This window comes from Terriglobales bacterium, assembly GCA_035543055.1.
Classification (GTDB): Bacteria; Acidobacteriota; Terriglobia; order Terriglobales; family Acidobacteriaceae; genus JAIQFD01.
This window is the reverse complement of the sequence record DATKKJ010000077.1, coordinates 1-41,723: the sequence shown is the minus strand read 5'-3', so window position 1 is coordinate 41,723 and position 41,723 is coordinate 1. Positions and strand designations below refer to the sequence as shown.

Here is a 41,723-nt window from a genome sequence, read left to right as displayed (position 1 = left end):
TCATCGTGTACACCTCGAATGTGTTCGCGGTCCTGGGGCTAAGGTCGCTTTATTTCGCCCTGGCCGGGATGATGGACCTCTTCCACTATCTTCACTACGGGCTGGCCGTCATCCTCATGTTCATCGGGGCCAAGATGCTGGTGTCGCACTATTACCCCGTGCCCATCCACGTGGCGCTGAGCGTGGTGGCGGGTGTGCTGGCCGTGTCCATTGCCGCCTCGCTGGTCTTTCCCAAGAAGCATGCCAACGATGCCGCCAGCGCCAGCTAGCGGTTGCGAGACAAGCGAAAACGCACCAGCACCTCGGTATCCACCTCGATGCCGCGGCCACTAAGCAGGAATGGCTGATATCGCCATTGGCGGACCGCCTCGACCGCCGCGGGCGCCAAGAAGGGATGCCCGCTCACGACCGTCAGCTTCTCGATCGTGCCGTCACGGCCGATCACGGCTCGAAGCACAACATCGCCCTCAATGCGAGCCTGGCGGGCAGGGATCGGGTACACCGGTTCCACACGACGGATCAGGTGCCCTTCAGTAACGCCGCCGCTCAGGGCCACGCGTTCGGTGCGGGGCGGGGGCGGTACTGACGTGTGCGGGGTGAGCATCGAGAGGATCGTGCTGTCCGGACCAGCCGGACCCGTCGAGTGCTCCACTCCCGGGGGACCGCCGATCGCCATCGTGCTGGGAGGGGTTGGATCCTGGATCGAGATCGCGTGCTTCGGCATACTCAACGGCACCACTAGCTTGCCATCGTGGAGCTGAGAGATCACCGGGCTGGCATGGCGGACCTTGGGCGCCTGGGGCGGCGCGGCCCGCGGCGGGGGCGCCGGCAGGGGTCCGAGCATCTGCATCCTCGGCAAGGCATCCGTGTACAGGAGTGGCAGCAGCACGAGTGCGCCGAGGATCATCGATTGCAGCACGGCGGACAAGGCAGTTGTCGCACCGCGCTTGGTTCTGAACCGGTTACCTGATTCCAGCAGGCTGTCGTCGAACATATGGGGCCTCCGCTGGAATGGACACCGCAGGCATTTGCGATTCACGTCAGTCAATCAAGATATTTTTCGCTGTCTGCGGGCACAAACGGCGGGGAAGCGGTGTCGCCAGGAACTTACGTGAAGTCTACTCGAAGCGGATCTTGTCGCCCTTGACCAGCGAGTGCTTGCGGAACTTGGCGTCGTTGTGGTCGGGATAGTCGAGGCGATAGTGGGCGCCGCGGCTCTCCTCGCGGGCCAGGGCGGAGCGCGCGATCAGCATGGCCGCCTGGTAGAGATTGTTAGCCTCGCAGTTGCGCCGGCTGGTGAGGGGAGGGAGGCGATCACGCCACTTCTCCAGTTGATGGATGGCCTGGCGGAGCTGCGAGCCATTGCGCACGATGCCGATCTCTTTCCAAGCCAGGTCCTGCACGCCGTGGATGATGTCGTCGGCGGCGGGGCCGTTCTGCGGGCCGGCAGAGTTGCTGGCTGCAGCCGGATGGTGCGCGCTGTTGTGCTTGTTGCCTGACTTCGGACGTTTCTCTTCGCACACGGCACGGCCGGCCCGGGCGCCGTACACCAGCCCTTCGAGCAGGGAATTGCTGGCCAGCCGGTTGGCTCCATGCACGCCGGTGCAGGCGCACTCCCCGGCGGCATAGAGCCCGGGCAGGCTGGTCTTGCCGTACAGGTCGGTGCGTACGCCGCCCATGGCGTAGTGCGCCGCCGGGCGCACCGGCATCAGGTCGGTCTCCATGTCGATGTTGTACTGCATGCAGGTGGCGTAGATGCGGGGGAAGCGCTCGCGCAGGTGCTTGCCCTCGAGATGGGTCATGTCGAGGAAGACGCAGGGATCGGGCGCCTTGGAGCGCTCCATCTCGTGGGCGATGGCGCGGGCGACGACGTCGCGCGGCGCCAGCTCCGCCAGCGGGTGGTACTTCGGCATGAAGCGCACCATCTCCTGGTTGCGCAGGACGGCGCCTTCCCCGCGCAAGGCCTCTGACAGCAGGAAGCGCGGCGCTTTCTTGAGGTACAGCGCCGTGGGATGGAACTGTACGAACTCCATGTCGCTGATCTCGGAGCCGGCGCGGAAGGCCATGGCCACGCCGTCGCCCGTAGCGACGCTTGGGTTGGTGGTCTCCTTGTAGACCTGCCCGATGCCGCCCGTGGCCAGCAGCACCGCCGCGGCGTGGACTTCCTTCACCTCGCCTTTTTCATTGATCAGCTCGACGCCGCCCACCCGGCCGTCGTGATGGCAGAGGTCCACCGCGAATTCAAACTCACAAAAGGAGATGTTCTTGAAGCTCTTGGCCTTGTGGTAGAGAGCGCGGCCGATCTCCCGTCCGGTGGAATCGCCGTGGGCGTGCAGCACGCGGGAGCGGCTGTGGGCGCCTTCGCGGGTGAAAGTCAGCTTGGTGCCGTGCCGGTCAAACTCCGTACCCCAATCGATCAGCTCCTGGATGCGCTCCGGCCCTTCCTCGACCAGGACTTTAGCGGCTTCCGCATGGCACAGGCCGTCACCGGCGTTGAGCGTGTCCTGGAGGTGCAGGCTGATCTCGTCTTCGTCGCTGAGTGCGACCGCGATGCCGCCCTGGGCGTACTGGGTCGCCGATTCCGTCAGCTCGTTCTTGGCCAGTACCAGGACGCGCCCGGCAGCGGCCAGCTCGATCGCGGCGCGCATGCCCGCGATGCCCGCGCCTACCACGATGAAGTCGGTCTCGGCTGGGACGGCCTTCATGGCGCGAAGATGATAACACCGACGCCGCAATCCATCGGCGCGCCGAGCTGCCGGACTTTCTCCCGCCACGACTCGGCCTTCGGCTATGATGAAACGCCGTGAGCGAAGTCACCATCGCCGTTCCTCCGCGTCCGTACGCGGCCCTGATCGAGTCGGGGTCATTGCGGCATGCGGGGGAGAAGCTGGTCGCGGTCATGGGCGGCAAGCGGCCGGTGTACGTCATCAGCAACGTCACCGTGCGCAAGCGTTGGGGTTCTACGCTCGCTAAGTCCATCGCCCAGGCCGGCTTGCGGTCCGATTTCGTCGTTATGGGCGATGGCGAGCGCCACAAGACCATGCGGACCGTCGAGGAGCTCTCCGGCAGGCTGGTGAAGGCCGGTGCCGACCGCGGTTCTATGATCGTGGCGTTCGGCGGTGGCGTGGTAGGAGATGTAGCCGGGTTCCTTGCCTCCATCTACATGCGTGGGGTCGATGTGGTGCAGGTACCCACCACCCTGGTCGCCCAGCTCGACTCCTCCATCGGAGGTAAGACCGGCGTCAACCTTCCGGCGGGGAAGAACCTGTTGGGCACCTTCCATCAGCCACGCGCGGTTTTGGTGGATCCCGGCCTGCTCTCCACGCTCCCTGAGCGGCAGTACCGCTCCGGACTGTGCGAGGCTTTGAAGTGCGGAGTCATCCGCAACCGGGACATCTTCGAATTCATGGAGCAGAAGCGCGACGCCATCCTGCAACGCGACGCCACCGCCCTGGAGTGGCTGATCACGGAGTGCATCCGGGTAAAAGCGGAGGTCGTGGCCGCTGACGAGCGCGAAGCCGGACTGCGCCGCATCCTGAATTTCGGCCACACCATCGGCCACGCCCTAGAAGCGGAGACGGCCTACAAGCGTTTCCTTCATGGAGAAGCGGTGGCCTGGGGCATGATCGCGGCCTCCATGATCGCCGCCGCCATGGAGAAGACGGACTCCGTCAGCGCCCAGCGGGTGATCTCCGCGGTGCTCGCCTACGGGCCCTTGCCGCGCGTCTCCACTCGGTCGCGCAATGTCCTGCGCCGCCTGAAGGCCGACAAGAAGACGGTGAACGGAGTCGTGCACTTCGTCCTCCCCACGGAGATCGGGAGGGTCGGAGTCGTTCCCGACGTGACGGAGCGCACGGTCCTGCAGGCGATGGAAGAAGTGCGCGACCTTTCGCAGGCGTGAAGACAACGGCGCAGAAACCGGAAGTCGTTGGCGCGCAGCCCGCGGGCTCGAGCGACGAACGGGCCGCCGCCGCGGCGGTGCGCGAGATGTTTTCCGCCATCGCGCCGCGCTACGACCTGCTGAACCACCTGCTCTCGATGAATGTCGATCGGCTGTGGTGGAGGCGCGCTGCCGGCACATTCCGCCATCTGCTGGAACGCCCCGGAGCCCGCGTGCTCGACCTCTGCTGCGGCACCGGGGACATGGGACTGGCGGTCCGTCGGCAGAGCGCGAAGCCCGAGATCGTGGGCGCCGATTTTGCCCATCCCATGCTGCGGTTCGCGTCGGCTAAGGTCGAAGGCAAGAGGTTCCGCCTGGTCGAAGGCGATGCCCTGCGGCTCCCTCTGCACGATCAGAGTTTCGATCTGGTGGTTTCGGCCTTCGGCTTCCGGAACCTGGCCAACTACGATGCAGGCCTGCGCGAGATCTATCGCGTGCTTCGGCCGGAAGGCGAGGCGGGGATCCTGGATTTTGGCGAGCCCAAGGGCGCGGTTGGCGCCGTGTACGCCTTCTACTTCCGAAAAGTGCTGCCGAAGATCGGGACGCTGATCTCGGGCGTGCGCGGACCCTATGCCTACTTGCCGGCCTCGGTCCGCCGTTTCCCGGAGCCTGAAGAGATGCTCGACCGCATGCGCGCCACTGGCTTCCGCGAAGTCTCGTGGACTCCCTACACCTTCGGCATCGCCGGGCTGTATCGGGGAAAGAAGTAGGCCTAGTCGCCCGCCGAGGAGCGCTGTCCCATCACGATGGGCTCACGCTTGCCGCCGGCCGGCGGTGGGGGCGCGAAGGAATCAGCCAGCGCATCCTGGACCGTGTACCGCATCACCTTCTCGTAGTCGGGGCCGAGGAAGTTCTGCAGCCGGGTGGTGTCCATGATGTAGCTGCCGATGAAGAAAGGCAGGGCCTCGGGCGGGACGCCGGAGATCCCCAGTTTCCACATCAGCCGCAGCACCGCCCGGCAGGCCGCCTGCCCCGGCACGCGGATCATCCTCGCCCTGGCGATGCGGACGCACTCCGCGAAGCGCAGGGCCGGGCCCCGGCCGGCAACGTTCAACACCGTCAGCTCCCCGGGCTTGTCCGTGCACTGCAGGATGTGGGCGATCAGGCGCGCGACGTCATCCACATGCACGAACTGCCACTTGGTCTCCAGGTAGCGCTGTCCGAAGGGGAGCACGATAGGCAGGCGCGTTCCGCGTTGCCGCAAGCGCGCTGCCAGCCCTCCCTTGCCGGTGGGCGTGCCGCGCAGCGCACCCACCAGGTAGTTCTGCATGGTGGCGCCGGTGAAGATGTGAGGGCGGAGGATGTAGGTCGCGCAATCCCCGAGGGTACCCGCACGGTCCTGGACCAACTGGTCGGCTTCGCGCTTGTGGATGGAGTAGGGGAGCGTGTGGCCGCCCAGGCGGTAGTCCTCGCTCACCGCCTTAGGGAAGTCGGAGCCGTAGGCGGAAACGCTGCTCGGATAGATGAGTTTCTTCACCGCGCCGCCGGTGCGGTTCACCACCGCGACGGCCTCCATCACCCGTGCCGTGCCCGCCACATTGATGCGCCACATCCGGTCCACATCAAGTACGTTGGTGCGGATTGGATCGATGACAAATGCCAGGTGCACGACCGACTGCGCCCCGGTCTCGCGCAACAGGGCCACCAGCTGCTGGCACGAGGGTTCTTCCCCCAGATCGACCGATTCGAAGCGCAATGGCAGGTCAGTCCTGGGTTCGGCCTTGTCCACGCCGATGACCCGCATGCCGGGCAATTCCCGCAGGAGCCGCAACCCCAGGTTGCCGGCGATCCCGGTGATTAAGACGGTCTGGCGAGCGTCACCCATCTGTCTATTTCGGCGGGGTTGAAGGTTGGCTCGGCGCCGCTTCCGGCGCTGTTGGCACTTTGAAATACTTTTCGTTGTAGGTTGCCTTCACCGAGCTGACGGTCCGCTGGATGGCGTCGCGCAGCTTCTGCTCTTCGAGTTGGCGCGCGATCTGGCCCTTCACCTGCTCTAGCGGCAGCAGCTGCTTGCTTTCGACCTTGTAGATGAAGTAGCCGGACGGCTCTTCCAGCAGGGGCGAGACCTTGCCGGACCCCAGTTCGAAGATCGCGCTTTCATGCGAGGGCGGAAGCTGCCCGCGGCGCCGCGCCCCCAGCGTAGACGTCGGCGCACTGCCTTTCGAAGCATCGGGGTTGGCGGCGGCGTCAGCCTCGGCCTGCAACTTGTCGAAATCCTCGCCCGCCACCGCCCGCGCCTGGATCTTCTCCGCCATCGCCTTGGCAGCGGCTTCATCCAACGGGGGTTTCTTCTCGCCACCGGTGGCCGGCTTGGGGATATAGATGCGTTTCAGCGTGACTTCGTCGTACGCCGGCTTGTTGTCCTGGTAGTACTTTTCGACCTCGGCATCGGGAGCCTTGGCGTACTTCTCCTGTAGATGGCGGCCATACGCACCCGCGAGCGCTTGCATCCGCATCAACCGGAGCTGTTCCCGGAATTCCGGGGACTTATCCAGGCCCGCGTGCTCCGCTTTTTCGGCAAATGTCAGCAGCTCCACGTATTTCTTTGCCACCTGCTGGCGTGCGTCGGGAGGCAGGTTGGGCCGGATGGCGGCCAGGATCCGCTCGAACTCACTCTTCGTGATCACCGTCTTGCAGTCGGCGCCCGGTTTGGATTGGGCGCAGAGGTTCTCGATGATGATCACCGGTTCGGCAGCGGCATCCGTTGCCCCCGAAACTGGGACAGGGGCCTTTGGCTTTTCGCTGTGAGTCGGGCTCTTGGGAGTTCCGGTCTGTGCGGCGGCGGCGCAGGCCAAGGTCGTGGCCAGTGCAAGAGTCTTAAGAAACTGCATCCTGTGTGTGCTCCAGCAGAGAGGCTTGCCGATCACTGATGCTATCACAACGAGGATGGCGGTCCTGCGACGAGCGCTTGGCGCGCAGCACCGGCCTGTGAATAATGGGCCGGATGGTCAGCCCGTCGGGTCAGCTCGCAGTGGAGGGCATGCGCGCCGAGAAGCGCGCGGTGGCGCTGAATTCCGTCCTGGCCGCTATCGGGATCACGCTGCTGAAGGTGGTCGTCGGCATCAGTACCGGCAGCCTGGGCATCCTCTCGGAAGCGGCCCATTCCGGGCTCGACTTGATCGCGGCCGTCATCACCTTTTTCTCCGTCCGGGTCTCCGACAAGCCCGCCGATGCGGACCACCAATACGGCCACGGGAAGGTCGAGAATTTTTCCGCCTTCATCGAGACCGGCCTGCTGCTGCTGACCTGCGTCTGGATCGTCTATGAGGCGATCAAGCGCCTGTTCTTCAAGCACGTGGAGATCGAGGCCAGCCTCGCCGCCTTTGCCGTGATGTTCGTATCCATCGGGCTCGATGCCTGGAGGTCGCGCGCGCTCCGCCGGGTGGCCCTGAAGTATGACAGCCAGGCCCTGCAAGCCGACGCCCTGCACTTCAGCACCGACATCTGGTCGAGTTCGGTAGTCATCCTCGGCCTGGTGCTGGTGGAACTCGGCCACCCCAACCGCCTAGACCTGCCGTGGCTGCGCGACGCCGACCCCATCGCGGCGCTCTTCGTGGCCGGGGTCGTGGTGTACGTGAGCTGGCGCCTGGCGCGGCAGACCATCGACGCCCTGCTCGACGCCGCTCCGTCGGGAGTCCGGACGAAGATGATCGAAGAGGTCGCAGGGCTCGACGGTGTGCTGGGGGTGGACCGCGCCCGCATTCGGCGCGCCGGCAACCGCTACTTCGCCGACCTCTCCATCGCCCTGCGCCGCAACCTCACCTTCCAGCGGTCGCAGCAGGTGGTGGACGCAGCCACCTCCGCGGTTCTGCGCATCCTCCCCGCCGCCGATGTGGTCGTCCATCCAATCGCGCGAGAAGTAAGGGGCGAGAACATCTTCGACCGCATCCGTGGAGTGGCGGCGCGCAACAACTTCAACGTCCACGATGTCAGCGTCCAGGACCTCGGCGGCCGTCTCCACGTGGAGCAGCACCTGGAACTGGATGAGCGCATGGCGCTGAAGGACGCCCACGATACGGTCACCCGCCTCGAAGCGGAGATCCGCGAGAGCGTTCCCGAGGTCTCGTCGATCCTGACCCACATCGAGAGCGAGCCCGCCACCATCGAGACTCCGGATGCGGTCATGGTGGATTCCGGCCTGGAGAACAAGCTGAAGACCATCGTGACCCAATTCCCGGAGATCCTTGACGCCCACGAGTTCACCTTCAAGAAGGTCGGCGAGCGCTTGTACCTTTCCTGCCACTGCACCATGCCGGACTCGCTGCCCCTGGCGCGCGTGCACGACGTCTCCACCGCGCTGGAGATCCGCTTCAAGCAGGCGGCGCCCGAGCTCTTCAAGGTACTCATCCACACCGAGCCCCTGACCGACAACCGCCGCTAGGAGAGAGACATGGTGGAAGCAAGCGCCATCTGGATGGACAACGAACGATTCACGGTCAAGGCCACGAGCGGCCACGCCGTCGTGGTGGATGCAGGGGCGGCCAAGACCGCCAACAGCCCCGTGGAGCTGGTCCTTGAAGGCCTGTGCTCCTGCACGGCCTCGGACGTGGTCACCATCCTGAGCAAGAAGCGCGAACCTTTTCGGGCGGTCGAGGTGCATGCCGAGGCGGAACGGGCAGACTCTCCTCCCAAGGTCTATACCCGGATCAAGCTGGTGTACCGGGTGCGGGGCAAGGTCAGCAGGAAAGCGGTCGAAGACGCCGTGCGCCTCTCCGAGGAGAAGTACTGCTCGGTCGCCGCCATGCTACAAAAGACCGCGCGCATCACGTATTCTGTGGTGCTGGACGAAAAATGATGCAGCTTTTTCCTATGCTCAGGAGTCTTATCGGCGAATGACCAACAAGCGGGTGATCGTTTTCAGCCAACCCGGCTGACCGCCGTGCTATACGGCCAAGGCCTACCTCTCGGAGAGAGGGATCCAATTCGAAGACAAAGACGTCAGCAGTGATTTCGGCGCGGTGCGCGAACTGGTGGAGACCTACGGGAGCCGGGCGACTCCCACTATCGTCATCGACGAACAGGTGCTGGTCGGGTTCGATCCTGAGCAGATCGACGAGGCCCTTGCCCGCTGAGCGACACCCGCTGCGCGGATACCTGGCGATCGCCGGAGCGGCGTTCTGCTGGGGGGGCGCCGCCACCCTCGGCAAGCTGGTATTCACCGGCCGCCTGCTCGGTGGCGCAGTGAGTCCGATCAACCCCTTGATCCTGGCCCAGACCCGCACTACGTTCTCTCTCCTGGTCCTCGCACCCCTGCTGCTGATGCTGCGGGGAAGATCGGGGCTTTCTCTGCCGCGAGCGGATGTGGCGCTATGCTTCATCGTCGGCGTGGTGGGCGTCGCCGCCTCGAATTTCCTTTATTACTTCGCCATCGAGAAGACCACGGTCGCCACCGCCATCATCCTGCAGTACACCGCACCGGTGTGGGTGCTGCTGTACCTGGTGGCGCGGCGACAGCAGCGGGCGACCTTGCCACGCGTGCTGTCGGTCGCGGCGGCGGTCGCGGGCTGTGCGCTGGCCATCGGGGTGATCGGCGGGCAGGCCCGCCTGAGACTGAATACGCTCGGCGTCCTCGCCGCCGAGGGAGCGGCCCTGTCGTTCGCTTTCTACAACGTCTTCGGACACGGGCTGGTCGCGCGTTTCGACCGCTGGCGCGTTCTCACCTACGTACTTCTTGGCGCCGTCTTGTTCTGGCTGGTCGTCAACCCCCCGTGGAAGATCGCGGCGGCCCACTACTCCGGCGCGCAGTGGGCGTTCCTGTTCGTCTTCGCCTGCGTCTCCGTGCTGCTCCCGTTCTCGTTGTATTTTGCCGGGCTGCAGTATCTCGACGCGACTCGCGCCATTGTCACCAGCTGTCTGGAGCCGGTCTTTGCCATCCTGTTCGCGGCGACCTTCGTTGCCGAGCGGCTCTTGCCGTGGCAGATATTCGGGGTCGTGCTGGTGGTGGTAGCGACGGTGATCGTGCAACTGCCGGAGCGGCGAGGCGAGGCTCCCGCCACCGATCCCACACTGGCTATGGGCGAGTGAGCGGCGGCAGCAGGTTGAAGTAACGCCGCGCTGTCTTCACGTCCCTGGCGATTTGCGCCCGCAGATCGTCCACCGAGGGAAATCTCATCTCGTCGCGCAGGCGCTTCAGGAACCAAAGCTCCACCTTGGTCTCCGCGGTCAGCGCGATGGGATGAAAATTCAGCAGATGGGTCTCGATGGCGAACGATTCGGCGCCGAAGGTCGGGCGTGTGCCGACGTTGGTCACGGAATCGAAGCATTCGCCGTTCACTTGGGTGCGAGTGACGTACACCCCGTCCTTGGGGACCAGCTCGTCGTAGCGCGTGAGGTTGATGGTGGGGACGGTGTACTTGTGGCCATAGCCACGGCCGCGCCCCGGCGCGCTCACTAGGCTGAATACCCATCCCAGCAGATGCCGCGCCTGGCCGACGTTGCCGTCGCGCAGGAGCTCGCGGATCCGGCTGCTGGAGACCTTGTCGCCCCGCACCTTCATGTAGGGATAAGCCTTCACTTCGAATCCGGCTTCGCGACCGTATTCCTTGAGGCGCGTGGTGTCGCCGGCGGCACGATGCCCGAAGTGGAAGTTCTCGCCTTCGTGCACTTCACGCGCGTGCAGGCGCTTGCCCAGGACCTGGTGGGCAAAGTCCTGCGCGCTGGTGAGCGAGAGGTCGCGAGTGAAGGGAAGCACCAGCGTGGCATCGACTCCGGTCGCGGCCAGGAGCTCCAGCTTGCGCGGCAGCGGCGTGATCAGCTTGGGGGCGACGTCAGGCCGCAGGATGCGCGTGGGATGAGGGTCGAAGGTCACCACCATCGAGCGGCCGCCGATCTCTCGCGCCCGCTTCACCACCTCGCCCAGCACGTAATGATGCGCGCGGTGGACGCCGTCGAAATTGCCCACACTGAGCACGGTTGGCCCGAAATCAGCGGGGACTCCCTCGAGATGGTGGAAGATCTGCATCGCGCTCAGATCTCGAACTCCAGCTTCAGGCCGTCGTAGGAGAGACGGATGTGCGGCGGCAAGCCGGCATTGGTCTCCGCGTGCCCCAGGTCGTGGGAGATGTGGGTAAAGAACGCGCGGCGGGGCTTGATCTGCTCCACCAGCTTGACCGAGTTCTCCAGGGTGGAGTGCGTTGGGTGCGGCCGCTTGCGCAGGGCATCGAGGAACAGGATGTCGAGGCCCTGCAATTGCGCGATCGATTCCGGCGGCACGTCGCTGTGGTCGGTCAGGTACGCAGCCGCCCCGAAGCGGTAACCGTAGATCACGGCGTCGCCGTGCAGCACTTTGATGGGGAGGAAGGTCGCGCCGAACAGTTCCAGCGGTCCTTCGAACTCCTTCAATTCCACCTGCGCCAGGCCACCGTACTTGTAGTCGCCGTCGAAGATGTAGCGAAACATGCGGCGGATGATCTCCGCGGTCTCGGGGGTCGCATACAGCGGGATGTTCTGGTCGCGCCAGAAGGTGAGAGGACGCAGGTCATCGAGGCCCAGGATGTGGTCGGCGTGACCGTGCGTGTAAACGACCGCGTCGAGATGCCGGATGCGCTGGCGGATGGCTTGCTCGCGGAAATCGGGCGTGGTGTCGATCAGGACCGCATGCCCCTGGTATTCCACCATGATCGAGGGCCGGGTACGCTGGTCGTGCGGATCGGCGGAATTGCACACCGCACACTGGCAGCCGATGGTGGGTACACCCATCGACGTCCCGCTGCCCAGCACCGTCAGGGTGGCTCTCATTTCTTCTCCGGGGGCGACTCGGCGCGGCCCTGCTGCGCGATCAGGTTGGTGATCTGCACGTAGGCCATGCGCAGATCGAAGAGGCAGCTCTGGAGCAGGTTCTCTTCCGCCGGGGCGAGATTGCCCTTGGTCTTGTCGGCGATGACCGCCAGCATGTCGATGGTCTGGCGCGCGCCAATGATGTCCACCATGGCCTTCCCGCCCTCATCCTGCATCCCGCCCAGCGCCATGGCGCCGCTCATGTAGAGCGAGCTGACCAGGCGCTCGAAGTTCATCTCGTACTCCTGGGGCGCGCGGCCGCTCACCGGCGAGGGAGCGAACTGCTTGCGTGATTCCTCGTACGCGTCCTTGCCTGCCTGCCGCTCCTCCGCGGTGGGCGGTGGCGGGACGTCGGCGTGCTCCTTGCTCGCAGGCTCTGGTGAAGGAGGCGGAGCCTCGGCCGCGGGCGGGACCATCCGTTCCTCCGGCGTGGCCTCGTCGCGGCGTTCGCCTTCGGAGGTGAACTTGCGTTTGTCGGTGACGGTGAACTCGGACTTCTTTTCTTCGGCCATAGCAGAACTCTTCCAGTAGGGACGCCATTCATGGCGTCTCTACCACGACTCAGCTCTTGAGCACTGGTTCGAGAGCAAACGGTAATTCCGCAATGCGAGCCTTCGATTCGGACGCCGTCAAAATCGCACCAGGCGCGGCGGCTTCGCGGCGAATGTAGCCGAGCGCGACGGTCCGGTCGCCGGGCAGAGTGGTGACACTGGTCAATTCACCGACGTCCTTGCCGCCGGCCTGGAGCTTGGTCCCGGCCGCTGGCGGCGGGCCCTTGATCTCGAAGCCACTGAACTGGCGGTGCACGGCGCCGCGCGAACGGATGCGTTCTACAATCTCTTGCCCGACGTAGCAGCCTTTGGCGAAGTTCAGGGCGCGCATCTGCCCGGTCTCCTGGGGCAGGTCGCGCTCGCGGATGTCCTGGCCATAGCGCGGAATCCCGTGGGCGATGCGCCATAGCTCAAGGGCCTCAGTGCCGACCGGGGCCGCTCCCGCGGCGAGCAGCGCGTCCCAAAGCTTGGCCGCATTTGCGCAGGCGAGCCAGAGCTCGAATCCGCCTTGCTCGGCGGCGACGAGCGTGATTCCGACACTGTTCCAGGTTGCGTCCCGCATCTGGAGTGGCTCCAGGCTGGGAGGCTCGATCCCAGCTGCCGACAACACACTCTGTGCCTTGGGGCCCAGCAGCCCGATCGCCGTCAGTTTGTCGCTGGCGTCGGCGATCTCGACGTCATCCATGATGATGAAATGCTCCAGTGCTTGCCGCAGTTTGGCCGCCTGCGCCGCGTCGGTGTCGAGCAGGATGTAATCCCCGCGGTTGTACAGGTACATGTCGCCGAGGATGTGCCCCTGGGCATTGAGCAGGAAGCTGTAGTTGCCGTGCCCGACGCCAAGGTCGCGGATGTTGTTGGTGACCATGCCGTTCAGCCACTTCTGGCGGTCGCTGCGGGTGATCAGGAGCTTGGCGCGCCAGCCGAGATCGAAGACCCCGCAACCGGAGCGCAGGGCAGCGAACTCTTTCACCGCATCTGAAAAGGCGGCGGCGGTCTCCGCCCCGCGGTAGTCCGCGATGCGGGCTCCGGCGGACTTGAGCTTCTCGGTGAGAACTGTGATCGCCATCCGAACCATCGATTATAGCCAAGGTGTCGCAACCCCGTCGCAGCGCAGAGACGGGCTGGTATAGTCTCTCTCCGTGAAAGGCTCCAAGAAGATCGCAGTCGTGCCCGGCGACGGCATCGGCAAAGAAGTCATCGCCGAGGCGCTCAAGGTGCTGCGGGCTGCCAAAGCCCCGCTCGAGTTCAAGGAGTTCGACTGGGGCGCCGACCGCTACCTGAGGGACGGCACCACCATCCCGGCGGACGGATTCACCATGCTGGCCCGCGACTTCGACGCCATCCTGGTGGGCGCGCTGGGAGACCCGCGCGTACCTTCTAACATCCACGCCAAAGAGATCCTGCTGGGCATGCGCTTCAGGATGGACCTGTACGCCAACGTCCGTCCGGTGAAGCTGCTGGACGAATCGCTCTGCCCGCTGAAGAACGTGAAGCCGGAGGACGTCGATTTCGTTGTCATCCGCGAGAACACGGAGGGACCGTACGTAGACGCGGGCGGCGTGCTGAAGCCGGGAACCGCGGACGAGGTGGCCACCCAGGAGGACTTCAACACGCGCAAGGCAGTGGAGCGCATCATCCGCTACGCATTCGAGTACGCCCGCAAACACGGCCGCAAGCGCGTGCTGATGACCGACAAGTCCAACGTCATGAGCTTCGCCGGCGGGCTCTGGCAGCGCACCTTCAGGGAGGTCGCCCAGGAATACTCCGCTATCGAGGCCCAGCACATGTATGTGGACGCGCTCTGCATGCACATGGTGCGCGACCCCAAACAGTTCGACGTCATCGTCACCAACAATATGTTCGGCGACATCATCACCGATCTGGCGGCGGGGCTGCAGGGCGGGCTGGGCATGGCGGCCAGCGGGAACATCCATCCCGGGCGCACCTCGATGTTCGAACCGGTACACGGCTCGGCGCCGCCTTTCGCCGGCAAGAACATCGCGAATCCCATCGGAGCCATCCTGACCGCGGCACTCATGCTGGCGCATCTGGGGATGGCGAAAGAGGCGGAGCGCATCAATCGGGCAGTGCTGGCGGCGGTACGCGCAAAGAAGACAACGCAGGACATCGGGGGCAAACTAGGGACGCGGGAAGCGGGGGACTGGATCGCAGGGAAGGTCTGACGTCAGTTGAACCGGGCTTGGAGACGCTGCAGGGCGACCCGGGCCTCGGTGTAGTGGGGGTTGAGGAAATAGGCACGGGCGTAGCATTCCTTCGCCCGCTTCCACTCTTGTTTCCTCTCGTACACCCGGCCCAGGTTGAGGTGGGGATAGCAGCGAGCTTCGTAGCGGGCGGCGTGTATCGCTTTCTGGAACCAGGGAATGGCCTCGTCCCACTTGTCCTGCTCGATCAGATAAGCGCCGATGTCGTTGTAGGGATTGCCCAGGCTCGGGTCCAGGTTGATGGCCAGCTTGCATTCGTCGATGGCACGGTCGAGATCGCCCAGGAACGAGTAGGTCCAGCCGCGGAAGGTGTAGGCCTCGGCGGTGGGGAAGGACTCGATGGAGCGGGTGTAGTAGGCGATGGCCTCGTGGTAGTCGCCCCGCATCTGACATTCGTAGGCCAGTTGGAAATATTCCCTGGCCAGTCTGCGTGTATCCCGTTCGCTCATTGACTGCCGCGAAGAGCGGCGCAACGCCGCCGGAGCCCCTGTGTTAGAAATTATCATCCAGTTGGATGCCTTTCACAAACTCGTTCGCGGGCTGGTGCTCGGTATTGCAACAGTCCTGCTCGCGGTCGGTGCAGCGATCGCACAGCAACCCGCGCCCAAGCCCCAGGCGCCGGCCAAGCCTCCGCAGGCCACCAAACCCAAGGCGCAACCGGAACGGGAAATCACGCCCGAGGAAGCGCAACAACTCTTCCGCTCGGTGGACGAGATCCTGCGCTTCGCCAGCGAGGATTCGCGCCTGCCCATCCGCGCACCGGTGAAGCGCGAGCTGATGAGCCGCACGCAGTTCCACGATTATCTGATCACGAAGATGGACGAGGACCCTGACACTCAGCGCTTCCGGCGCACCGAGGCGGTGCTGCGCAAGTTAGGGCTGGTTCCGCGGGATTTCGACCTGCGCTCTTTCCTGGTGCGCATGCTGGAGGAGCAGGTCGAGGGTTTCTACGACCCCAAGACCAAGACCATGTATCTGCTGAACTGGGTCGAACCGGACCAGCAGCAACCGGTGCTGGCCCACGAACTCACCCATGCGCTGCAGGACCAGAACTTCGACCTGGAGAAATGGTCGGACGTCGTTCCGGACATGCGGGGCAGTAAGAATGCTTTGGGGAAGAGCGACCCCTACAAGCTCGAGCCCGATGAAGAACGGGCGGCGCGGCAATCGGTCTCGGAAGGGCAGGCCATGCTGGTGATGCTCGACTTCATCCTCGCGCCCAGCGGACGCTCGGTGGCCGACGCTCCCTTTATGGCGGAGATGTTCAAGCAACAGACCCTGGAGGAGACCCAGAGCTCGCCGGTGCTGCAATCCGCGCCCCTGTACATCCGGGAGTCACTCCTGTTCGCGTACACCTTCGGGATGGGCTTCGAGCAGAAATTGCTGGCCGTGGGCGGAGCGCAACTGGCGTTTGATGCGGCGCTGCGCGTACCTCCCCAAAACACGCGCCAGATCATGAATCCCGAGGCGTACCTGGATCGGGAGCAACTCCCGCCCATGCCCTTTCCGCGCATCGCAGCCGTGGTGGAGAAGAACTACCAGAGCTACGACGCGGGCGAGGTCGGGCAATTCGACGTATACGTCATCCTGAAGCAGTTCGGGGACCAGAAGCTGGCCGATGAGCTGTCAACGAAATGGCGCGGTGGCTTGTACTGGGTAGTGGTCCGTCCGAAACACAAGCTAGATACGTCGAGGCCGGTGCAGGCGGCAGACTTGGCGGTGTTCTACCTGTCGCGCTGGGCCAGCCACGAGGATGCTACCCGTTTCGCGCAGCTCTATAGCTCGTGGCTGAGCAAACGGTATACGCGGCTGGAGCGGGCGCCGACGGCACCCGCCAGCGGCAATTTCGCCCAGCGCGTGGCCGGGACCGACAAGTGGAACACGGAGGACGGCCCGGTTTTCGTCGAGCCCTGGGGACAGTCGGTGCTGGTGATGGAAAGCTTTGACGACCAGACCGCGGCCCGCATCCGGGAGATCGTCCTGGAGCGGCCTCCCGAAGCTGTGCCTGAGCCCAAGCGGGAACCATCGCCCAAGCCCTTGACGGTTCCACCGCTCCCGATCCACCCGGCGTTCCTCCCGTACCCCTGATTCGATCCGCCAAAGGTCGCCAGCCACCTCGTTTTGTATAATCGGCGATTCGCGTTCCAGGAGCGTAACTTGCGGCAAGCGGAGATCGGGATCATCGGCGGCAGCGGGCTCTACTCCATGCCCGGGCTGACCCAGACACAGGAGCTCAAGCTGGAGACGCCCTTCGGAGAACCCTCGGACGCCTATGTCGCGGGCATCCTGGAGGGGCGCAAGGTGGCGTTCTTGTCGCGGCACGGCCGCGGCCATCGGATCCTGCCCAGCGAACTGAATTTTCGCGCCAACATCCACGGGTTCAAGCAGCTGGGAGTGGAGCGGATCGTCTCCATGTCGGCGGTGGGCTCGCTCAAGCAGGAGCACGCGCCGCTGGAATTCGTGATTCCCGACCAGTTCATCGACCGCACCTTCCGTCGTGTCGCTACCTTTTTCGGGGACGGCATGGTGGCCCACGTGGCCTTCGCCGATCCGGTCTGCCACGAAGTCACAAAGGTGCTTGAGGCGGCGTGCCGCAACGCCGGCGTGGTCGGCAAACGCGGCGGCACCTACGTCTGCATGGAGGGTCCTCAGTTCTCCACCAAGGCGGAGTCCAACCTGTACCGCAGCTGGGGCGCGGACGTGATCGGCATGACCAATCTCCAGGAAGCCAAGCTGGCCCGCGAGGCCGAGATCTGCTATGCCACCGTGGCCATGGTGACGGATTACGATTGCTGGCACCCGGAGCATGATTCCGTCACCCTCGAACAGGTGATCTCCAATCTTGGGAAGAACGCGGAGCACGCCTGCTCGGTGGTGCGCGAGGCGGTGAAGGCGATGCCCAAGGAGCGGCGGTGCGCCTGCGGGTCGGCGCTGGCGAAAGCGCTCATCACCGACCGCAGCAAGATCCCGCCAAAGACCCTGGAACGGCTGAAGCTGATCGTCGGCAAGTACATCGGAAAGGAGGCCAAGGCGTAATGGCGCTGCTCGTGGTCGGCTCGCTGGCGTTCGACAGCATCAAGACGCCTCACGGAACCGCCGAACGCATCCTCGGCGGGTCGGCCACCTACTTTTCGCTGGCCGCCAGTTACTTCACCCAGGTGCGGGTGGTGGGCGTGGTCGGCGAGGACTTCACCGCCGAGCACGAAGCGGTGATGAAGAACCGGGGAGTGGATACCTCCGGCATCCAGCGCTCCAAGGGCAAGACGTTCTTCTGGTCGGGTGAGTACGGCGCGAACCTGAACGAGGCCAAGACCCATCGCACCGAGCTGAATGTGCTGGAGGATTTTCAACCCCAGATCCCGCCGACGTTTCTGGATTCCGAATTCCTGTTCCTGGCCAACATCGATCCGGTACTGCAATCGGAAGTGCGAAAGGCGATGGCCGGAGCCAGGTTCGTGGGCGGCGACACCATGAATTTCTGGATCGGCGGAAAGCCCCAGGAGCTGGCCGACACCCTGAAGCGCATCGACGTTCTCCTGATCAACGATGGCGAAGCCAAGATGCTGGCGCAGGAGCACTCGCTGCCGAAGGCTGCCCTGAAGATCCTGGCCAGAGGACCAAAGGCATTGGTCATCAAGCACGGAGAATACGGCGCCACCATCTTCTTCGGGCAGGGAGCCTTCGGCGTCGGGCGCCATCCGTTCCGCGCGCCGGCGCTGCCCATCGAGGAGGTGAAGGACCCGACGGGCGCGGGCGACTCCTTTGCCGGCGGCTTCATGGGCTACATCGCTTCCCAGGGTGAATTGAAACGCGAGGTGCTGAAGCGGGCGATGTTCTACGGCGGCGTGATGGGGTCGTTCGCCGTCGAATGTTTCGGGACCGAGCAGCTGCAACGCCTCAGCCGCAACGAGATCGAAGAGCGCTTCCAGATCTTCCGCGAGTTGACCCACCTGGACTAAGGAGCGCCGGGCGATTTGGCATGGAAAGCGCCCCAACCCGAAACCAGGCTCCTGGCTTCGCTGGCGACCGTCACCTCACTGCTCGCTTATCTCGCGTTCCAAGCCCGCGACCAGGTGCTGCTCTCCGGCGATGCGGTGGCGCACATCGGCATCGCGCGGCGCGTCGTCGATTCGCTTACGCCCGGACCTGCCCAATTCGGCACGGTCTGGCTGCCCCTGCAACACCTGCTCACTGTGCCCTTTGTAGCCAGCGACGCATTGTGGAGAAGCGGTGCAGCCGGCTCCCTCCCGTCGATGTTCGGGTACGTACTGGCGGTGGTCGGGGTGTTTCGGCTGGTGCGGAGTGTACTCGCCGAGACCGCCATTTCGGCGCACGCTTCCGCGGCCGGGTGGTTCGCGGCGCTGGTCCTGGGAGCGAATCCCAACCTGATCTACGTTCAGGCCACCGCGCTGAACGAGTCCCTCTATCTCGCCGAGTTCATCTGGGCGCTGGTGTTCCTCAGCGATTTCGCGCGCCGCCTGCGCCACGATGACGAGAACAAGGCAGTGGCCGCATTGCGGCGTTGCGCCATGGTGCTGGCGGCCGCCATCCTGACCCGCTACGACGGGTGGGCGCTCACCATCCTGTGCGGCATCGTCATGCTGGTGGTGCTAGGAAGGCGTCCGGGATGGGCGGAGCTGGCGCGTCCCGCGCACGCGAGCCTACGCCGGGCGACGATCTGCTTTGTTCTTCTCGGGGCGCTGACCCCGGCGCTGTGGATGGCCTACAACTACGGCCTCTTCCAGGATCCCCTGGAGTTCGCGCGGGGACCGTATTCGGCGAAAGCCATCCTGGAGCGCACCACGCCGGCGGGTGCTCCAAGGCATCCCGGGTATCACGACATGCGGGTGGCAGCCGTCTATTTCCTCAAATGCACGAAGCTGGATCTGGCTGGGGGACGCTGGGAACCGTGGCTCCTCCTGTTGGCGGCGGCCGGGACCGTGATTGCGATCGCGTTGGGACGCTGGATCTGGCTGTTGCTCTGGCTGCCACTGCCGTTCTACGCGTTCTCCATCGCCTACGAAGCAGTGCCCATCTTCCTGCCGGTATGGTGGCCGTTCTCGTACTACAACACGCGCTACGGCCTGCAATCGCTGCCGGCGGTCGCCACCTTCACCGCGGTGGCAATGGCCTACGCCCTCGCGCGAACTGATGGCCGCCGCTGGCAGGCCTTTGTGCCGCTGACATTTGGCACCGTCCTGGTGGGCAGCTACCTCACGGCCTGGGGAACGACCCCGATCACGCTGCGGGAAGCGATGGAAAACTCGCGCACCCGCATCGCCTACGAGAAGGCTCTGGCCCACCAGCTGGAAGAACTGCCTGCGACCGCCCGGCTGCTGATGTTCGTGGGCGACCATGTGGATGCTCTCCGGCGAGCGGGCGTGCCCCTGCGCCGAGTGGTCAATGAGAGCAACTATCCGCTGTGGCAGCAGGCCATGGAGGCGCCGGCGGGCTACGCCGATTACGTCATCGCCTCGGACGGCGGCCCGGTGGCCGAAGCGGTGGCTCGGCATCCCCAGGACCTCGAAATGCTGCTGGTCATCACCAGCACCGGACAACCGCGCACCACGATCTACGGGAGCCGGGCCGCTATCAAGCGCTAGGAGCCGCTGATACAATCCAGCCACCCGAAGCCAATGACGGCAGTCCCTTTCATCAAAGCCTCAGCCTGCGGCAACGATTTCATCCTCATCGAGGGGATCCACGCGCCCGCCGACCTGGCGGTCTTCACCCGGCGCATCTGCGACCGGCACCAGGGCGTGGGCGCCGACGGCGTGGAATGGCTCTTTCCCGACCGCAGCTCGGACGTCCATGCACGGCTGTTCAACGCCGACGGCTCGGAGGCGGAGATCTCGGGCAACGGCACCCGCTGTGTCGCCGCCTACTGGATCGCCGAGCATGGCGGAGCGCAGGTCACCGTCCGGACCGGAGCCGGTGTGAAGTCCTGCCAGCTGGTCGGACGCGAAGGGGAAGCATTCGAGTTCGAGACCGACATGGGCGAGCCGCAAGTCGGCGATGAGTTCTCCATCAAGCTGGCATTCGGCGAGGTGAGCGGCATCCCGGTCTCGATGGGGAACCCGCATTTCGTCGTCTTCCTGAAGGAGTTCGGCCCGGGATGGCAGGCCGAGGCGGCAGAGATGGGGAAACATCACGACTTCAAGTACGGAATTAACATCGAGCTGGTACGCATTGTGAACAAAGGCGCGATTGAGACCCGCTTTTTCGAGCGCGGAGTCGGCGAGACGCAGTCTTCAGGCACCGGGTCGTGCGCCTCCGCAGTGGCTTCTATCGCCAGCGGCAAGGCGGAATCCCCGGTGCAGGTCCGCGCCCCCGGGGGCGCGCAGAGCGTCCGCTGGGAGGGACGCGTGTTCTTGCGCGGGCCGGCGCGCCTCGTCTGCCGGGGAGAGTTTTTCGTTTAAGATGGGATTCCCGCGTGCGGGGAGAATGGCGGCCGAGCCCAATCCGCGTCTGAAGCCCGCAGCCTTGCAACCGGGCGACACCATCGGCGTGGTCGCCCCGGCCAGCCCCTTCAACCGCGAATCCTTCGAACGCAGCTGCGAGAACCTGCGCCGCCAGGGATACAAGGTCCTGGTCCCCGAGTCGGTGTTCGGGCGGGAAGCGCCCTACTTCGCAGGCACGGCCGAGCAACGCGCGCGCGACCTCCAGGAGATGTTCCGGAACCCCGAAGTGCGCGCCATCATCTGCGCCCGCGGCGGATACGGCAGCAATTATCTGCTCGGCCACATCGACCTCGAGGTGCTGCGCAGGGCGCCCAAGATCTTCATGGGTTACAGCGATGTAACCGCGCTGCTCACCTGGTTCCACGATGCCGCGGGACTGGTCACCTTCCATGGCCCGATGATGAACAAGGACTTCGCCAGCGACGACGGGGTACACGCGTCGTCCCTGATGGCCGCGTTGGGCGGTGCGTCGCAATGGAATCTGGGCAGCAACGCAGGACTCGAGGCGCTGGCGCCGGGGGAGACGGAGGGGAACCTGTACGGCGGCTGCCTATCCATCCTGGTGGCCTCGCTGGGTACGCCCTACGAGATCCACACCGCGGGCACCCTGCTGTTCCTGGAAGATGTCGCCGCCAAGCCCTACCAGATCGACCGCATGCTCATGCAATTGAAGCTGGCGGGAAAGTTCCACGGCGTCAGAGGCATCATCTTCGGGGAGATGCTCGACTGCCGCCAGTCCGAGGACCAAGCTTACAAACTCCAGGACGTGGTGAAGCGCGTGGTTGACGACCTGGGAGTGCCCGTCGCCTACGGATTGCGTTCTGGCCACGTCACCCATTCCAACGTGACCCTGCCGCTGGGCGTGCGCGCGGCGCTCCATGTGGGCGCGGAGGCCTCGCTTACCATCCTGGAAACCGCGACCGTGCCCGCCGCAGCCACGGCCAAGACCCGATGACGCCCAGACACATCCACCTGATCGGCATCTGCGGCACCGCCATGGCGTCGCTGGCCGGCATGCTGCAAGCGCGCGGATACCGGGTCACCGGCTCCGACCAGGCCGCGTATCCCCCAATGTCGGATTTTCTCGCGGGCCTGGGCATCAGCGTGGCGCAGCCCTTCGACGAAGCCCACCTGAAGCCGCACCCGGAACTCGTCGTCGTGGGCAACGCCATCTCGCGCGGCAATGTGGAGCTGGAGTACGCCCTCGACCAGCGCCTCCCCATGCTCTCCCTGCCCGACCTGCTCTATCAGGAGTTTCTGCGGATGCGCGAGCCCATCGTGGTCGCCGGCACCCACGGAAAGACGACCACCACCTCGATGCTGGCCTGGATCTTCCACTCGGCGGGACGTAAGCCGTCGTTCCTCATCGGCGGCATCGCCGAGAACTTCGGCTCGAGCTTCGGCCTGGGGGAGGGCGGGGAGTTCATCATCGAGGGCGACGAGTACGACTCCGCTTTCTTCGACAAAGGGCCCAAGTTCCTGCACTACATGCCGGGTTCCGCCATCCTGACCTCGGTGGAGTTCGACCACGCCGATATCTACAAGGACTTGGAGGCGGTGAAGACCGCGTTCAAGCGACTGGTGAACCTGGTGCCGCGGCGCGGGCGCCTGGTGGCCTGGGACGACAGCGCTACCGTGGACGAATGCGTGGCCCGGGCCTTCTGCCCGGTAGAGCGCTATGGTTTCAGCGAAGACGCGGCGTGGCGGGTCGTGGATCTGAAGTTTGAGCCGGCCAGAACCAGCTGGACTGTGCTGCACCGCAAGCGCCACTTTGCCAACCTCGAATTCGCGCTGGCTGGCGAGTACAACGTCTTGAACGCGACCGCCGCTGTCGCCATCGCGGCTGGGTACGGCATTCCCGCCGATGTGATCGCGCACGCCCTCAAGACCTTCCGGAGCGTGAAGCGGCGCCTCGAGGTGCGGGCGGAGATCAACGGCATCACCATCGTGGAGGATTTCGCGCATCACCCGACCGCCATCGCCCACACGCTGAAGGCACTGCGCACGCGGTACCCCGGCCGGGGGCTTTGGGCCATCTTCGAGCCGCGATCGAACACCCTGCGCCGCCGGGTATTCGAGGACGAACTCGTGGCGAGCCTGGCACTGGCCGACCAGGTGCGCGTGGCCAGCGTCTTCAAGGCCGACGCCATTCCCGAGCCCGAGCGCCTCTCGGTCGCGCGGGTGGTGGAGCGGGTGAGCGCGGCTGGCGTCCCGGCGCAGGAATCGAAGGATGCTGATGCCATTGTCGCCGACGTCGCCCCGCTGCTCCGCTCCGGCGATGTGGTGGCCATCCTCTCCAACGGCGGATTCGGCGGCATCTATGAGAAGCTCCCCCAGCGGTTGAGATCGCTACGGGAGGTCCCGGCACGGACTTGAAGCTATCTTCCAAGACACTCCTGCGTTCGATCCTGCTGGCGGCTCTGGCTGCGTCCGCCGCGGCGCAGTCACCCATCGATTACCACGTCTCCCTGGGAAGGATGAGCGAGCACCTGGTGCACGTGCGCATCCACGTGGCCGGGACTTCCTCCGAGCGCCAGGTGCAGCTTCCGGTCTGGAACGCGCTCTACCAGGTCCGCGACTTTGCCCAGTACGTGCGCCGGGTAACGGCGAGTGACGCCACCGGGCGCTCCCTGCCGGTCCGCAAGATCGACAAAACCACGTGGCGGATCTATCACGCGGAGAGCGGCGCGGAGATCGAATACGACATCCTGGCCGACCAGCCCGGCCCCTATGGCGCGCAGCTCAACACCGAGCACGGATTCTTCAATCTGGCCGAGTTGCTCATGTACCCGACGGACGCGCGCGACTCGCTCATGACGGTGACCTTCCACGATCTGCCCCCTGATTGGGACGTGGCCACCGTCTTGCCCTCGCTCAGTCCGGGCGAACCGGCCCGCATGGGACGCTTCTCCGCCCGCAACTACGACCACCTGGTGGACGCGCCGGTGGAGATGGGGAGATTCGCGCGGCTCGACTTCGAGGAGGGAGGCGCTCGCTACCACTTGGCCATCCATGCCGACCCTGCCGACTACGACGCGAATGCCGTGCGCGAGATGGTCCGCAAGACGGTCGCCAGCGAGGTCGCCTGGATGAACGACCAGCCGTTCGGCGATTTCCTGTTCATCTATCACTTTCCCCGGAACGGCGGAGGCGGAGGCATGGAGCACGCCTACTCGACCGCCATCGACGTGCCCGCCGACCGCTTGAAAGAAGACCCCCATGCCCTGCCGTCGGTCACCGCCCACGAGTTCTTCCACTTGTGGAACGTGAAGCGGATCCGGCCCCGGTCGCTGGAGCCCATCGACTACCTGCACGAAAACTTCACTACAGCGTTGTGGTTCAGCGAGGGCTTCACCAACACCGTCGCCGATTACATCCTGCTGCGCACCGGGACCTGGAGCGAGCAGCAGTTCTTGCTCGCGCTCTCGCGCGAGATCCACCGGCTGGAGAGCCGGCCGGCGGTGCGCATCCAGTCGGTCGAGGAGAGCTCCCTTGATGCCTGGTTTGACAAGTATCCGCAGTACCGCACCCCGCAACGCTCCATCGACTACTACAACAAGGGAGAGATCGTTGGCATCCTTCTCGACCTTGCCATGCGCGACGCCACCCAGGGGACCAAGTCGCTGCGCGACCTGTTCCAGTGGATGGACAAGAACTACTTCTACGAGGGGCGCTATTTCGACGATACCGCCGGGGTGCGCTGGGCGGTCGGGCAGGTCACGGGCACGGACTTTGACGGGTTCTTCGAGAACTACGTCGCGGGCGTGACCCCCATCCCCTACGACGATTTCTTCCGCAGCGTGGGGTTGCGGCTCGACCGCCGCAAGTCAGTATTTCCCGATGCAGGGTTCGTCTCCGCCCGGAACTTCGACCAGTCTCCCACCGTGTTTTCCGTCGCGCCGGGGAGCGATGCGGAGCGCGCGGGGCTTAACGCCGGCGACAGCATCGTCGAGATCAACGGAAAGCCGGTCAGCAGCGACCTCGAGACCGCGATCTCGGGGATGCGTCCCGGGGACACGCTGCGGCTGAAGGTCCGGGGGCGCCGGGGCGCGCGGGAGCTGAAGATCACGCTGGGAGCGCGCGAAGAGCAGGATTTTGCCATCGTCGAGATGGAGAACGTCACCGCGGCGCAACGCGCTCGCCGCGCCGCCTGGTTGCGCGGCGAATCGCAACCGGCGGCAGGAACCCGCTAAGTGTTCCGGCTTCTGCTGGCGATCGTGTTCTGGACGCTGCTCGTGCCGCTCGCCGCCCTCATCTGTTTTCCCTGGACCTTCCTCACCGGCAGCGCCGATTTCCTCTACCGCGTGGCCATGTGGCTGGCCTGGACCGGGGTGCGGCTCACCGGGGTGAACGTCGAGGTGCGTGGCCGGGAGCGCTTCGACCCGATGCTCACCTACATCTATATGTGCAACCACACCTCGAACCTGGACCCGCCTATCGTGGTGCCGGTTATTCCGCGGCGCACGTCGGTACTGGTGAAGAAGGAACTGTTCCGGGTCCCGGTGCTTGGACGGGCGATGCGTTTGGGGGACCTGGTGCCGGTGGACCGCGCCAATCGCGACGCGGCCATCGCCAGCGTCGAACGCGCCGGCGCCGTCATGAAGAAAGGCTTGAACATGATGGTCTTTCCCGAAGGGACGCGCTCCGTGGACGGCAAGCTTCTGCCCTTCAAGAAAGGGCCGTTCTACCTGGCGATGGAGACCGGCGTGCCCGTCATCCCGATGACCATCGTGGGCTCCCATGAGCTCTGGCCCAAGGGACGGTTCGGCGTCAGGAAGGGGACCGTGACCGTGGTTTTCCACGAACCGATGGATCCGAAGCAGTACAACGACCGGGAGGCGCTGATGGCTGCGGTGCGGGGGAAGATCGAAAGCGCGCTGCCCGAGCAATACAGAAGTTAGAACGACGGTTTCTTCTCGATGATGCGGGCGCTCAGCACCACGCCGTCGCGGTCGTCGTGCAGCTTGAGGGGGAAGACCAGCACGTTCCAGACGTAGCGCGGATTCTTCTTGGGCAGGTGGGGCAGGCCACGCAGGGAGCGATCGATGTAGGTCTCGCGGGTGTCGGCCACGTTGCGGATGATGTCGCGCCACTCCCCCTCGCTCTCGGGGAAACTCTCGAACAGGTTCTTGCCGGTGAACCAGTCGCGCTTCCTGTCAAAGAAGCGGGCGAAGTACTCGTTGACGTACTGCCAGTTGCCATCGCGGTCCAGGACCTCGAGCGCGATATCGTCGCCCATGGCCATGCTGATGCGCGAGTAATAGAACTCGCGGGCATCCACCACCACCGGCTTGCCGCGCTTCTTGGATTCGAAGGAGCGCAGGGCGGCGAGCATGTCGTCCACGGAACTGTGTCCCTTCAGCAGGTGCATATCGGCCAGGCCGCCGCCGAAGGCGCGATCGAGCGTGGCCGACAGGATGATGATCGGCACGTGTGGGCGCTTCTGGCGCAGCGAGGTGGCCACGTCGGTGCCGAACTTGCCCCGGCCCATGTGGTAATCGAGGACCGCGATGTCGATCGCGTCCAGCTGCTCCTGGGCTTCCTCGATGGAGGCCGCGGTCACCGCTTCGTAGCCTTGTTTGCGCAGGATGGTGGAGCGCAGCAGCAGGTTGTCCTCGCGGTCGTCGAGCAGCAGCACTCGGATGGGCTTTTTCTGTTCCTTGACCGGTTGTGATCGCTCTTCAGCCATTGGGGAGATTGGATGCAGCCGGGGCCGCTGGCATCACTCGTCGTCGGAACCCTTTCTCGCTCGAACCGCCTTGGCTAGTTCGGGCAGCCTGTTGAAAACGGCTACACAACGCAACCACTGCCGGTTCTCGATGGCGGGATAACCGCTGACCATCTTACCGGCCTCAACGTCGTTGGGGATCCCGCTCTGCGCCGTGGCGACGGCGCCGTCGCCGATCTTGCAGTGCCCGGCGACGCCCACTTGCCCGGCCAGGATCACGTGATTGCCGATCTCGGTCGAGCCCGCCAGCCCCACCTGGGCGCAAAGGAGCGAGTCCTCGCCGACTTCGCAGCCATGGCCCACCTGCACCAGGTTGTCGATCTTCGTGCCGCGCCCGACGCGCGTCTCGCCGATAGAGGCGCGGTCCACGCAGGCATTGGCCTGGACCTCGACCGCATCGCCTAGCACCGCGGGCCCGGATTGCACGATCTTGTGCCAGTGCTTCTGCAGGTCGGGTGCGAAACCGAAGCCGTCAGCTCCGACCACCGCACCGTTCTGCAGGATCACGCCATCCCCCAGCCGGCAATGCTCGCGCACCACCGCGTGGGCATGGGCGAAGAACTGATTGCCGATGCGCGCTCCCGGATAGACCACCACATGGGGGAGCAGCACGGCATCGTGGCCGATCTCGACATTCTCCATCACCACCGCGTAGGCGCCGATGTGGGGGTCGCGGCCGATCCTGGCGGATGGATGAACGACAGCGGTCGGATGCACCCCCGGGGCGTACTGCGGCGGCCGGTAGAAAAACTCGATGGCGCGGGCGAACGCCAGGTACGGCTCCTTGGTTCGCAGGGTCGCGGTCGCCAGAGCAGGGAAGGCCTCGTCCACGATCACTGCCGAGGCTTTCGTCGTCTTGGCCGCTGCCGCGTACTTGGGATTGGCTACGAACGTGAGTTGCCCGGCAGCGGCCTTTTCAATCCCCGCCACCCCGGTGATCTCGCAGTCAGCGCCGTCGAGGCGTGCATGCAGGGCGGATGCGATGTCAGATAATTTCATAAGCGCTTCACCGCGAATTACAAAGGCCAGATTGTAATTGACGGGTCGAGAGAAGCAGGCAAAAAGCTATTCCGTGAACATGGGCACTTGGCCTTCCGGAGTCGGTGCGGCCCGGCGGCGGCGTCCACCGATGCCGCCGATCACCGCCAGCACGGTGAGCTCGGCGAGGGCGGTGCGGGGCACGAAGATGCGCTGGGTGTTGGAACGCGTGTCCGGCGGAGTGACGAGGAAGCCATCGCTGGATAGCTGGGTAAGGTCGTTGGGCATCATGCCTTCCAGGGTCTCGTTGTCCCGGAACTTGAGCCGCACCCAGAGGCCTTCGGTACGGGGCCGGGTGGCGAAGGTCTTGCGCGCGAAGCTTTCGGTCTCGTCGAAGCCGCGAACGAAGTACACGCCCTTCACGTCCGCCAGGTCGATCAGGACCACCTTCCCGGCGGTGTTCAGCAGCTCCACCTTGCCGTCCACGATGAAGGCGGGCGCGACGTAGCCTTGGACGCTGTCGCGGTCCATCTTGCGCACGATCACCTTCTTGTGGGTGGACGGCATGCGGTACCAGATATTGTGGCTTGCGTCCCGATTGTCGCACTTTTTTGCTGGCGCCGCGCGGCCCGTCCGACCCCCAGTAGCCAAAAGGGCAACGGTATGTTAATGTGTGGGGTTTGCCGCGGCCTCCGTGGCGCGGCTAAGTGCCTTGTTCGGAACCACTTACAGACAGAACGGCAGGATCCGGCCGGATTTCCACAGGACCTCCGCCGGGCGTCGCCTGAATGGCTGATTACATTTACATGATGGAGACCCGGCTGACGCCGGACCAACAGCGGGCGGTGGCCCTGGTCTCCGACGTCGCCCGCGCCGATGAGATGAACGTTTATCTCACCGGCGGCGCGGTGCGCGACATGATCAGCGGGTTCCCCATCCGCGAGGTCGATCTCACCGTCCAGGGCAATCCGCTCAAGCTGCAGCGCGACCTGGAGAAGGCGGGAGCCATCGTTCAGTGGGTGGACGACGACACGCGCACTCTTTTCCTCCTGCTTCCCGGCAACGTGCGCGCCGAGGTTGGGATGGCGCGCAACGAGCGCTACGAAAAGCCCGGCCGCCCGCCCGAGATCTCCCAGGGCACCATCATCGACGATCTGCGGCGCCGCGATTTCACCATCAACGCCATGGCCCTCTCGCTCAACGAGGGTTCGCGCGGGTTGCTGCTCGATCCCGCCAATGGGGTGGCGGACATCGAGAACAAGGTCATCCGCATCCTGCACAACTACTCCTTCCTGGAAGAGCCATCGCGCCTGATCCGGGCTACGCGCTTCGCCACGCGCTTCCATTGGAACCTGGAGGAGCGTACCCAGGCCCGCTACGATGCCGCCAAGGAAGGCAACTACATCGAGCGCATCAACGACCGGCAGATCGGCTACGAGATCGAGCAGCTGGCCTACGAGGAAGACCCGCTGCACATCATGCGCGCGCTGGAGAAGGAAGAGTGGCTCAAGGTGCTGTATCCCCGCTGGACGGTGGCCAAGGTGGACGCGAGCGGCCTCGCCAGCCTGCTCAAGACCCGGGAACAGATGCAGTCGTTGGGCTATGGCGCCATCGATTCCGGCCCGGCGGTCATGTACATGCTCACCGGGAGGATGTCGGGCGCGGACGCCAGCGCCCTCCAGAAGCTGATCTCCAACCGGGCCTTCGTGCAAAGCTGGAAGCGGCTGGAGGACGAGGCCAAGGACCTGGCCAAGCGCCTGACGAGCAAAGAGGCGGCCACGCCGTCCCTGGCCTGGAAGCTGCTGTCCGCCGGCAAGGCGGAGACCATCCTGTTCCTGGAAACCACGTCGCGAAACCAGAGCGTCTCCCAGAAGATCAAGAATTTCCTGACCAAGTGGCGGCAGGTCAAAGACAAGATCCCGCTGCCGGAGATGGCGGAGCTGCACATCACTCCGGAGGTGCCGCGCTACCAGGAGCTGACCGAGCAGATCTTCTTCCTGCTGCTCGATGGCAAGCTGCGCTCCCGGACCGAGACCCTGAAATTCCTGAAGCCGTACGCTCCGCCACCGCCCGCACCTCCGCCTCCCCCGCCCAGCAAACGGGGCCGGGGAGCGAAAGCCGCGGAAGCAGCAGCGCCTGCAGCCTCAGGCAAGAAAGCCCCCAAGGCTGCGGCAGGAAGTGCCGCAGCGGCAGCCGCCCCCGCTCCGGCCGCCGTCAAGAAGCACCCTGCTGGGCCGCCCAATAAGCCGGCCAAGCCGGCGCGAGCCCACGCTCCCACGAAGTCCAAGCCGGCCAAGAAGAGCAAGAAGAAACGCTGAGCGGGCATTCTGGTTGCAACCTGCCTGCGATAGAATCACAGTAACGATCCAGCCAACGGCGTCCCTGGCGTCAGCCCACCGCGATCAGGACCAGAGCAGGCCAAATGTCGCGATTCGTACATCTTCACCTCCATACCGACTATTCGCTGCTCGACGGCGCCTGCGATGTCGAGAAGCTGGCGGAGTCCGCCAAGAAACTCGGCATGCCAGCCGTGGCCATGACCGACCACGGCAACATCTTCGGCGCCCTGCATTTCGTCAACGCTTGCAAGAAGCAGGACATCAAGCCCATCCTCGGCTGCGAGCTCTACATCTGCAAGAAGGACGACCACAACATCGAGCGCACCCCGCCGGAAGGGGATTCCTACAACCATCTGGTCGTATTGGCGGAGAACGACGAGGGCTACCGCAACCTGGTGCGCATCACCAGCGAGGCCTCCTTGCATGGCTTCTACTACAAGCCGAGGATCTCCAAGCGGTTCCTCGCCGAGCACGCGCAGGGGCTCATCGCATTGTCAGGATGCCTGAAGGGAGAGGTCGCCGAGAACCTGCTGGAAGGGAAGCACGCCGAGGCGCGCGCCGCCGCCGGGCAGTTCCGCGAGATATTCGGGGAGAAGAATTTCTTCATCGAGGTGCAGGACCAGGGGCTGGAGCAGGAACGCAAGATCATGCCCGGGCTCCGGCGCATCGCGCAGGAACTGGGAGCGCCGCTGGTCGCTACCAATGACTCCCATTATCTGTGCGAAGACGACGCCTACGCCCAGGACGTCATGGTCTGCATCCAGACCGGCAAGTCGATCCGCGATACCAACCGCATGAAGTTCCAGACCAACCAGTTCTACCTCAAGAGCGGCGAGGAGATGGCACAGGTCTTCAAGGATTCTCCCGAGGTGCTCGCGCGCAGCGAGGAGATCGCCGAGCGCTGCACGGTGAAGCTGGGCAAAGTGAAGTCGCCCTTCCCCCACTTTGAGGTCCCGGCTGGCTACGACCTCGACAGTTATTTCGAGCACATCACGCGGCAGGGGTTCGCCCGCCGGATGGAGGCGCTGCGGCCACTAGCGGCGGCGGGGCGGCTGAAGCGCAGCCTTTCCGATTACGAGCAGCGCCTGGCCTGGGAGATCGGCATCATCCGCCAGATGCGCTTTTCCGGCTACTTCCTGATCGTCTGGGACTTCATCCGCTACGCCCGCGAGCACAGCATCCCGGTCGGCCCGGGACGCGGCTCCGCGGCCGGCTCACTGGTTTCCTACTCGCTGCAGATCACCGACCTGGATCCGCTGCAACACGAGCTGCTGTTCGAGCGCTTCCTCAACCCCGAGCGGGTCTCGATGCCCGACATCGACATCGATTTCTGCATGAACCGTCGCGGCGAGGTCATCGATTACGTCACCCGCAAGTACGGACGGGAGCAGGTGGCGCAGATCATCACCTTCGGGACCATGCAGGCCAAGGCGGCTATCAAGGACGTCGGGCGAGCCATGGACATGCCCTACAACGACGTGGACCGCATCGCCAAGATGGTCCCGCACACCCTGAACATCAAGCTCGACGACGCCATCAAGGAATCGCCGCAGTTGCAACAGGCGTACGAGAACGAGTCCCAGATCCGGGAACTGCTCGACACCGCGCGCAAGCTCGAAGGACTGGTACGCAATGCCGGGGTGCACGCCGCTGGGGTCGTGATCGCTCCCCAGCCGCTCATCGAGCTGGTGCCGCTGCACAAGACCAAGAACGACGAGATCGTCACCGCCTTCGACATGAGCGCCATCGAGAAGATGGGCCTGCTCAAGATGGACTTCCTGGGGCTCACCACCCTGACCATCGTGGACGACACTCTGAAGCTCATCGTCCAGCGGGGCGGCAGCCTCGACCTCAGCCAGGTCCCTCTCGATGACGAGAAGACCTACAAGACCGTTTTCCACAGCGGACTGACGTCAGGCGTGTTCCAGTTCGAATCGCACGGCATGCGCGATGTGCTTCGCCGTTACCAGCCCAACAGCGTCGAGGACCTGACCGCCTTGAACGCGCTCTACCGCCCCGGGCCCATCCAGGGCGGCATGATCGACGACTTTATCGACCGCAAGTGGGGCCGCAAGAAGGTCGAATACGAGCTGCCGGAATTGCAGCAGATCCTGCAGGAGACGCTGGGCGTCATCGTGTACCAGGAACAGGTCATGCAGATCGCCAACCGCCTGGCAGGGTACTCCCTGGGCGAGGCCGACCTGCTGCGCCGCGCCATGGGTAAAAAGAAGCCGGAAGAGATGGCGGCACAGCGGGAACGGTTCCTGCGCGGAGCGCTGGAGCGTGGCTTCCCTGAAAAGAAGGTGGTCAAGATCTTCGACCTGATGGAGCAGTTTGCCGGCTACGGCTTCAACAAGTCGCATTCCGCTGCCTACGCCCTGCTGGCCTATCACACGGCATATCTCAAGACCCACTATCCGGTGGAGTTCATGGCCGCCCTGCTGACCTCGCAAGTGGGCTCAACCGACAACGTGGTCAAGTACATCAACGAGTGCCGCGAGATGGGCATTCCCGTCGAGCCGCCGGACGTGAACGTCTCCGACGCCAACTTCACGCCCCACGGCAACGCCATCCGCTTCGGGCTGGCGGCGGTGAAGAACGTCGGCCACAACGCCATCGACTCCATCTTGAAAGCGCGGGGAGAGCGCTTCCAGTCCATCTTTCAGTTCTGCGAGACGGTGGACCTGCGGCTGCTCAACAAGCGCGTGCTGGAGTCGCTCATCAAGGCGGGCGCGATGGATTCCCTGGGCCGGCGCTCGCAGCTCATGGCGGTGCTGGACAAGGCCATCGAGCGCGCCCAGAAATCGCAACGCGACGCCGAATCCGGCCAGCACGGGTTGTTCATCTCCTTCAGCGACGAGGCCGCGGCCCCGGCGGCCAACGACCAGCTGCCCGACGTCCCCGAGTGGGACGAGCATCAGCGCCTGGCCGCCGAGAAGGAGATCCTCGGCTTCTTCATCACCGGCCATCCGCTGGAGAAATACCGCGACAAGTTGCTGGACTTCAGCGCCCTCGATACCGAAGGCATCTGCGCCCTCAAGTCCTCCACAGGCAAGGACGAGGTCCATACCGCGGGCATCATCACCAACCTGCGCGTGCTCAAGTCCAAGAAGGGCGACTTCTACGCCCAGGGCACGCTGGAAGATATGGCGGGCTCGGTGGACTTGTTGGTCTTTCCGGAGGCGTTTCGCCGCCTGGGGGAGAAGGTGAAGCTGGAAGTGCCGGTACTCATTCGCGGCGGGGTACGGGTGGAGGAGAACGCCGGCCCTAAGGTCACGGTCAGCGAGATCACACCACTGGAGCAGGCCCAGCCCAGGCTGCCTCGGGCGTTGCGCATCCGGGTGCCGCTCGAAACGGCCACCGGCGCCACGGTGGACGCGTTGCATTCGATCTGCGTGGAGCGCAAGGGCGAGGCCAAGGTGTTGTTCGACGTGGAACGCCCCGGCGACTTTATGGTGGTCATGGAAGCCGAGGGCTATAATGTGCAACCGGACCGGGCCTTCATCAGCCGGGTCGAGGAATTGTGCGGGCGTGGCAGCGTCCGCATCATCGACTGAGTCCCGCTGTTTTCCGGCGCAAGGCGCGCCTCTTCAAAGGAAAGGACGGGGTCGTGGAAGCATCGGCTGCCGCAACGCACATGGATCCAGCCTCCAAAGCCCAGCGCGAACTGCAGAACATCGAGCGCGAGATCGAGCGCCTGGAGGCCGCCGCCGGCGACAACCAGGATGCCCAGCGACAACTCCACCGCCTGCACGACCAGGTGGAGGCTCTTCGCCATCAGCTCTATGCTCACCTGACCGCTTTCCAGAAGACGGAAATGGCGCGCCATCCGCAACGTCCTTATACCCTCGATTATGCCGAGCGCGTCTTCCGCGATTGGACGGAGCTGCACGGGGACCGCGGTTTCAGCGATGACCCCGCCATCGTGTGCGGCTTCGCCCGCTTCCATGGCGACGAGGTCATGATCATCGGCCACCAGAAGGCCCGCGACACCAAGCAGAAGGTCTATCGCAACTTCGGAATGCCCAACCCTGAGGGCTATCGCAAGGCCCTGCGCTTCATGAAGCTGGCGGAGAAATTCGGCCGGCCGATCTTCACCTTGGTGGACACGCCCGGCGCCTACCCGGGCATGGGCGCGGAAGAACGCGGGCAGGCCGAAGCCATCGCCAGGAATCTGCGCGAGATGGCGCGCCTGCGGGTGCCGATCATCACCACGGTCACGGGAGAGGGTGGCTCGGGCGGAGCGCTAGCCATCGCGGTCGCCGATCGCGTCTTGATGATGGAAAACACCATCTACTCGGTCATCTCGCCCGAGGGCTGCGCCTCCATCATGTGGCGCGACTCCGGCAAGAAAGAGGCGGCCGCCCAGGCGCTGAAGATCACACCCAAGGAACTGCAGGAGCTGGGCTGCATCGACGACATCGTGCCCGAGCCCGAGGGCGGGGCCCATACCGACCATGAGGCGGCCGCCGCCCTGCTCGATGCCGCCCTGCAACAGCATTACGCCGCTCTGAAAGGGAAGAGCGGTGACGATCTGGTCGCCTCGCGCTACGAGAAGTTCCGTCACATGGCCCAATTCTTCTCCCTGGTGTAAGCGTAGCAGCCGGGTCCGCGCCGTCCCCAAGCGCGCCTCGGTGAGGTACAATAAATTTTTCGGGTGACTCCAACCTCATTTTCATAGGCTGTGGGGAACAGGAAAGGAACTCTCACGTATGGCCTCCAGTGATATCGCTGTCCGGGAAGCTCCGCGCGGGCCCGAGCGGGACCGGGTCAAGAACGATGTGAGCATCCAGGTCGCGACCGTCAACGGTTCGGGATCGCAGTCGTCGAACTCGGTGCTTTTGCGCAGCATCTTCCAGATGGGCATTCCGATCTCGGGCAAGAACCTGTTCCCTTCGAACATCGCCGGGCTTCCGACCTGGTACACCATCCGGGCCAACAAGGACGGGTACATCGGCCGCAAGAAGGAGATCGACATCCTGGTGGCCATGAACGCCGAGACCGCGGTCGAGGACGTGAAGTCGCTCTCGCCCGGCGCGGCCGTGGTTTATGACGAGCCGCTCAACCTGGCCAGCCTGCGCCAGGACCTGACTTTCTACTCCGTGCCTTACGACAAGCTGGTGGCGCCGGTCTGTCCCGAGCCCAAGCTGCGCAAGCTGGTCAAGAACATGATCTACGTCGGGGTGGTGGCCTGGCTGCTCGACATTGAGATGGCCGAGGTCGAGAAGGCCATCCGCAAGCAGTTCGCCAGCAAGGTCAAGGCCGCCAACCTGAACCTGGCTGCGGCCCAGGCCGGCTTCGATTACGCGAAATCGTCGCTCACCAAGGCCGACCCCTTTCACCTGGCGCGCATGGACAAGACCGCGGGCAAGATCATCATTGATGGCAATTCGGCGGCGGCGATGGGGGCCATGTTCGGCGGGGCCACGGTGGTTGCCTGGTATCCGATCACCCCGTCCTCCTCGCTGGCCGAGTCGTTGATCGATTACATGCGCGAGTACCGCATCGGCCCCGACGGAAAAGCCACCTTCGCCGTCGTGCAAGCGGAAGACGAGTTGGCCGCGATCGGCATGGTGATTGGCGCCGGCTGGGCGGGGGCCCGCGCCATGACTGCGACCTCCGGCCCGGGCATCTCGCTCATGGCAGAGTTCGTCGGCCTGGCGTACTACGTCGAGGTGCCGGCGGTCATTTGGGACATTCAGCGGGTCGGCCCCTCCACCGGCCTGCCGACGCGCACCTCCCAAGGAGACTTGCTCTCCACCGCGGTGCTCTCCCACGGCGACACCAAGCACCTGATGCTACTGCCGGCTTCGGTCAGCGAGTGCTTCGATTTTGGGATCGAGGCCTTCGAGCTGGCGGAGCAGTTCCAGACGCCGGTCTTCGTCATGTCGGACCTTGACCTGGGCATGAACAACTGGATGAGCGACCCCTTCCAGTACCCCACCAAGCCGATCAAGCGGGGCAAGGTGCTTTCCAGGGAGGAGCTGGAGCGCATGGGCAGCTTCGCCCGCTACCGGGACGTGGATGGCGACGGCGTTGGCTACCGCACGCTCCCCGGCACCGAGCACCCCTCAGCCGCCTACTTCACCCGCGGCAGCGGCCATAACGAGAAGGCGCAGTACTCCGAGCGTCCCGACGACTTCGAGAAGAACATGGAACGCCTGGCGCGCAAGTTCGAGACCGCGCGCTCCTTCGTGCCTAAGCCGGAGATCCTGGGCGACGGCAAGGCGAAGATCGGGATCATCGCCTACGGCACCTCGCACTGGGGCCTGGTGGAAGCCCGCGATCAGATGCGCAACGAGTACAACCTGGAGACCGACTACCTCCGCCTCCGCGCCTATCCGTTCACCAAGGAAGTGGTGGACTTCATCGACCAGCACGAGCGCGTGTACGTGGTGGAGCAGAACCGGGACCGCCAGATGTTCGACCTGCTCCGTCTCGACCTGACCCCGGAGCGCATCACCAAGCTGCGCAGCATCGCCCATATCCACGGATTGCCGCTCGATGCGCGCTCCGTGACCGACGAACTGATCTCCATGGAGGGGAAGTAATGGCGAGCACACCGACCGCCACACCGGAGCCGAAGGCCAACCGCATCGGCCTGAACGTCATCGATTATCGCGGAGGCAAGACCACGCTGTGCGCCGGATGCGGACATAACGCCATCTCGGAGCGCATCGTGGACGCCATGTTCGAGATGGGCGTCATGCCGGAGCGCGTCATCAAGATGTCGGGCATCGGCTGTTCTTCGAAGAGCCCGGCATATTTTATGAGCCGGTCGCACAGCTTCAATTCGGTGCATGGGCGCATGCCCTCGGTCACCACCGGCGCCGTGCTGGCCAACCAGCACCTGATGGCGCTGGGTGTCTCCGGCGACGGCGACAGCGCCTCCATCGGCATCGGCCAGTTCGTGCACCTGATGCGCCGCAATCTCCCCATGATCTACATCATCGAGGACAACGGGGTGTACGGCCTGACCAAGGGACAGTTCTCGGCCACCGCCGACCTCGGTTCCAAGCTGAAGACGGGAGTCATCAACGACCTGCCGCCGATCGATACCTGCGCCCTGGCTATCCAACTTGGGGCGTCGTTCGTGGGCCGCTCCTTCTCCGGCGACAAGAGGCAGCTCTTCGCCATGCTCAAGGCCGCGATCGCCCATAAGGGAACGGTGATGCTCGACGTGATCTCGCCCTGCGTGACCTTCAACGATCACGAGGGCTCGACCAAGAGCTACAAGTTCATGAAAGACCACGACGAGCCGCTGCACGACATCACCTTCGTGCCCGCCTTCGAAGAGATCGACGTGGAGTACGACCCGGGTACGACGGTGGACGTCACCATGCACGACGGCTCGCACCTTCGGCTGCGCAAGATCAACGAGGACCACGATCCCACCGACAAACTCAAGGCGCTCGGCCTGCTGGCCGAGGCGCATGAGAAGGGCGAGGTCCTGACCGGCGTGTTCTACATCGATCCGAAGAAACCGACCTTCATCGACCTGCTCAACATGACCGACAAGCCGCTGGCCACGCTGCCGGAGTCCGTCGTCCGCCCGCCCAAGAGCGTGCTGGACGAGATCATGGCGGACCTGAAGTAGCTAGTAGCTGTCCGCTAGGAACAAGAAACGGCACCCGTCGAGGGTGCCGTTGGTTTCTTGCTGGCTACTAACTACCAGCTACCAGCTACTCGTATCTCAGCGCATCCACCGGATCCAGGCGTGCGGCGCGCATGGCTGGGTAGATGCCGAAGAATAAGCCGACGGTCATCGAAGTGACTACACCCAGGACCACGGCCCATACGGGGACCTCCATGGGCAGGCCGGGCAGGAAGGTATTCACCAGCCAGGTGATGGCGATCACCAGCAGAACGGCGATCACTCCGCCCAGGCCGGTCAAGGTGATGGCCTCGATAAGGAACTGCCCGATCACATCGGACCTTCGTGCGCCGATGGCTTTGCGCACCCCGATCTCCCGCGTCCGTTCGGTCACCGACATCAGCATGATATTCATCACGCCCACGCCGCCGATCAGCAGCCCGATGGAGCTGATCACGACCACCAGCAGGGCGACGGCGCCCACGATCTGGTGGAACTGCTGGGCGATCTGCTCCGCGCTGGAGATGCCGAAGTTGTCGGGCTTATCGAAGGGGACGCGGCGCCGGCGGCGCAGCACCTCGCGCACCTGGTCCTCGGCGGTCGCTTTCGTACCCGCGTATGCCTCCACGCCGATCATGACCTCGTCATTCAGCGGGTGATGCTTCAGGTAGGTGTAGATGGGCACGGTCGCGACCTTGTCCGCCGACTGGTCTTTGAAGAAGTTGCCCTTGCGCTTGTCCGCGACGCCGATCACGGTGTAGGGGACGTTGTCCACCAGGATCGTCTTGCCCAACGGGTCGGTGTTGCCGAAGAAGGCATCCGCCAGATCGTAGCCGATCACCACCACATCCGCGCGGTGGAGGTTCTCCGCATCGTTGAAGAACCGGCCCTTGGCCATGGTGACGTGGTACACCTGCTCGTAGGTTGGCAAAGCGCCCGAGTGATCGATGCTGAAGACCTCGTGGCCCTGGTAGCGCGCCGTCGGTGCATTGCGCGGTCCTCCGAAATTGAAACGGGGGTAGGCTTCGGCCACCACGCTCTTCACGGAGGAGCACTCGTCCTGGATGGCGAATGCATCCTCCAAGGTAAGCGACTTGCGCATGCGCTCTTCGGTGGACAGCCGGCCGAAATGGATACCCGGCTCGAACTTGAAGACGAACAGGGTGTCGGCCCCGTACTGCTCCAGGAAGCCGCGCATGTCGCGGTCCAACCCGACCAGGATTGACGACACTCCCACCAGAGTGGTGATGCCGATGACTACGCCCAGCACGGTCAGGGCAGAGCGCACCTTGTGCTCGCGCACCGTGGTGAGCGCCAGCTTCGCGTTTTCACGGATCTGGATCGCCACTTAAGTCTCGTATCTCAGGGCTTCGATGGGATCGAGCCGCGCCGCCTTGCGCGCCGGATAGAGCCCAAAGAACACACCCACCGCAGTGGACACCGTCAGCGCCAGCACGATGGCGGAGAGCGGCATGGCCATCGGCAGGGGAGAGGCCCGGTTGCCGACCACGGTGATGATCCATGCCAGGGCTACGCCCATCATCCCACCCACCGCGGACATCACGCAGGTCTCCACCAGGAATTGCATCAGGATGTCGCGCCGGGTGGCGCCCAAGGACTTGCGCACCCCGATCTCGCGGGTCCGCTCGGTCACGCTGGCCAGCATCACGTTCATGATCACCACCCCGCCGATCACCAGGAACACACTCACGATGCCGACCGCACTGGCGGCGATGGCGGCGAAGATCTGGTTCCACAGGTCCATCAGTGACTGTGACGCCAGGATACCAAAGGTATCCTCGTCGCCGGGCCGCAGGTGGCGGCGCGCCCGCATCAGGGTGCGCGCTTCCTCCTGGCTCCGCGCCATCCACTCCGGGCCCGGCGCCTGCACGTTGATGGACCACCCTCGCTGCTGGTGCCCGTAGATCCTCATGTAGGTCCCGATGGGGATGTAGGCGAAGTTGTCCTGCGACTGGCCAAGCGCCGTCCCCATCGGCTTGGCCACTCCCACGATCTGGAACTCACGGCCGTCCAGTTGGATGCTCTTCCCCATGGGGTCTATGCCCGGGAAGAGCTTGTTCACCACGTCTTGCCCGATCATGGTCACGTTAGTGCGGTGTTTGTCATCTTGGTCGGTGATGTAACGGCCGGTCGCGACCTCCTCCACGTCCATGTCGCCTATATTGGCGGTGACGCCGCGGATATTCACGTCGGACATGTTTTGCCCGCCATAACGGGCGGCGCCGAAAGTGCGGACCTCCAGCCCCACCGCCTGGGCCAGTTTCATATTGTCGCGGAGGTACTCAAAATCCTCGTAACTGATCTGGCGGTTCTTGCGCATCGCCTTGATGAACTCAGCCTGGTCGGTGATCAGCGGGAACTGGTTCACCAGGAAAACGTTGGCCCCCATGTTGGCGATGCGGTCGGCGATGTACATATTCATGCCCCGCACCAGCGACACCACCACGATCAGGGTGGCCACCGACAGGATGATGCCCAGCAGGGTCAGGAACGAGCGCATCTTATGGGCGCGCATCGTCTCCAGGGCGACTACGGCGGGTTCTCGCAGGGCCAGACGCCGGTGCTTCATGCGGGTCCTTAGGAAGGTACGCATCGCCCACTCCGCTGGTTCCATTGTACGGGAGGGGGCCGCGGACCTGGTGGTTAGACGTTGTATAATCCGGTTTGGTTATGCCCAAGATCACCGTCGTGGTGCCCTTCCTCAACGAGGAAGAGAACATCACTGAACTCTACGACCGGCTGAAGGCCTCCCTGGAGGCCCTGGGTGAGCCCTTCGAATTCATCTTCGTGGACGACGGCTCGGCCGACGGCACCTTCCCCCTGCTGGAGGAGATCGCCACCATCGACAGCCGGGTGACGGTGGTCAAGCTGCGCCGCAATTTCGGGCAGACGGCGGCCCTGGCGGCCGGCTTCGAGCGGGCTACCGGCGACTACGTGGTCGCCATGGACGGCGACCTGCAACACGACCCCGCCGACATTCCCCGCTTTATCGCCCGCCTGGAAGACGGCTACGACGTGGTGTGCAGCTGGCGGCAGCGCCGCAGCGACAGCATCTGGTTCCGCCGCATTCCTTCCAAGATCGCGAACATCCTGCTGGCGTGGCTCAGCGGGGTGAAGATCCACGACTTCGCCGGCGGCTTCAAGGCCTACCGAAGGGAACTGATCAACCAGATCCCGTTGTACGGGGAGATGCAGGGTTTCATCCCGCTGCTGGTGGCGGCCTATGGCGCCCGCATCTGCGAGGTCCCGGTATTGGCCGGCAAGCGGGCCCATGGCAAGTCGCGCCACGGCATCACCCGGACCATCGCCGCCTTCTTCGACTTGATTGCCATCTGCTTCCTGCACCGCTACGTGGTGCGCCCGCTGCACTTCTTCGGCACCTGGGGATTCATGAGCATCTTTGCCGGCGCGGTGATCGGCCTGTGGCTGTTCATCCAGAAGCTGGCCTTCGGCACCGAGATCATGACCCAGCACGCCCCGCTGTGGATCTTCTGCGCCGTGCTGGTGGTCTTCGGGGGCGAGATGCTGGCCATCGGCCTGCTGGGCGAGATGCAGGTGCGCCACTACCACGAGCCGCCGGCCCGCCCGCCCTACACCATCGAGAAGGTCCTGCGCACCGAAGAGAGCGAGCAGCCCAGCCTGCCCGATTAACTGACTCCCGACTCCTGACTACTGACTACTTCAGATCCAGGTGGATGGATTCGTCCTTCGGCTCCTTGATGGGCCTTTTCTTGTGCCAGAGATAGAGTCCGGCCGCGACCACCGCGCCCAACGGAAGACTGATCAGCAGGATGACGCGGAAGACCGGCACTGCCATAGCGAGGGCCACGACCGCCGCCATGGTAACGAGCAGGGCAGTGGTGCTTCTCAATCCCCATTTTGCGGCCGGGACGTCCGCCATGGCCTTCGTACCCTCCCTGGTTCAGATGCTTGGCTCACTGTAAATCGTCCGCCGACGGCCTTATAATGCAGGGTTCCTTCCCCCGGTGTCGGTGACGCCGGGAAGCTGCTCATTCTGCATTCATACGAGGTCATTCCATGAGAGCTACACAGACCGAACTGCGCCTGGCACGCCGCATGTCCCGCCTCGGCACCGAGACGGCATTCGAGGTG

Annotated in this window: 37 protein-coding genes and 1 pseudogene; 23 read left to right on the top strand and 15 right to left on the bottom strand. The window is 64.5% G+C overall.

Annotation, left to right across the window (positions count from 1 at the left end; genetic code table 11):
* On the top strand, window positions 1-269 hold a 269-nt coding region (locus VMS96_06310), incomplete at its 5' end, for a hypothetical protein (protein HVP43025.1).
* Here VMS96_06310 and VMS96_06305 read toward each other — a convergent pair.
* Together VMS96_06305 and nadB are read right to left on the bottom strand one after the other, a co-directional pair.
* A complete protein-coding gene (locus VMS96_06305) occupies window positions 266-994 on the bottom strand; it encodes a TonB family protein (GenBank protein HVP43024.1) in 729 nt (242 codons plus the stop codon). The genes VMS96_06310 and VMS96_06305 overlap by 4 nt on opposite strands.
* Window positions 995-1,118: 124 nt before the next feature.
* Window positions 1,119-2,705, bottom strand: coding sequence for an L-aspartate oxidase (gene nadB, locus VMS96_06300; protein HVP43023.1), 1,587 nt, complete (start codon window positions 2,703-2,705; stop codon window positions 1,119-1,121).
* Between the two features lie 98 nt (window positions 2,706-2,803).
* On the opposite strand from nadB, the gene aroB reads away from it, so the two are divergent.
* Window positions 2,804-3,901 carry a 3-dehydroquinate synthase gene (aroB, locus tag VMS96_06295; protein ID HVP43022.1) on the top strand — a complete coding sequence of 366 codons (1,098 nt, stop codon included), beginning with the start codon at window positions 2,804-2,806 and terminating at the stop codon, window positions 3,899-3,901.
* Window positions 3,898-4,650 (top strand): ubiquinone/menaquinone biosynthesis methyltransferase, encoded by a 753-nt coding sequence (locus VMS96_06290; protein ID HVP43021.1) that lies wholly within the window; start codon window positions 3,898-3,900, stop codon window positions 4,648-4,650. Before aroB ends, VMS96_06290 begins: the two co-directional genes overlap by 4 nt.
* Before the next feature lie 2 nt (window positions 4,651-4,652).
* Here VMS96_06290 and VMS96_06285 read toward each other — a convergent pair whose 3' ends face one another.
* Both VMS96_06285 and VMS96_06280 read right to left on the bottom strand, forming a co-directional pair.
* Window positions 4,653-5,765 carry an NAD-dependent epimerase/dehydratase family protein gene (locus VMS96_06285; protein ID HVP43020.1) on the bottom strand — a complete coding sequence of 371 codons (1,113 nt, stop codon included), beginning with the start codon at window positions 5,763-5,765 and terminating at the stop codon, window positions 4,653-4,655.
* 4 nt (window positions 5,766-5,769) lie between these two features.
* The gene (locus VMS96_06280) at window positions 5,770-6,624 is read right to left on the bottom strand and encodes a peptidyl-prolyl cis-trans isomerase (GenBank protein ID HVP43019.1); all 855 of its coding nucleotides are present in this window, start codon (window positions 6,622-6,624) and stop codon (window positions 5,770-5,772) included.
* A 260-nt stretch (window positions 6,625-6,884) separates the two neighbouring features.
* Here VMS96_06280 and VMS96_06275 point away from each other — a divergent pair, with 260 nt between their 5' ends.
* The 4 genes and pseudogenes from VMS96_06275 to VMS96_06260 all read left to right on the top strand — a co-directional run bounded on the left by VMS96_06275 (window position 6,885) and on the right by VMS96_06260 (window position 9,964).
* The gene (locus tag VMS96_06275) at window positions 6,885-8,321 is read left to right on the top strand and encodes a cation diffusion facilitator family transporter (GenBank protein HVP43018.1); all 1,437 of its coding nucleotides are present in this window, start codon (window positions 6,885-6,887) and stop codon (window positions 8,319-8,321) included.
* A gap of 9 nt (window positions 8,322-8,330) precedes the next feature.
* Window positions 8,331-8,735: an OsmC family protein gene (locus tag VMS96_06270; GenBank protein HVP43017.1), complete on the top strand. Its 405-nt coding sequence runs from the start codon at window positions 8,331-8,333 to the stop codon at window positions 8,733-8,735.
* Window positions 8,736-8,826: 91 nt separating this feature from the next.
* Window positions 8,827-9,012: pseudogene (locus tag VMS96_06265) on the top strand (glutaredoxin domain-containing protein).
* Window positions 9,002-9,964: a DMT family transporter gene (locus tag VMS96_06260; GenBank protein HVP43016.1), complete on the top strand. Its 963-nt coding sequence runs from the start codon at window positions 9,002-9,004 to the stop codon at window positions 9,962-9,964. The pseudogene VMS96_06265 and the gene VMS96_06260 overlap by 11 nt, the downstream one beginning before the upstream one ends.
* On the opposite strand, the gene VMS96_06255 is transcribed toward VMS96_06260, so the two are convergent.
* Genes VMS96_06255 through VMS96_06240 form a run of 4 tightly spaced genes read right to left on the bottom strand, consistent with a single transcriptional unit; the run spans window position 9,951 to window position 13,333 of the window.
* Window positions 9,951-10,901 carry a bifunctional riboflavin kinase/FAD synthetase gene (locus VMS96_06255; protein ID HVP43015.1) on the bottom strand — a complete coding sequence of 317 codons (951 nt, stop codon included), beginning with the start codon at window positions 10,899-10,901 and terminating at the stop codon, window positions 9,951-9,953. The genes VMS96_06260 and VMS96_06255 overlap by 14 nt on opposite strands.
* A gap of 5 nt (window positions 10,902-10,906) precedes the next feature.
* Window positions 10,907-11,677 carry an MBL fold metallo-hydrolase gene (locus VMS96_06250; GenBank protein HVP43014.1) on the bottom strand — a complete coding sequence of 257 codons (771 nt, stop codon included), beginning with the start codon at window positions 11,675-11,677 and terminating at the stop codon, window positions 10,907-10,909.
* Window positions 11,674-12,228: a DUF1844 domain-containing protein gene (locus tag VMS96_06245; GenBank protein ID HVP43013.1), complete on the bottom strand. Its 555-nt coding sequence runs from the start codon at window positions 12,226-12,228 to the stop codon at window positions 11,674-11,676. Before VMS96_06245 ends, VMS96_06250 begins: the two co-directional genes overlap by 4 nt.
* A 49-nt stretch (window positions 12,229-12,277) precedes the next feature.
* Window positions 12,278-13,333 (bottom strand): hypothetical protein, encoded by a 1,056-nt coding sequence (locus tag VMS96_06240; protein ID HVP43012.1) that lies wholly within the window; start codon window positions 13,331-13,333, stop codon window positions 12,278-12,280.
* Between the two features lie 73 nt (window positions 13,334-13,406).
* Between VMS96_06240 and VMS96_06235 the strand changes: the two genes are divergently transcribed.
* Window positions 13,407-14,450 carry a 3-isopropylmalate dehydrogenase gene (locus VMS96_06235; GenBank protein HVP43011.1) on the top strand — a complete coding sequence of 348 codons (1,044 nt, stop codon included), beginning with the start codon at window positions 13,407-13,409 and terminating at the stop codon, window positions 14,448-14,450.
* 2 nt (window positions 14,451-14,452) lie between these two features.
* Here VMS96_06235 and VMS96_06230 read toward each other — a convergent pair whose 3' ends face one another.
* Entirely contained in the window at window positions 14,453-14,938 is a 486-nt protein-coding gene (locus VMS96_06230; protein HVP43010.1) for a tetratricopeptide repeat protein, read from the bottom strand.
* 40 nt (window positions 14,939-14,978) lie between these two features.
* Here VMS96_06230 and VMS96_06225 point away from each other — a divergent pair, with 40 nt between their 5' ends.
* From VMS96_06225 to VMS96_06185, 9 genes are all read left to right on the top strand, one after another.
* Window positions 14,979-16,577, top strand: a complete 1,599-nt coding sequence (locus VMS96_06225) for a hypothetical protein (GenBank protein HVP43009.1) — start codon at window positions 14,979-14,981, stop codon at window positions 16,575-16,577.
* Window positions 16,578-16,646: 69 nt separating this feature from the next.
* Entirely contained in the window at window positions 16,647-17,525 is an 879-nt protein-coding gene (mtnP, locus tag VMS96_06220) for an S-methyl-5'-thioadenosine phosphorylase (GenBank protein HVP43008.1), read from the top strand.
* Window positions 17,525-18,448 (top strand): PfkB family carbohydrate kinase, encoded by a 924-nt coding sequence (locus tag VMS96_06215; protein HVP43007.1) that lies wholly within the window; start codon window positions 17,525-17,527, stop codon window positions 18,446-18,448. The genes mtnP and VMS96_06215 overlap by 1 nt, the downstream gene beginning before the upstream one ends.
* Before the next feature lie 15 nt (window positions 18,449-18,463).
* Window positions 18,464-20,092 carry a hypothetical protein gene (locus tag VMS96_06210; protein ID HVP43006.1) on the top strand — a complete coding sequence of 543 codons (1,629 nt, stop codon included), beginning with the start codon at window positions 18,464-18,466 and terminating at the stop codon, window positions 20,090-20,092.
* Window positions 20,093-20,125: 33 nt separating this feature from the next.
* Complete coding sequence (dapF, locus tag VMS96_06205; GenBank protein ID HVP43005.1) at window positions 20,126-20,908, top strand: diaminopimelate epimerase; 783 nt, start codon at window positions 20,126-20,128, stop codon at window positions 20,906-20,908.
* A gap of 25 nt (window positions 20,909-20,933) precedes the next feature.
* On the top strand, window positions 20,934-21,905 hold the full coding sequence (locus VMS96_06200) for an LD-carboxypeptidase (GenBank protein ID HVP43004.1): 972 nt from the start codon (window positions 20,934-20,936) through the stop codon (window positions 21,903-21,905).
* Window positions 21,902-23,326, top strand: coding sequence for a UDP-N-acetylmuramate:L-alanyl-gamma-D-glutamyl-meso-diaminopimelate ligase (gene mpl / locus VMS96_06195; protein HVP43003.1), 1,425 nt, complete (start codon window positions 21,902-21,904; stop codon window positions 23,324-23,326). The genes VMS96_06200 and mpl overlap by 4 nt, the downstream gene beginning before the upstream one ends.
* Complete coding sequence (locus VMS96_06190) at window positions 23,323-25,143, top strand: PDZ domain-containing protein (protein HVP43002.1); 1,821 nt, start codon at window positions 23,323-23,325, stop codon at window positions 25,141-25,143. Before mpl ends, VMS96_06190 begins: the two co-directional genes overlap by 4 nt.
* Complete coding sequence (locus VMS96_06185) at window positions 25,144-25,851, top strand: lysophospholipid acyltransferase family protein (protein ID HVP43001.1); 708 nt, start codon at window positions 25,144-25,146, stop codon at window positions 25,849-25,851. It begins immediately after the preceding gene.
* On the opposite strand, the gene VMS96_06180 is transcribed toward VMS96_06185, so the two are convergent.
* The 3 genes from VMS96_06180 to VMS96_06170 form a co-directional block, all read right to left on the bottom strand.
* Window positions 25,848-26,639 carry a response regulator gene (locus tag VMS96_06180; protein ID HVP43000.1) on the bottom strand — a complete coding sequence of 264 codons (792 nt, stop codon included), beginning with the start codon at window positions 26,637-26,639 and terminating at the stop codon, window positions 25,848-25,850. The genes VMS96_06185 and VMS96_06180 overlap by 4 nt on opposite strands.
* 33 nt (window positions 26,640-26,672) lie before the next feature.
* Window positions 26,673-27,677 (bottom strand): UDP-3-O-(3-hydroxymyristoyl)glucosamine N-acyltransferase, encoded by a 1,005-nt coding sequence (gene lpxD / locus VMS96_06175; protein HVP42999.1) that lies wholly within the window; start codon window positions 27,675-27,677, stop codon window positions 26,673-26,675.
* 66 nt (window positions 27,678-27,743) lie between these two features.
* A complete protein-coding gene (locus tag VMS96_06170; GenBank protein HVP42998.1) occupies window positions 27,744-28,223 on the bottom strand; it encodes a hypothetical protein in 480 nt (159 codons plus the stop codon).
* A 221-nt stretch (window positions 28,224-28,444) separates the two neighbouring features.
* Between VMS96_06170 and VMS96_06165 the strand changes: the two genes are divergently transcribed.
* The 5 genes from VMS96_06165 to VMS96_06145 all read left to right on the top strand — a co-directional run bounded on the left by VMS96_06165 (window position 28,445) and on the right by VMS96_06145 (window position 37,592).
* Window positions 28,445-29,974 carry a hypothetical protein gene (locus tag VMS96_06165; protein ID HVP42997.1) on the top strand — a complete coding sequence of 510 codons (1,530 nt, stop codon included), beginning with the start codon at window positions 28,445-28,447 and terminating at the stop codon, window positions 29,972-29,974.
* 104 nt (window positions 29,975-30,078) lie between these two features.
* Window positions 30,079-33,552: a DNA polymerase III subunit alpha gene (gene dnaE / locus VMS96_06160; protein HVP42996.1), complete on the top strand. Its 3,474-nt coding sequence runs from the start codon at window positions 30,079-30,081 to the stop codon at window positions 33,550-33,552.
* 53 nt (window positions 33,553-33,605) lie between these two features.
* Complete coding sequence (locus tag VMS96_06155; protein ID HVP42995.1) at window positions 33,606-34,589, top strand: acetyl-CoA carboxylase carboxyltransferase subunit alpha; 984 nt, start codon at window positions 33,606-33,608, stop codon at window positions 34,587-34,589.
* Window positions 34,590-34,707: 118 nt separating this feature from the next.
* Window positions 34,708-36,546, top strand: a complete 1,839-nt coding sequence (locus VMS96_06150) for a 2-oxoacid:acceptor oxidoreductase subunit alpha (GenBank protein HVP42994.1) — start codon at window positions 34,708-34,710, stop codon at window positions 36,544-36,546.
* A complete protein-coding gene (locus VMS96_06145) occupies window positions 36,546-37,592 on the top strand; it encodes a 2-oxoacid:ferredoxin oxidoreductase subunit beta (protein HVP42993.1) in 1,047 nt (348 codons plus the stop codon). The genes VMS96_06150 and VMS96_06145 overlap by 1 nt, the downstream gene beginning before the upstream one ends.
* An 85-nt stretch (window positions 37,593-37,677) precedes the next feature.
* Here VMS96_06145 and VMS96_06140 read toward each other — a convergent pair whose 3' ends face one another.
* Window positions 37,678-38,937, bottom strand: a complete 1,260-nt coding sequence (locus VMS96_06140) for an ABC transporter permease (protein ID HVP42992.1) — start codon at window positions 38,935-38,937, stop codon at window positions 37,678-37,680.
* Window positions 38,938-40,179 (bottom strand): ABC transporter permease, encoded by a 1,242-nt coding sequence (locus VMS96_06135; protein HVP42991.1) that lies wholly within the window; start codon window positions 40,177-40,179, stop codon window positions 38,938-38,940.
* 101 nt (window positions 40,180-40,280) lie between these two features.
* Here VMS96_06135 and VMS96_06130 point away from each other — a divergent pair, with 101 nt between their 5' ends.
* Window positions 40,281-41,261, top strand: coding sequence for a glycosyltransferase family 2 protein (locus tag VMS96_06130; protein HVP42990.1), 981 nt, complete (start codon window positions 40,281-40,283; stop codon window positions 41,259-41,261).
* A 25-nt stretch (window positions 41,262-41,286) separates the two neighbouring features.
* Here the strand turns inward: VMS96_06130 and VMS96_06125 are convergent, their stop codons facing one another.
* Window positions 41,287-41,511: a hypothetical protein gene (locus VMS96_06125; protein ID HVP42989.1), complete on the bottom strand. Its 225-nt coding sequence runs from the start codon at window positions 41,509-41,511 to the stop codon at window positions 41,287-41,289.
* Between the last annotated feature and the right edge of the window lie 212 nt (window positions 41,512-41,723).

Coding starts and splice junctions, on each gene's coding strand:
- VMS96_06305 (HVP43024.1), bottom strand. CDS start 994: ATGTTCGACGACAGCCTGCTGGAATCAGGTAACCGGTTCAGAACCAAG.
- nadB (HVP43023.1), bottom strand. CDS start 2,705: ATGAAGGCCGTCCCAGCCGAGACCGACTTCATCGTGGTAGGCGCGGGC.
- VMS96_06285 (HVP43020.1), bottom strand. CDS start 5,765: ATGGGTGACGCTCGCCAGACCGTCTTAATCACCGGGATCGCCGGCAAC.
- VMS96_06275 (HVP43018.1), top strand. CDS start 6,885: ATGGTCAGCCCGTCGGGTCAGCTCGCAGTGGAGGGCATGCGCGCCGAG.
- VMS96_06270 (HVP43017.1), top strand. CDS start 8,331: ATGGTGGAAGCAAGCGCCATCTGGATGGACAACGAACGATTCACGGTC.
- VMS96_06255 (HVP43015.1), bottom strand. CDS start 10,901: ATGCAGATCTTCCACCATCTCGAGGGAGTCCCCGCTGATTTCGGGCCA.
- VMS96_06250 (HVP43014.1), bottom strand. CDS start 11,677: ATGAGAGCCACCCTGACGGTGCTGGGCAGCGGGACGTCGATGGGTGTA.
- VMS96_06245 (HVP43013.1), bottom strand. CDS start 12,228: ATGGCCGAAGAAAAGAAGTCCGAGTTCACCGTCACCGACAAACGCAAG.
- VMS96_06240 (HVP43012.1), bottom strand. CDS start 13,333: ATGGCGATCACAGTTCTCACCGAGAAGCTCAAGTCCGCCGGAGCCCGC.
- VMS96_06230 (HVP43010.1), bottom strand. CDS start 14,938: ATGAGCGAACGGGATACACGCAGACTGGCCAGGGAATATTTCCAACTG.
- VMS96_06215 (HVP43007.1), top strand. CDS start 17,525: ATGGCGCTGCTCGTGGTCGGCTCGCTGGCGTTCGACAGCATCAAGACG.
- dapF (HVP43005.1), top strand. CDS start 20,126: ATGACGGCAGTCCCTTTCATCAAAGCCTCAGCCTGCGGCAACGATTTC.
- VMS96_06200 (HVP43004.1), top strand. CDS start 20,934: ATGGCGGCCGAGCCCAATCCGCGTCTGAAGCCCGCAGCCTTGCAACCG.
- mpl (HVP43003.1), top strand. CDS start 21,902: ATGACGCCCAGACACATCCACCTGATCGGCATCTGCGGCACCGCCATG.
- VMS96_06180 (HVP43000.1), bottom strand. CDS start 26,639: ATGGCTGAAGAGCGATCACAACCGGTCAAGGAACAGAAAAAGCCCATC.
- lpxD (HVP42999.1), bottom strand. CDS start 27,677: ATGAAATTATCTGACATCGCATCCGCCCTGCATGCACGCCTCGACGGC.
- VMS96_06170 (HVP42998.1), bottom strand. CDS start 28,223: ATGCCGTCCACCCACAAGAAGGTGATCGTGCGCAAGATGGACCGCGAC.
- VMS96_06165 (HVP42997.1), top strand. CDS start 28,445: ATGGCTGATTACATTTACATGATGGAGACCCGGCTGACGCCGGACCAA.
- dnaE (HVP42996.1), top strand. CDS start 30,079: ATGTCGCGATTCGTACATCTTCACCTCCATACCGACTATTCGCTGCTC.
- VMS96_06150 (HVP42994.1), top strand. CDS start 34,708: ATGGCCTCCAGTGATATCGCTGTCCGGGAAGCTCCGCGCGGGCCCGAG.
- VMS96_06145 (HVP42993.1), top strand. CDS start 36,546: ATGGCGAGCACACCGACCGCCACACCGGAGCCGAAGGCCAACCGCATC.
- VMS96_06135 (HVP42991.1), bottom strand. CDS start 40,179: ATGAAGCACCGGCGTCTGGCCCTGCGAGAACCCGCCGTAGTCGCCCTG.
- VMS96_06130 (HVP42990.1), top strand. CDS start 40,281: ATGCCCAAGATCACCGTCGTGGTGCCCTTCCTCAACGAGGAAGAGAAC.
- VMS96_06125 (HVP42989.1), bottom strand. CDS start 41,511: ATGGCGGACGTCCCGGCCGCAAAATGGGGATTGAGAAGCACCACTGCC.